The sequence below is a fragment of the Castellaniella daejeonensis genome (assembly GCF_039523555.1).
In the GTDB taxonomy this organism is placed as follows: Bacteria; Pseudomonadota; Gammaproteobacteria; order Burkholderiales; family Burkholderiaceae_B; genus Castellaniella; species Castellaniella daejeonensis.
In genome coordinates this window covers 1-53,883 of record NZ_BAAAFN010000020.1, presented here as the reverse complement: position 1 = coordinate 53,883, position 53,883 = coordinate 1, and the positions used below count along the sequence as shown (strand labels likewise).

Annotated in this window: 56 protein-coding genes, 2 tRNA genes and 1 pseudogene (1 of these 59 only partly in view); 22 read left to right on the top strand and 37 right to left on the bottom strand. The window is 65.5% G+C overall.

What is annotated here, in order from left to right; genetic code table 11:
- Together ABD022_RS14605 and ABD022_RS14600 are read right to left on the bottom strand one after the other, a co-directional pair.
- Positions 1–375, bottom strand: the 5' portion of a protein-coding gene (locus ABD022_RS14605) for a carboxymuconolactone decarboxylase family protein (RefSeq protein WP_325124046.1). 60 nt of this gene lie to the left of the window's left edge; only the first 375 of its 435 coding nucleotides appear in the window; its start codon is at positions 373–375; its stop codon lies off the left edge, out of view.
- A gap of 59 nt (positions 376–434) precedes the next feature.
- On the bottom strand, positions 435–866 hold the full coding sequence (locus ABD022_RS14600; RefSeq protein WP_325124045.1) for a GNAT family N-acetyltransferase: 432 nt from the start codon (positions 864–866) through the stop codon (positions 435–437).
- Positions 867–956: 90 nt separating this feature from the next.
- Here ABD022_RS14600 and pdxR point away from each other — a divergent pair, with 90 nt between their 5' ends.
- Positions 957–2,372: a MocR-like pyridoxine biosynthesis transcription factor PdxR gene (gene pdxR / locus ABD022_RS14595; protein WP_343822143.1), complete on the top strand. Its 1,416-nt coding sequence runs from the start codon at positions 957–959 to the stop codon at positions 2,370–2,372.
- Positions 2,373–2,432: 60 nt separating this feature from the next.
- On the opposite strand, the gene ABD022_RS14590 is transcribed toward pdxR, so the two are convergent.
- Positions 2,433–2,508 (bottom strand) — tRNA-Gly (locus ABD022_RS14590).
- Between the two features lie 234 nt (positions 2,509–2,742).
- Between ABD022_RS14590 and murB the strand changes: the two genes are divergently transcribed.
- On the top strand, positions 2,743–3,786 hold the full coding sequence (murB, locus tag ABD022_RS14585; protein WP_343822141.1) for a UDP-N-acetylmuramate dehydrogenase: 1,044 nt from the start codon (positions 2,743–2,745) through the stop codon (positions 3,784–3,786).
- Between the two features lie 49 nt (positions 3,787–3,835).
- On the opposite strand, the gene dapB is transcribed toward murB, so the two are convergent.
- A complete protein-coding gene (dapB, locus tag ABD022_RS14580) occupies positions 3,836–4,627 on the bottom strand; it encodes a 4-hydroxy-tetrahydrodipicolinate reductase (protein ID WP_325124042.1) in 792 nt (263 codons plus the stop codon).
- Entirely contained in the window at positions 4,627–5,118 is a 492-nt protein-coding gene (locus tag ABD022_RS14575) for an outer membrane protein assembly factor BamE (protein WP_325124060.1), read from the bottom strand. Before ABD022_RS14575 ends, dapB begins: the two co-directional genes overlap by 1 nt.
- A 210-nt stretch (positions 5,119–5,328) precedes the next feature.
- Here ABD022_RS14575 and fur point away from each other — a divergent pair, with 210 nt between their 5' ends.
- Positions 5,329–5,754, top strand: a complete 426-nt coding sequence (gene fur / locus ABD022_RS14570; RefSeq protein ID WP_325124041.1) for a ferric iron uptake transcriptional regulator — start codon at positions 5,329–5,331, stop codon at positions 5,752–5,754.
- A gap of 83 nt (positions 5,755–5,837) precedes the next feature.
- Here the strand turns inward: fur and recN are convergent, their stop codons facing one another.
- Both recN and ABD022_RS14560 read right to left on the bottom strand, forming a co-directional pair.
- Positions 5,838–7,493, bottom strand: a complete 1,656-nt coding sequence (gene recN / locus ABD022_RS14565; RefSeq protein WP_325124040.1) for a DNA repair protein RecN — start codon at positions 7,491–7,493, stop codon at positions 5,838–5,840.
- Positions 7,494–7,521: 28 nt separating this feature from the next.
- Positions 7,522–8,424, bottom strand: a complete 903-nt coding sequence (locus tag ABD022_RS14560; RefSeq protein WP_343822138.1) for an NAD kinase — start codon at positions 8,422–8,424, stop codon at positions 7,522–7,524.
- Positions 8,425–8,542: 118 nt separating this feature from the next.
- Here ABD022_RS14560 and hrcA point away from each other — a divergent pair, with 118 nt between their 5' ends.
- The 5 genes from hrcA to dnaJ all read left to right on the top strand — a co-directional run bounded on the left by hrcA (position 8,543) and on the right by dnaJ (position 14,655).
- Positions 8,543–9,556 (top strand): heat-inducible transcriptional repressor HrcA, encoded by a 1,014-nt coding sequence (gene hrcA, locus ABD022_RS14555; protein WP_325127283.1) that lies wholly within the window; start codon positions 8,543–8,545, stop codon positions 9,554–9,556.
- A gap of 25 nt (positions 9,557–9,581) precedes the next feature.
- Entirely contained in the window at positions 9,582–10,628 is a 1,047-nt protein-coding gene (gene hemH / locus ABD022_RS14550; RefSeq protein WP_343822136.1) for a ferrochelatase, read from the top strand.
- A gap of 117 nt (positions 10,629–10,745) precedes the next feature.
- Complete coding sequence (gene grpE / locus ABD022_RS14545) at positions 10,746–11,324, top strand: nucleotide exchange factor GrpE (protein ID WP_325127286.1); 579 nt, start codon at positions 10,746–10,748, stop codon at positions 11,322–11,324.
- Between the two features lie 104 nt (positions 11,325–11,428).
- Complete coding sequence (dnaK, locus tag ABD022_RS14540; protein WP_343822134.1) at positions 11,429–13,351, top strand: molecular chaperone DnaK; 1,923 nt, start codon at positions 11,429–11,431, stop codon at positions 13,349–13,351.
- A 173-nt stretch (positions 13,352–13,524) separates the two neighbouring features.
- Positions 13,525–14,655: a molecular chaperone DnaJ gene (gene dnaJ / locus ABD022_RS14535; RefSeq protein ID WP_325127290.1), complete on the top strand. Its 1,131-nt coding sequence runs from the start codon at positions 13,525–13,527 to the stop codon at positions 14,653–14,655.
- 80 nt (positions 14,656–14,735) lie between these two features.
- Here the strand turns inward: dnaJ and ABD022_RS14530 are convergent, their stop codons facing one another.
- From ABD022_RS14530 to ABD022_RS14515, 4 genes are all read right to left on the bottom strand, one after another.
- Complete coding sequence (locus ABD022_RS14530) at positions 14,736–17,504, bottom strand: M16 family metallopeptidase (RefSeq protein WP_343822132.1); 2,769 nt, start codon at positions 17,502–17,504, stop codon at positions 14,736–14,738.
- A 179-nt stretch (positions 17,505–17,683) separates the two neighbouring features.
- Positions 17,684–18,853: a vWA domain-containing protein gene (locus tag ABD022_RS14525; protein ID WP_343822131.1), complete on the bottom strand. Its 1,170-nt coding sequence runs from the start codon at positions 18,851–18,853 to the stop codon at positions 17,684–17,686.
- A gap of 19 nt (positions 18,854–18,872) precedes the next feature.
- On the bottom strand, positions 18,873–19,487 hold the full coding sequence (locus ABD022_RS14520) for a GNAT family N-acetyltransferase (RefSeq protein WP_343822129.1): 615 nt from the start codon (positions 19,485–19,487) through the stop codon (positions 18,873–18,875).
- A gap of 74 nt (positions 19,488–19,561) precedes the next feature.
- Positions 19,562–20,425, bottom strand: coding sequence for an AAA family ATPase (locus ABD022_RS14515; protein WP_325127297.1), 864 nt, complete (start codon positions 20,423–20,425; stop codon positions 19,562–19,564).
- A 167-nt stretch (positions 20,426–20,592) separates the two neighbouring features.
- Between ABD022_RS14515 and ABD022_RS14510 the strand changes: the two genes are divergently transcribed.
- On the top strand, positions 20,593–20,949 hold the full coding sequence (locus ABD022_RS14510) for a c-type cytochrome (RefSeq protein WP_343822127.1): 357 nt from the start codon (positions 20,593–20,595) through the stop codon (positions 20,947–20,949).
- A gap of 17 nt (positions 20,950–20,966) precedes the next feature.
- Complete coding sequence (locus ABD022_RS14505; protein ID WP_325127300.1) at positions 20,967–21,326, top strand: c-type cytochrome; 360 nt, start codon at positions 20,967–20,969, stop codon at positions 21,324–21,326.
- 105 nt (positions 21,327–21,431) lie between these two features.
- Here ABD022_RS14505 and ABD022_RS14500 read toward each other — a convergent pair whose 3' ends face one another.
- On the bottom strand, positions 21,432–21,863 hold the full coding sequence (locus tag ABD022_RS14500; protein ID WP_325127302.1) for a DUF1841 family protein: 432 nt from the start codon (positions 21,861–21,863) through the stop codon (positions 21,432–21,434).
- A 181-nt stretch (positions 21,864–22,044) separates the two neighbouring features.
- Between ABD022_RS14500 and icd the strand changes: the two genes are divergently transcribed.
- Positions 22,045–23,301 carry an NADP-dependent isocitrate dehydrogenase gene (gene icd, locus ABD022_RS14495; protein WP_325127304.1) on the top strand — a complete coding sequence of 419 codons (1,257 nt, stop codon included), beginning with the start codon at positions 22,045–22,047 and terminating at the stop codon, positions 23,299–23,301.
- 73 nt (positions 23,302–23,374) lie between these two features.
- Here icd and ABD022_RS14490 read toward each other — a convergent pair whose 3' ends face one another.
- Positions 23,375–23,833 (bottom strand): Lrp/AsnC family transcriptional regulator, encoded by a 459-nt coding sequence (locus ABD022_RS14490; protein ID WP_325127307.1) that lies wholly within the window; start codon positions 23,831–23,833, stop codon positions 23,375–23,377.
- Between the two features lie 116 nt (positions 23,834–23,949).
- Between ABD022_RS14490 and ABD022_RS14485 the strand changes: the two genes are divergently transcribed.
- Positions 23,950–24,804, top strand: coding sequence for a PhzF family phenazine biosynthesis protein (locus ABD022_RS14485; RefSeq protein WP_343822124.1), 855 nt, complete (start codon positions 23,950–23,952; stop codon positions 24,802–24,804).
- 6 nt (positions 24,805–24,810) lie between these two features.
- On the opposite strand, the gene ABD022_RS14480 is transcribed toward ABD022_RS14485, so the two are convergent.
- From ABD022_RS14480 to ABD022_RS14450, 7 genes and pseudogenes are all read right to left on the bottom strand, one after another.
- Positions 24,811–26,094: a c-type cytochrome gene (locus ABD022_RS14480; protein ID WP_343822123.1), complete on the bottom strand. Its 1,284-nt coding sequence runs from the start codon at positions 26,092–26,094 to the stop codon at positions 24,811–24,813.
- Between the two features lie 13 nt (positions 26,095–26,107).
- Positions 26,108–27,872, bottom strand: a pseudogene (locus ABD022_RS14475) (GMC family oxidoreductase).
- A 10-nt stretch (positions 27,873–27,882) separates the two neighbouring features.
- Entirely contained in the window at positions 27,883–28,578 is a 696-nt protein-coding gene (locus tag ABD022_RS14470; RefSeq protein WP_325127315.1) for a gluconate 2-dehydrogenase subunit 3 family protein, read from the bottom strand.
- Positions 28,579–28,614: 36 nt separating this feature from the next.
- The gene (locus tag ABD022_RS14465; RefSeq protein ID WP_325127317.1) at positions 28,615–29,145 is read right to left on the bottom strand and encodes a DUF4142 domain-containing protein; all 531 of its coding nucleotides are present in this window, start codon (positions 29,143–29,145) and stop codon (positions 28,615–28,617) included.
- Positions 29,146–29,205: 60 nt separating this feature from the next.
- Positions 29,206–29,685, bottom strand: a complete 480-nt coding sequence (locus ABD022_RS14460; protein ID WP_325127319.1) for a hemerythrin domain-containing protein — start codon at positions 29,683–29,685, stop codon at positions 29,206–29,208.
- 113 nt (positions 29,686–29,798) lie between these two features.
- Complete coding sequence (locus ABD022_RS14455; RefSeq protein ID WP_325127321.1) at positions 29,799–31,184, bottom strand: nucleobase:cation symporter-2 family protein; 1,386 nt, start codon at positions 31,182–31,184, stop codon at positions 29,799–29,801.
- Between the two features lie 74 nt (positions 31,185–31,258).
- The gene (locus ABD022_RS14450; protein WP_343822122.1) at positions 31,259–32,620 is read right to left on the bottom strand and encodes an 8-oxoguanine deaminase; all 1,362 of its coding nucleotides are present in this window, start codon (positions 32,618–32,620) and stop codon (positions 31,259–31,261) included.
- A gap of 283 nt (positions 32,621–32,903) precedes the next feature.
- Between ABD022_RS14450 and ABD022_RS14445 the strand changes: the two genes are divergently transcribed.
- Positions 32,904–35,474 carry an EAL domain-containing protein gene (locus tag ABD022_RS14445; RefSeq protein ID WP_343822121.1) on the top strand — a complete coding sequence of 857 codons (2,571 nt, stop codon included), beginning with the start codon at positions 32,904–32,906 and terminating at the stop codon, positions 35,472–35,474.
- A 380-nt stretch (positions 35,475–35,854) separates the two neighbouring features.
- Positions 35,855–37,111, top strand: a complete 1,257-nt coding sequence (speE, locus tag ABD022_RS14440; protein WP_325127327.1) for a polyamine aminopropyltransferase — start codon at positions 35,855–35,857, stop codon at positions 37,109–37,111.
- Here the strand turns inward: speE and ABD022_RS14435 are convergent.
- From ABD022_RS14435 to trxB, 3 genes are read right to left on the bottom strand one after another with little or no spacing between them, the layout of a single operon-like run.
- Positions 37,097–37,432: a DMT family transporter gene (locus tag ABD022_RS14435; RefSeq protein WP_325127329.1), complete on the bottom strand. Its 336-nt coding sequence runs from the start codon at positions 37,430–37,432 to the stop codon at positions 37,097–37,099. The genes speE and ABD022_RS14435 overlap by 15 nt on opposite strands.
- Before the next feature lie 57 nt (positions 37,433–37,489).
- Complete coding sequence (locus ABD022_RS14430) at positions 37,490–38,182, bottom strand: Smr/MutS family protein (RefSeq protein WP_325127331.1); 693 nt, start codon at positions 38,180–38,182, stop codon at positions 37,490–37,492.
- Complete coding sequence (trxB, locus tag ABD022_RS14425; protein ID WP_325127333.1) at positions 38,183–39,142, bottom strand: thioredoxin-disulfide reductase; 960 nt, start codon at positions 39,140–39,142, stop codon at positions 38,183–38,185.
- 45 nt (positions 39,143–39,187) lie between these two features.
- On the opposite strand from trxB, the gene ABD022_RS14420 reads away from it, so the two are divergent.
- The 3 genes from ABD022_RS14420 (at position 39,188) to ABD022_RS14410 (ending at position 43,699) form a co-directional block, all read left to right on the top strand.
- Complete coding sequence (locus tag ABD022_RS14420) at positions 39,188–41,545, top strand: DNA translocase FtsK (protein WP_325127335.1); 2,358 nt, start codon at positions 39,188–39,190, stop codon at positions 41,543–41,545.
- Between the two features lie 165 nt (positions 41,546–41,710).
- On the top strand, positions 41,711–42,307 hold the full coding sequence (gene lolA / locus ABD022_RS14415) for an outer membrane lipoprotein periplasmic chaperone LolA (RefSeq protein WP_486303428.1): 597 nt from the start codon (positions 41,711–41,713) through the stop codon (positions 42,305–42,307).
- Positions 42,308–42,313: 6 nt separating this feature from the next.
- Entirely contained in the window at positions 42,314–43,699 is a 1,386-nt protein-coding gene (locus tag ABD022_RS14410) for a replication-associated recombination protein A (RefSeq protein WP_343822118.1), read from the top strand.
- A gap of 37 nt (positions 43,700–43,736) precedes the next feature.
- Here the strand turns inward: ABD022_RS14410 and wrbA are convergent, their stop codons facing one another.
- The gene (gene wrbA, locus ABD022_RS14405; RefSeq protein WP_343822116.1) at positions 43,737–44,336 is read right to left on the bottom strand and encodes an NAD(P)H:quinone oxidoreductase; all 600 of its coding nucleotides are present in this window, start codon (positions 44,334–44,336) and stop codon (positions 43,737–43,739) included.
- A 119-nt stretch (positions 44,337–44,455) separates the two neighbouring features.
- Here wrbA and serS point away from each other — a divergent pair, with 119 nt between their 5' ends.
- Positions 44,456–45,793, top strand: coding sequence for a serine--tRNA ligase (gene serS, locus ABD022_RS14400; RefSeq protein ID WP_325127343.1), 1,338 nt, complete (start codon positions 44,456–44,458; stop codon positions 45,791–45,793).
- A gap of 14 nt (positions 45,794–45,807) precedes the next feature.
- Here the strand turns inward: serS and ABD022_RS14395 are convergent, their stop codons facing one another.
- Complete coding sequence (locus tag ABD022_RS14395) at positions 45,808–46,167, bottom strand: hypothetical protein (protein ID WP_343822114.1); 360 nt, start codon at positions 46,165–46,167, stop codon at positions 45,808–45,810.
- 156 nt (positions 46,168–46,323) lie between these two features.
- On the opposite strand from ABD022_RS14395, the gene ABD022_RS14390 reads away from it, so the two are divergent.
- Positions 46,324–46,414: transfer RNA gene (locus ABD022_RS14390), tRNA-Ser, on the top strand.
- Positions 46,415–46,428: 14 nt separating this feature from the next.
- Here the strand turns inward: ABD022_RS14390 and ABD022_RS14385 are convergent.
- The 4 genes from ABD022_RS14385 to ABD022_RS14370 all read right to left on the bottom strand — a co-directional run bounded on the left by ABD022_RS14385 (position 46,429) and on the right by ABD022_RS14370 (position 48,710).
- Positions 46,429–47,496 (bottom strand): tyrosine-type recombinase/integrase, encoded by a 1,068-nt coding sequence (locus tag ABD022_RS14385; protein ID WP_343822112.1) that lies wholly within the window; start codon positions 47,494–47,496, stop codon positions 46,429–46,431.
- 371 nt (positions 47,497–47,867) lie between these two features.
- Positions 47,868–48,047, bottom strand: a complete 180-nt coding sequence (locus tag ABD022_RS14380) for a hypothetical protein (protein ID WP_343822110.1) — start codon at positions 48,045–48,047, stop codon at positions 47,868–47,870.
- Between the two features lies 1 nt (position 48,048).
- A complete protein-coding gene (locus ABD022_RS14375) occupies positions 48,049–48,438 on the bottom strand; it encodes a hypothetical protein (protein WP_343822109.1) in 390 nt (129 codons plus the stop codon).
- Entirely contained in the window at positions 48,435–48,710 is a 276-nt protein-coding gene (locus ABD022_RS14370; RefSeq protein WP_343822108.1) for a hypothetical protein, read from the bottom strand. The genes ABD022_RS14375 and ABD022_RS14370 overlap by 4 nt, the downstream gene beginning before the upstream one ends.
- A gap of 131 nt (positions 48,711–48,841) precedes the next feature.
- Between ABD022_RS14370 and ABD022_RS14845 the strand changes: the two genes are divergently transcribed.
- Together ABD022_RS14845 and ABD022_RS14365 are read left to right on the top strand one after the other, a co-directional pair.
- The gene (locus tag ABD022_RS14845) at positions 48,842–48,970 is read left to right on the top strand and encodes a ribbon-helix-helix domain-containing protein (protein ID WP_425545242.1); all 129 of its coding nucleotides are present in this window, start codon (positions 48,842–48,844) and stop codon (positions 48,968–48,970) included.
- Complete coding sequence (locus ABD022_RS14365) at positions 48,967–50,016, top strand: RNA-guided endonuclease InsQ/TnpB family protein (RefSeq protein WP_343822106.1); 1,050 nt, start codon at positions 48,967–48,969, stop codon at positions 50,014–50,016. The genes ABD022_RS14845 and ABD022_RS14365 overlap by 4 nt, the downstream gene beginning before the upstream one ends.
- Positions 50,017–50,029: 13 nt before the next feature.
- Here ABD022_RS14365 and ABD022_RS14360 read toward each other — a convergent pair whose 3' ends face one another.
- From ABD022_RS14360 to ABD022_RS14345, 4 genes are read right to left on the bottom strand one after another with little or no spacing between them, the layout of a single operon-like run.
- Positions 50,030–50,347: a hypothetical protein gene (locus ABD022_RS14360; RefSeq protein ID WP_343822104.1), complete on the bottom strand. Its 318-nt coding sequence runs from the start codon at positions 50,345–50,347 to the stop codon at positions 50,030–50,032.
- Positions 50,344–50,571, bottom strand: coding sequence for a hypothetical protein (locus ABD022_RS14355; protein WP_343822102.1), 228 nt, complete (start codon positions 50,569–50,571; stop codon positions 50,344–50,346). Before ABD022_RS14355 ends, ABD022_RS14360 begins: the two co-directional genes overlap by 4 nt.
- A gap of 13 nt (positions 50,572–50,584) precedes the next feature.
- Complete coding sequence (locus ABD022_RS14350; protein WP_343822100.1) at positions 50,585–50,794, bottom strand: hypothetical protein; 210 nt, start codon at positions 50,792–50,794, stop codon at positions 50,585–50,587.
- Positions 50,795–50,819: 25 nt separating this feature from the next.
- Positions 50,820–51,026, bottom strand: coding sequence for a hypothetical protein (locus ABD022_RS14345; RefSeq protein ID WP_343822098.1), 207 nt, complete (start codon positions 51,024–51,026; stop codon positions 50,820–50,822).
- Between the two features lie 299 nt (positions 51,027–51,325).
- Here ABD022_RS14345 and ABD022_RS14340 point away from each other — a divergent pair, with 299 nt between their 5' ends.
- Positions 51,326–51,781, top strand: coding sequence for a Pepco domain-containing protein (locus ABD022_RS14340; RefSeq protein ID WP_343822096.1), 456 nt, complete (start codon positions 51,326–51,328; stop codon positions 51,779–51,781).
- Between the two features lie 11 nt (positions 51,782–51,792).
- Here the strand turns inward: ABD022_RS14340 and ABD022_RS14335 are convergent, their stop codons facing one another.
- The 4 genes from ABD022_RS14335 to ABD022_RS14320 form a co-directional block, all read right to left on the bottom strand.
- Positions 51,793–52,125: a helix-turn-helix domain-containing protein gene (locus ABD022_RS14335; protein ID WP_343822095.1), complete on the bottom strand. Its 333-nt coding sequence runs from the start codon at positions 52,123–52,125 to the stop codon at positions 51,793–51,795.
- Positions 52,126–52,157: 32 nt separating this feature from the next.
- A complete protein-coding gene (locus tag ABD022_RS14330) occupies positions 52,158–52,604 on the bottom strand; it encodes a hypothetical protein (RefSeq protein WP_343822094.1) in 447 nt (148 codons plus the stop codon).
- Positions 52,605–52,759: 155 nt separating this feature from the next.
- Complete coding sequence (locus tag ABD022_RS14325) at positions 52,760–53,053, bottom strand: hypothetical protein (RefSeq protein ID WP_343822092.1); 294 nt, start codon at positions 53,051–53,053, stop codon at positions 52,760–52,762.
- A gap of 264 nt (positions 53,054–53,317) precedes the next feature.
- Positions 53,318–53,581 carry a hypothetical protein gene (locus ABD022_RS14320; protein ID WP_343822091.1) on the bottom strand — a complete coding sequence of 88 codons (264 nt, stop codon included), beginning with the start codon at positions 53,579–53,581 and terminating at the stop codon, positions 53,318–53,320.
- Between the last annotated feature and the right edge of the window lie 302 nt (positions 53,582–53,883).

Below are 53,883 nucleotides of genomic sequence, written 5' to 3'. Positions count from 1 at the left end.
CAGGTCCGAAATTTCGACATCGCTGAAGTGCGCCTTGAGCGGCTCGTAATCCTCGTCGGGCGCATGCGTCCGGTCCACATGTGTCAGCGCCTCGGTCCAGGCCAGTGCGGCGCGTTCCCGTTCGGTGAAATGCTCGCCCACGCGCCATCCGGCGAGGCTGTCCAGCTTGGCATCCGGCACGCCACCGGCACGCAGCGCCTTTGCGTGCATTTCCAGGCAGAAGGCGCAGCCGTTGATCTGCGACATCCGCAGCCAGACCAGCTCGATGAGTTCCTTGCCGAGGCTGCTTTTCTCCAGGGCGGCCTTTGTGGCACCGAGCCCACGGTAGGCTTCGGGCGAGAGGGTGTAATAAGGCAAACGTTTCGGGGTGCTCATCAGAAGTTCCTGCGATTGAAAAGTTTCGGGGGCGCGGTCGCATGCGTCGCGCGTGCGGTTTATAGCGGCTGGCGGAAATGCATGCCCGTGGCCAACAGGCCCTGCCGAAAATAGAAACGTTGTCCCAGGGAATTTCCCAGGGCCGTATCCAGGACGAAGTGCTTGCAGTCCTGCTTGCGCGCTTCTTCACGCAATGCGTCGATCAGCCTGGCACCGAGGCCGTGGCGGCGGGCATCGGCGGCGGCCACCAGGTCATCGACGTAGAGAAAGCGCCCGTACAGGAGGTTCTCCTGAAGGCGGTAACCCGCCAGTGCCTTGACCTGACCGTCCTGCCATGCGGCCAGCAGGCGATACCCCTGCGCTGCCTGGCGGCGCGCTTGCGCGGTGAACGTGGCGACGTCCGGCAGATGCGGCCGCAGTTCGCGCATGACGGCGAAGCTGGCCAGGTAGTCCTCATCGCTGTCGATAAGGCTCAATCGCAATTGGGTCATGTGCATTCCTTGTTGCAGAGCCGTTAATTTAGGGCAATGATGCCCCATGCGACAGGTGCAAGAAATGAATGAATTAATAGGACATTGCTCATGGATTTGCGGCATCTCAGGGTAAGCCGGGAGCAGGATGCGCCGATCTACCTGCAGTTGTATCGGCGCTACCGGGAAGCAATCGCCACCGGGAAGCTCCTGCCCGGGGATCGCGTCCCGTCTGTGCGCAGCCTGGCCAGCGAACTGAACCTGGCGCGAGGCACGGTGGAAACGGCCTATCAGATACTGACGAGCGAAGGCTATCTCGTGGCCCGTGGTGCCGCGGGAACAGTGGTGTCTCCCCGGTTGGCAAACCTGCCTGAGCCGGGTACGGCAAGGACGGCGGGGCGTTCCGTTCACGAGTCCCCCCGCTTGCAGGCGGTTTCCAGCGAGGTGCTGCCGTTCCAGCTGGGCCTGCCCGCGTTGGATGCGTTTCCACGCAAGGTCTGGGCGCGCCTGGCGGGACGCAGTCTTCGCACTTTGGGGACGGTGGCCATGACCTACCCCGACCCCGCGGGATACGAGCCGCTGCGCCGCGCGATTGCGGCCTATCTGGGCATCTCGCGCGGCATCATCTGCTCGCATGAGCAGATCTTCGTGGTCGCGGGGTATCGGGGAGCGCTCGAACTGGTATGCCGCACGCTGTTGCAGGCCGGGGACCTGGGCTGGTACGAGGATCCGGGGTATATCTTCGCCCGGCAGTACCTGGAGCTCGCCGGCATGCGCCTGGAGCCGGTGCCCGTCGATGAGGAAGGGCTGAATGTGGGAATGGGCCAGCAATGTGCCGCCCGAGCGCGTTTCGCCGTGGTCACTCCCACGCATCAGAGCCCGATGGGCATGGCCCTGTCGTTGCCCCGCCGGCTGGAACTGCTGGAATGGGCAGGCCGCCGCCGGGCATGGATCATCGAGGACGACTACGACAGCGAGTTCCGGTATCACGGCCGGCCCCTGCCGGCGTTGAAGAGCCTGGATCGTGATGGGCGAGTGCTCTACACCGGCACCTTCAGCAAGGTGCTGCTTCCTGGCCTGCGACTGGCCTATCTCATCGTGCCCGTATCCCAGATCGGCAGGTTCAGGGATGTGGTGGATCATCTTCCTGGCCCCGGCTCCATCTTGCCCCAGGCCATGGCCGCCGATTTCATGGAACACGGCCACTTTGCCCGGCACCTGCGCAAAATGCGCGCCTTGTATGCAACCAGGCGCGGCTATCTGGTCAATGCGCTGGCGCAGACGATTGGAGACCGCCTGCACGTCCAGCCACAGGCGGGCGGCATCCATGTATTGGCGCACTTGAATGCCCGGCGCAGCGACAAGTCCCTGGCTGCGGCTGCCCAGGCCAGGGGGCTCGCTGTCACGGCACTGAGCAGCTGGCGGGTGCGCAAGTCGTCACAGGGAGGCTTGCTGATGGGGTTCGCCAATTTCGCAACGGCCGAAGATGCTGTTGCGGCGGTGCGGCGCCTGAAGGCCATCTTCTGATGAAGCCCGGGAAGCCAAAGAAGAAAGGCCCAAACCGAAGTTTGGGCCTTTTCTGAATTCTGGAGCGGGAAACGAGTCTCGAACTCGCGACCTCAACCTTGGCAAGGTTGCGCTCTACCAACTGAGCTATTCCCGCGTTGTTTTTAGCTATTCAGCTAAGCCATGCATTATATTGTGCATTTTTCAGTCTGTCAAATCAGCTGATTCTTCAGTCTGGGTTCCAGGCCTTCCGGGGATCCCCTTGGGGCGCTGTTGCCGATGCGCAATCAAGCAAGAGGCAGAACTATAAAACACGATTTCAGGGGCTGTCAAATCAGCCTTGCGCGGTATGCTTACGCCTTCCCATGCCCCCCTTGTTTTCATGTCTTCCATGCCTCTCGTCTTCTCCGACCAGGATCTGCAAACCCATAACACCCTGGGCCTGCCGGCGCGGGCGGCCGTGGCGACGCTGGACGACGAATCCGCCATCCCCGATCTGTGCGAGGCCCTGTCCTCCGGCCGGGAAACCGATGCGCCGCTGTTCGTGCTGGGGGGCGGCAGCAATCTGGTCGTGGCGGCGCGGCCGCGTCGCCGCGTCCTGCGCGTGGCGTTGCGCGGCATCCGCCTGTGGCGGGAAACAACCACGCACTGGTTCGTCGAGGCCGCCGCGGGAGAGCCCTGGCACGGCTTCGTGGACCATTGCCTATCGCAGGGATGGCCGGGCCTGGAAAACCTGGCCCTGATCCCCGGGACGGTGGGGGCTGCGCCGGTGCAGAACATCGGCGCCTACGGGCTTGAACTGGACCAGCGCCTGCATTCGGTGGTGGCCTGGGATCTGCGGGCGGGGCGCGAGCGTGAACTGCGCGCGGACGAGTGCGGTTTCGCTTATCGCGACAGCCTGTTCAAGCGCGACGGGGCGGGGCGCTGGCTGATCGTGCGGGTGCGTTTCGCGCTGCCCAAGGCCTGGGCGCCGCGCCTGGACTATCCCGATCTGCGCGACTATCCCGGGCTGGGATCGCCCACGGGCGGCGCAGGGGAAATTCCGTCGCCGCGCAGCATCTTCGATGCCGTCTGCGACATCCGCCGCCGCAAGCTGCCCGATCCTGCGGTGCAGGGCAACGCGGGCAGTTTTTTCAAGAATCCGGTGATCGATGCCGGCCAGGCGGATCGTCTGAGGCACCGGTATCCGGATCTCAAGGCCTATCCCCAGGCGGATGGGCGGGTCAAGCTGGCGGCGGGCTGGCTGATCGAGCAGGCGGGCTGGAAAGGGCGGCGCCTGGGCCCCGTGGGCATGCATGAGCGCCAGGCGCTGGTGCTGGTGAACCACGGCGGCGCGCAGTCGGCCGACGTGCTGGCCCTGGCACGAGCCGTGCGTGCCGATGTACAGGCGCGCTTCGGGGTGGATCTGGAGCAGGAACCGGTGGTTCTAGACTGAACCTGCGGCCCGTGACAGCGCCGGGATCGGCGGCGCGGCCGACGGATCTTCAGGTTGCCAGCACGTCCTGCATGTCGAACAGGCCGAATTCGCGGCGTGCCAGGTAGCGGGCGGCGCGCAGGCTGCCCTGGGCATAGGTGGCGCGGCTGCTGGATCGGTGGCTGATTTCGATGCGTTCGCCGGTGCCGCAGAAATACACGGTGTGATCGCCGACGATGTCGCCGCCACGCAGCACGGAAAAGCCGATATGACCGGTTTCGCGCGGGCCGGTATTGCCGTGGCGCGCCCAGTCGGCGATGTCGTCCAGCGGCTTGCCCCAGGCACGCGCCACGGCTTCGCCCATGGCCAGGGCGGTGCCCGATGGCGCATCGACCTTGTTGCGGTGATGGGCCTCGAAGACTTCGACGTCGTAGCCGCTGTTCAGCAGCCGGGCGGCCATGTCCAGCAGCTTGAGGGTGGCGTTGACGCCGACGCTCATGTTGGGGGCGAAGACGATGGCGATCTTCTGGGCGGCCGCGCGGATGGCCTGCTTGCCCGCGGCGTCGAAGCCGGTGGTGCCGATGACGCACTTGACGCCATGCGCGACGCAGGCCTCGAGGTGGGCCAGGGTGCCTTCGGGTCGTGTGAAGTCGATCAGGCAGTCGGCGCCCGCAAGAGCGCCCAGGTCGTCGGTGATGCGCACCTGGGTGTCGATGCCGAGGAAGGCCCCGGCATCCTGGCCGATGGCATCGTTGCCGCTGCGGTCCAGCGCCGCGGCCAGGGTGAGATCCTGGGATTCCAGGACGGCCTGGATCAGCATGCGGCCCATGCGACCCGAGGCGCCCGCGATGGCAATGCGCATTATTGCTGTCCTTCCTGGTCGTTCGTGCTGCTGGGCGCGGTCTCGATGATGGCTTGCGGGGCGCCGCCGGTTGCCTGGCCGCTGGGAGAGGCGGCATTGTCCAGGCCCGGGGACGCCGCCTGCTGGGCGTCGCGCTCGGCGTTGGCCGACTGGATGGCTTCCTTGCCGCTGTCGGCTTTCTGGAAGGGTTGGCGGTCGGGTTGCTCGTCGCCCGACCAGCGCACCAGGCGGTCGTTTTCGAACCAGACGGTGAACTTGCGCAGTTCGTCCTGGCCGTAGCCGGGCTGGTTGTAGTAGGGGTAGTCCCAGCGCTCGGCGTGGAAGATGTCCTGCAGCGTGGGCGAACCCAGGATGAAGCGCACCTGGTCGCGGGTCATGCCGGTTTCGAGCTGAGAGACCTGCTCGGTGGTGATCCAGTTGCCCTGCTGGATGGTGGCTCTGTAGGGAAAGCCCCAGTTGGTGGAACCGCAGCCCGCAAGACCCAGCGCCATGACGCTGGCAGTCAGGCATAGGGTCAACCTGTGGAAATGAGCGCTGGATCGGATGTGCACGAAAGCCCCCGTGTTGGATTCCATGGCCGCGCATCAGCGGCCGCTAAAACCGCTATCATAAAGGGAATTCGGATTTGCGCATGCGCGCGGCTGAATGCGGGGGGTTCCGGCCTGCTTGCCTTTCGCCGCATTCCCCGGGATACTTGAATCATGAACGACCAGATCGAACTCAAGACCATGGGCCTGAAGGCGACGTTTCCGCGCCTGAAGATCCTCGATGTATTCCGCAAGGCGGAAACTCGTCATCACAGCGCCGAAGACGTTTATCGCGCGCTGATCGCCGAAGATGTGGACATCGGCCTGGCCACCGTGTATCGCGTGCTGACCCAGTTCGAGCAGGCCGGCATCCTGCTGCGCAGCCAGTTCGATGGCGGCAAGGCGGTATTCGAACTGAACGACGGCGACCACCACGATCACCTGATCTGCACCAATTGCGGCCGGGTGGTGGAATTTTCAGACGCGGAAATCGAAAAGCGCCAGCATCGCGTGGCCAAGGAAAACGGCTTCACCCTGGAAAGCCACAACATGATGCTCTACGGCATCTGCCCGAAGTGCTCCGCCGCTAAAAAGGCCTGATCGGGGCGCACCGGCGCACGCCGGCGCGCAACTGCGTGCGCCCGCCTGGCGGGCGGCAACGCCACGCCTGATGCCGCCTGACGCTACTGGTGCGCCTGGCCAGACGCCAGCATTTCGCGGGCGTGCGTGCGCGTGGCAACGGTCATCTTCAGCCCGCCCAGCATGCGGGCGATTTCTTCCGTGCGGGATTCCTCGTCCAGGGGCCGGATGGCCGACAGCGTGCGGCCCGCGCGGGTGGCCTTGCTGACCTGGAAATGCCGGGCGGCGCAGGCCGCGACCTGGGGCAGGTGGGTGACGCAGAGCACCTGATGGCGCATGCCCAGTTCGCGCAGCAGGCGGCCCACCACCTCGGCCACGGCGCCGCCGATGCCGGCGTCGACCTCGTCGAAGATCAGGGTCGGTACCCGTGCGGCCTGGCTGGCGATCACCGACAGGGCAAGGGAAATGCGGGCCAGTTCGCCGCCGGAGGCCACCCGCGACAGCGGCCGCAGCGGGACGCCGGCATGGCCGGCCACCAGGAATTCGACGGTTTCAAGCCCATGCGCGGAAGGCTTGCAGTCTGCCAGGGCGATGTCGAAGACGCCGCCATCCATGGACAGGGTCTGCATGGCGGCCGTGACCTGCGCCGCCAGCTGGCCGGCCGTGGTCCGCCGGGCCGCGCTCAGGGCGCGGGCCAGTTCCGTGTAGCGCGATTCGGCCTGTCGGCAGGCCTGCTCCAGCGCATCCAGATCCTGGCCGGCTTCGGCCTGGCGCAGTTGGGTGCGCAGCGTTTCGTGGTGTTCGGCCAGGGCCTCGGGCTCGACATGGAACCGGCGTGCGGCTTCGAACATGCGGCCCATGCGGGCATCGGCCTGCGCCAGGGCGTCCGGATCGGGCTCCAGGCGGTCGGCGTAGGCGTTCAGGCCGGATACGGTTTCGGCGCACAGGATGCGGGCCGATTCCAGGGTCTGGCAGTGTTCTTCCAGGGAAGGGTCGTGGCGCACCAGGGCCTGCAGCGACTGGATCGCGGCGTGCAGGGCCTGTGCCGCCGAGCCGGTTTCCCCGTCGAGCGCCTCGATGGCCTGGCCCGCGCCAGCCAGCAGGGTCTGTGCGTGCGCGAGACGGGATTGGCGGGCGCACAGGTCGGGCCATTCGCCGGGTTCGGGCGCCAGTTCGTCCAGCCAGGCCACGTCGGCGGCCAGCTGTTCCAGCCGGGCCGCCTGGCCGGCCGCGTCGCTGCGGGCGGTATCCAGCGCGGCTTGCGCCTGGCGCCAGTCGGTCCAGGCCTGCTGCAGGGCGCGCGCCTGGTCGGCGTGCCCCCCCTGAGTGTCCAGCAGTTCCCGCTGGCTGGCCGGCTGCAGCAGGCTCTGGTGGGCGTGCTGGCCGTGGATGTCCACCAGCAGGGCGCCCAGGTCGCGCAACTGGCCCAGGGTTGCCGGCACGCCGTTGATCCAGGCCTTGCTGCGGCCCTGGGAATCGATGACGCGCCGCAGGATGAGTTCCGGGCCGTCCAGGGCCTGCTCGGCCAGCCAGCCGGCCGCGGCCTCGGGCGCGTCGAAGACGGCGCTGATGTCGGCGCGCGGGGCGTCCTGGCGGATCAGCGTGGCGTCGCCCCGGCCGCCCAGGGCCAGTGCCAGGGCATCGATCAGGATCGACTTGCCGGCGCCGGTCTCGCCCGAGAACACGGTAAAGCCGGCATCGAAGGCGATGTCGGCCTGATCGACGATGACGAAGTCGCGGATGTGCAGCGCGCGCAGCATGGTGGTGTGGTGGCTGTGGCCGTCGGCCCTATTGGTCGGGTTCGTCCCAGGGGTGCAGCATGCGGTTCCAGTTCAGCTTGCTGCGCAGGGTGGAAAAGTAGCTGTAGCCCTGGGGGTGCAGCAGGCGGACGCGGTGCGGACTGCGGCGCACGTCGATGCGGTCGCCTTCCTGGCAATTGGACAGGGCCTGCATGTCGAAGTGCACGCTGGCGCCCGATTCCACCCGGCCCAGGGCGCTGATGGTGATGTTCAGCACGCTGTCGTCGGGCAGGGTGATGGGCCGGTTCGACAGGGTCTGGGGCGCGACGGGCACCAGCACCAGGGCGTCGACCTGGGGGTGCAGGATCGGCCCGCCGGCCGACAGGGCATATGCTGTGGATCCCGTGGGCGTGGCGATGATCAGGCCGTCGGCGCGCTGGCTGTGCATGAAGGTGCCGTTGCACTCGACGCGCAGTTCGATCATGCCGCCGCGCCCGGCGCGGTTGATGATCACGTCGTTCAGGGCCAGGCCCGAGAAGATCGTTTCGCCGCCGCGCATGACGCGGCCTTCCAGGAGGATGCGCTCGTCCTGGACGAAGGCGCCGTTCAGGATGCGGGTGATGGCCTCGTCGGCGCTGCCCAGGGGGATGTCGGTGATGAAGCCAAGGCGGCCGTGGTTGATGCCGATCATGGCCACGCCCGACGTGGCCAGCTGGCGCGCGGCCGCCAGCATGGTGCCGTCGCCGCCCATGATGACGGCCAGGTCGGCGCGCGTGCCGATTTCTTCGTAGGAAGCCAGCGGAAAGTCGGCAACCCCGGTGTTGCGGCCCGTGTCGGCCTCGATCAGGACGTCGCATCCCGCCGAAGACAGGACCTGGCCCAGTCGGCGCAAGGGGGCATCCATGCCACTATCCTGGTGGCGGCCGATCAGGGCGACGGTCTTGAAGTGCATGGGCGCAGGGACTCCCGGAAATTAATGGAATAATAGGCGTATCCGATTATAGGGGGATGAGGACGCGGTTGCCGATGCGGGCGAGGCGTTTTCGCCCCGCCTGCTGGATGGACTGGACATGGATGATCGAGCCAAGACATTGTTGAAGGCGCTGGTCGAACGCTACATCGCGGACGGCCAGCCCGTGGGGTCGCGTACTCTGTCCAAGGTCTTCGATCTGTCGCCGGCCACGATCCGCAACGTCATGGCCGACCTCGAAGACCTGGGGCTGATCCACAGCCCGCACACGTCTTCCGGGCGCGTGCCCACGCCGCGCGGCTACCGCATGTTCGTCGACAGCCTGCTGACGGCGCGGCCCTACGAACTCAGCCCCGGCTTGCAGATCGAGGACTGCCTGCCGGCGGCCGAGCCCGGCCGCGCGGTCACCGCCGCCGCCTCGCTGCTGTCCAACCTGTCGCAGTTCGCGGGTGTGGTGCTCACGCCCAAGCGCACCCAGGTGTTCCGCCACATCGAATTCATCCGCCTGTCGGACCGGCGCGTGCTGCTGATCATCGTCACGCCCAATGGCGATGTGCAGAACCGCATCCTGTTCGTCTCGCGCGAATACTCCGAGGCCGAGCTGCTGGAAGCCTCCAATTTCTTCAACCGGCATTTTTCCGGCAAGTCCTTCCATGCGGTCCGGCTGGCGCTGGCCGACGAGCTCGCCTCGCTGCGCAGCGACATTTCCCGCCTGATGCAGCAGGCGGTGGATGCCGGGCTGGATTCGCCGGATACGGACGACGAGGCCGTGGTGATCTCGGGCGAAGGCAAATTGCTGGGCGTATCCGAGATGACGGCGAACATGGACCGGCTGCGCCGGCTGTTCCAGCTGTTCGAGCAGAAGACCGACCTGCTGCACCTGCTCGACGTCTCCAGCCGCGCCCAGGGCGTGCAGATCTACATCGGCGGCGATTCCCGCCTGGTGCCGCTGGAAGACGTGTCGGTCATCACTGCGCCCTACGGGGTCGACGGCCAGGTGATCGGCACGCTGGGCGTCATCGGTCCCAGCCGCATGGCCTACGATCGGGTCATCCCCATCGTCGACATCACCGCCCGCATGCTGTCCAACGCACTCGGCCAGGCGGCGTCCTGATGCCGCCTTTTCCTGTTTCCCGTACATGAGCCGCTTTCTTCCCGAAGTGTCCGATCCACGGGCGCTCGACCCCGACGCGCCCGGACCCGGCCGCGGCCCTCTGGGCATCCTGCTGATCAATCTGGGCACGCCCGATGAGCCCACCCCGGCGGCGGTGCGCCGCTACCTGGGAGAATTCCTGTCCGATCCCCGGGTGGTGGAATTGCCCGCCGTGCTGTGGCAGACCATCTTGCGCCTGTTCGTGCTGACGCGGCGGCCAGCCGCCGTGGCCCCGAAGTATGCCCAGGTCTGGCTCGAGCGGGGTTCGCCCCTGCTGGTGTACAGCCGGGACCTGGCCGACGCCGTGGCGGCGTCCCTGCGCGCGCGGGGCCTGGATGTCCGGGTCGAACTGGGCATGCGCTACGGCCGACCGGCCCTGGCGGGCGCCCTGGATGCCCTGCGCGCGGCCGGCTGCGGCCGCATCCTGGTCGCGCCGATGTATCCGCAATATGCCGCCAGCACCACGGCCACGGCCGTGGACGCGGTCGCCGCGCACCTGGCGCGGCTGCGCCATCAGCCCACGCTGCGTTTCCTGGACCGTTTCCACACGTCCGACGCGTATCTCGATGCGCTGTGCCGGTCGGTGCGGGCGCACTGGGACCGGGCCGGCAAGCCCGACCGGCTGCTGCTCAGCTTTCATGGCCTGCCCCAGCGGTCGGTGCGCCAGGGGGATCCCTATTTCCGCGATTGCCAGCAGACTGCCCGGGCCTTGCGCGAACGCCTGGGCGCGGACGGCGACCGCCTGCACGTGGCTTTCCAGAGCCGCTTCGGTGCGGCGCCCTGGCTGCAGCCCTATACCCAGCCCACGCTCGAAGCCTGGGGGCGGCAGGGGGTGGGCACGGTGGACCTGATGTGCCCGGGCTTCCTGGCGGACTGCCTGGAAACGCTGGAAGAAATCAACATGGGCTGCCGCGAGGCCTTCCTGGCGGCGGGCGGGCGCGATTTCCGCTACATCCCCTGCCTGAATGCCGATCCGAAGTGGGCGCGGGGTTTCGCCGGGTTGCTGGCCGACAACCTGGCCGGCTGGACCTAGGCGCGGGCCGGATGCGCCGGCCCGACATCGGGCGGCGTCGTGCCGGGGCTTGAAGAATGTGCGCCTCATCCCCATCTACCCAAGCGTTCACCCCCTTTCAGCATTGGAGATTTGAATATGTCGGCACCCCAGGAAGACTTGGACCCGCAAGCCGCGCCGAGCGCCGAAACCCCGTCCGCAGGCCGGAATCCGGCCGATGAGTCCGCCGGGCAGCCCGAAGCCGCCCAGCCGGGCGAAGACCTGGCCGCACTGCTGGACGAAGCCCAGAAGCAGGTCGCCGATTACCACGACCAGCTGCTGCGGGCCCACGCCGAAGTCGAAAACGTGCGGCGCCGCGCCCAGGAAGACGTGGCCAAGGCCCGCAAGTTCGGCACGGAATCGTTTGCCGAGAGCCTGATCCCGGTGCGCGACAGCCTGGAAGCCGCCCTGGCCCAGGAAAACCAGACTGTGGAAGATTGGCGCCAGGGCGTCGAGGCCACGCTGCGGCAGTTGAACAATGCCTTCGAGCGCAACCAGATGCGCGAGATCGCGCCCGCGCCCGGCGATGTTTTCGACCCGCACCGCCACCAGGCGATTTCCAACGTGCCTTCCGAGCATCCCCAGGGCGCCGTGGCCCAGACCCTGCAGAAGGGCTACCTGATCGCCGATCGCGTCCTGCGCCCGGCGCTGGTCATGGTATCGTCCGGCCCCGCCTGAGACCCCGCCGGCCCGGGCCTTGAAACCGGGTCCGGAAACCCCATATTCGAACCATCGGCGAGCCGGTGGCTCGCTCCATCATTCAAATATCGACAGGATCCAACATGAGCAAGATCATCGGCATCGACCTGGGCACGACCAACAGCTGCGTCGCAGTGCTGGACGGTTCCAAGGTCAAGATCATTGAAAACTCCGAAGGCGCGCGCACCACGCCGTCCATCGTCGCCTACATGCAGGACGGCGAGATCCTGGTGGGCGCGCCGGCCAAGCGCCAGGCCGTCACCAACCCGAAGAACACCATCTTCGCCGTCAAGCGCCTGATCGGCCGCAAGTTCGAAGAAAAGGCCGTGCAGAAGGACATCGACCTGATGCCCTACAAGATCGTCAAGGCTGAAAACGGCGACGCCTGGGTCGAGGCCCAGGACAAGAAGCTGGCTCCCCCGCAAGTGTCCGCCGACATCCTGCGCAAGATGAAGAAGACCGCCGAGGACTACCTGGGCGAGGAAGTCACCGAGGCCGTGATCACCGTGCCGGCCTACTTCAACGACAGCCAGCGCCAGGCGACCAAGGACGCCGGCCGCATCGCCGGCCTGGAAGTCAAGCGCATCATCAACGAGCCGACCGCGGCGGCCCTGGCCTTCGGCCTGGACAAGTCCGAGCGCGGCGATCGCAAGATCGTGGTCTATGACCTGGGCGGCGGCACCTTCGACGTGTCCATCATCGAGATCGCGGATGTGGATGGCGAAAAGCAGTTCGAGGTGCTGTCGACCAACGGCGACACGTTCCTGGGCGGCGAAGACTTCGACCAGCGCATCATCGACTACATCATCACCGAGTTCAAGAAGGAGTCGGGCGCCGACCTGTCCAAGGACGTGCTTGCCCTGCAGCGTCTGAAGGAAGCCGCCGAAAAGGCCAAGATCGAGCTGTCCTCCACGCAGCAGACCGAGATCAACCTGCCGTACATCACGGCCGACGCCTCCGGTCCCAAGCACCTGAACCTGAAGATCACTCGCTCCAAGCTGGAAGCGCTGGTCGAGGAACTGATCGAACGCACGATCGAACCCTGCCGCGTGGCGATCAAGGACGCCGGCGTCAAGGCTTCCGATATCGACGACGTGATCCTGGTCGGGGGCATGACCCGCATGCCCAAGGTCCAGGAAAAGGTCAAGGAATTCTTCGGCCGCGAGCCGCGCAAGGACGTGAACCCCGACGAGGCTGTGGCCGCCGGCGCCGCGATCCAGGGTTCCGTGCTGTCTGGCGACCGCAAGGACGTGCTGCTGCTCGACGTGACGCCGCTGTCCCTGGGGATCGAGACCCTGGGTGGCGTCATGACCAAGATGATCAAGAAGAACACCACCATCCCGACGCGCTTCTCGCAGGTGTTCTCCACGGCGGATGACAACCAGCCGGCCGTGACCATCAAGGTCTACCAGGGCGAGCGCGAAGTCGCCGCGGGCAACAAGGCGCTGGGCGAGTTCAACCTGGAAGGCATCCCGCCGGCCCCGCGTGGCCTGCCGCAGATCGAGGTCACCTTCGACATCGACGCCAACGGCATCCTGCACGTGTCGGCCAAGGACAAGGGCACCGGCAAGGAAAACAAGATCACGATCAAGGCCAGCTCGGGCCTGACCGAGGAAGAGATCGAGCGCATGGTGAAGGACGCCGAGGCCAACGCCGAGGAAGACCACCGCATCGCCGAACTGGCGCAGGCGCGCAACCAGGCCGACGGCCTGGTCCACGCCACGCGCAAGTCCCTGACGGAATACGGCGACAAGCTCGAAGCCTCCGAAAAGGAAGCCATCGAATCGGCCATCAAGGAACTTGAAGAAGCCATCAAGGGCGACGACAAGGCCGCCATCGACGCCAAGGTCGAGGCCCTGTCCACCGCCTCGCAGAAGCTCGGCGAAAAGATGTACGCCGACATGCAGGCCAAGCAGGCGGCTGCGGGCGCGGCTGCGGCCGATGGCGCCAAGCCGGCGGAAGACGACGTCGTCGATGCCGACTTCAAGGAAGTGAAGCGCGACTGATCCCCGCCGGACGCGCCTCGGCGCGGAACGCCCGGCAGGGCGGTTCCGCGCCCGGCGAGCCGGGGCGGCCCGCAAGCCGCCCGGGGAACAGCGAGCCTGCCCGGAACCGGTTCTGCACCGGGCCGGGCATGTGTCCTTCAATCAGCAGCGCATAGCACAGGCAACCCGAATCCATGGCAAAACGAGATTTTTACGACGTCCTGGGCGTGGCCAAGAACGCCTCGGACGACGACATCCGCAAGGCCTACCGCAAGCTGGCCATGAAATACCACCCGGACCGCAATCCGGACAGCAAGGAGGCCGAGGACAAATTCAAAGAGGCCAAGGAAGCCTACGAGATGCTGTCCGATCCGGAAAAGCGCGCGGCCTATGACCGTTTCGGTCATGCCGGCGTGGATCCGAACGCGGCGGCCGGCGCCGGCATGAATGGCGGCGCGGGCGGTTTTGCCGACGCCTTCGGCGACATATTCGGGGAAATATTCGGCGCTGCCGCAGGCCGCCGGGGCGGCGGACCCCAGGTCTATCGCGGCGCCGACCTGAAATACTCGCTGGAGATCAGCCTGGAGCAGGCGGCCAACGGGTTCGACACCGAGATCCGCATTCCCAGTTGGGAATCCTGCGAAACCTGCCATGGCTCGGGCGCCCGACCCGGCACCTCGCCGCGCACCTGCCATACCTGCGGCGGCAGCGGCGCCGTGCGCATGCAGCAGGGCTTTTTCAGCGTCCAGCAGACCTGCCCGACCTGTCATGGCACCGGCCGCGAGATCACCGATCCCTGCGTCGATTGCGAGGGCGTGGGCCGTGTCCGCAAGAACAAGACCCTGCAGGTCAAGATTCCCGCGGGGATCGACGACGGCATGCGCATCCGTTCCACCGGCAATGGCGAGCCGGGGCTGAACGGCGGGCCTCCGGGCGACCTGTACGTCGAGATCCGCATCAAGCCGCACGGCATCTTCGAGCGCCAGGGCGAGGACCTGCACTGCGAGCTGACCATCCCCTTCACCAAGGCGGCGCTGGGGGGCGTGCAGGAAGTCCCGACGCTGTCCGGGCGCGGGGAAATCACCATTCCCGAAGGCACACAGACCGGCAAGACCTTCCGACTGCGCGGCAAGGGCATCAAGGGCGTGCGTTCCAGCTATCCCGGCGACCTGTATTGCCACATCGTGGTGGAAACCCCCGTGCGCCTGAACGAAGAACAGAAAGCGCTTCTGCGCCAGTTCGAGGCGTCCCTGAACAGCGGCGGCGACCGCCATTCGCCCAAGAGCGAATCCTGGACCGACAAGGTGAAGAACTTCTTCTCCTGACGCAGGCCAGCCGCCCGATGTCCACCCCGTTCACCGGCCCGGCCGGCGAACGGGGTTTTTCTTTGTGCGGTTCGCGGCCTTCAGTGCTTCGGGTCGGGGTCGGCCGCCACGGCGATGCTGAGCGCCTCGGGATCGAGCAGCCCGTGCATGGCGGCGTTGACCTGCCCGGCCTCCAGGTCGCGCAACTGGTCGATGATGTGCTGCTGCCAGGCGAAGCTGCGGCCTGAGTCCAGATAGTCGATCCAGCGGCCCGCCAGGTAGGCGTCGTCTGAGCGCCCCAGTTGCAGGTAGTTCAGCAGCGACTGGACCCCCCGGTCGACTTCAGCCTGGGTGAAGCCGGTCTTCAGGGTCTCGTCCAGGACGGTACGCATCTCAGCCTGCAGCGTGTCGGCGTTCTGCGCGGCCATGCTGGCGAACAGCATCCATGCCCCCGATTCTTCGAAGGGCGAGGCGCTGACGGCGCTGCCCACGCCGTAGGACAGGCCGCCGCGCACCCGGATGGCCTGCCACAGACGGGAATCCTCGGAGCCGCCGATCAGATAGTTCGCCAGCATCAGCGCGGGCCAGCGCGGATCGGTGTCCCGCAGTTTCAGGGGCAGGGCGGCCCGGTATTCGGCGTTGGCCTTGCCCGGCGCCGGGATGCGGAAGGTCTTGGGTTCGACCGCATGCCAGGGATCGGCCAGGCGTTCGTAGGCCGGAGCGGTCCGCCAGCCGGACAGGCCGGCGCGCAGGCGCTGTTCCACCACGGCGGGGTCGAAATCCCCCACCACGGCCAGGGACAGGTGGCCCGCGCCGTAGAACCGTTCATGGAACCTGCGCAGCCGTTCGCGGCTCAGGGCTTCGATCCAGGCCAGGGTTTCGGCCGTCGTGGGGGTATAGCGGACATCGTCCCGGTCCCAGGGCTGTCCATGCCGCCGCAGCGTGTTGCGCACCAGGTAGGCCGGACTCGATGCGTCGTTTTCCACCCGGGTGCGCAGGCTGCGCTTGAGCCGCTCCAGTTCGTCCTCCGGAAAGGCCGGCGCGCGCAGCAGGTGGAACACCAGGTCCAGTGCATCGGCCAGGTGTTCGCGGGAACTGCGCAGGGAAACGTTCAGCACGTTGCCATCGGCGCCGAACGACAGTTGGGAGTCCAGTGCGTTCAGGCGATCTTCGATCTGCTGGCGGCTCATGCCGTCGGCGCCGCGCAGCAGCATGGCGCCGGTGGCGAAGGGCACGAGGTCCTGCCCGCGCAATGCCTCGGCGTTGCCGAAGCCCATGCGCAATACGGCATGAACCTGCTCTCCCGCGGTGGCCTTGGGCAGCAGGGCCAGGGACACCGGGCCGTTGGGCAGGGCCAGGGCGCTGCGCCGGGTGGCGGCGTCGATGGACAGGGGGCGGGTGTCGAAGGCCGCCACGGCGGGGCGCCCGGTGCCCGTGTCGAGCTGCCCGATCCACGGGCCGAGGTCGGCCGGGGCGGGCGCTGGCGCGTTCTTCGGGTCCGGCGTCGGCAGGTACATCCCGCTGGTGCGGTTGCTGGGCAGCAGCCAGGCGCTCAGCTGCGTGCGGATTGCATCCAGCGTCAGCGCCCGGACCCGCAGGCGCTCGATGAAGAACAGGCGCCAGTCCCCCCAGGCGACGGCGTCGGACAGGGCTTGCGCCAGGGCGCCGGACTGGTTGTAGGTCTGTTTCCAGTCGTTCAGCCAGGCCGTGCGGATGCGCTCCAGCGCGGCCTGGTCCAGCTGACCGATCCCTTCGGTTTCCAGGGTGCGTTCCAGGGCCGCCATGGCTGCCTGGGGATCCGCCCCGGGCTGTACCTGCGCGCCGAATACCGCGTAGCCGGGCTGCTTCATGGGCCGGGCGAAGCCGAACACGCTGCTGGCCAGGCCCTTGGCCACCAGGGCCTGGTAGAGCGGTCCGGCCGGGGTGTCGGCCAGCATGGCGCTGCCGATCGACAGGGCCGTGTAGGCGTCGCCGGCAGCCTCCGGCAGGTGATACTGCGCCAGGACGATGGGGCTGCCGCCGATGCGCCGCAGGGTGACGCTGCGCGCGCCCTGCTGGACGGGTTCGACCGTGTATTCGGGCGGCAGCGCGCCGCCGGGCCGGGCGATGGCGCCGAACGCCTGCGCGATCCATTGCAGCGTCTGCCGCGCATCGAAGCGGCCTGTGATGATCAGCGTGGCATTGTCCGGACGGTAGTATCGATGGTAGAAGGCGCGCAGCGGCTCGATGCCGACGTGCTCCACATCGGAACGCGCACCGATCACGCTGCGGCCGTAGGGGTGCCAGACATAGGCAGCCGAGGCAACCTGCTGCATCAGCATGCTGAACGGGCTGTTTTCGCCACGTTCCATTTCGTTGCGCACCACCGGCATTTCCGCGTCCAGGTCCGCGCGGGCGATGCGCGCGTTCAGCATGGCGTCGGCCTGCCAGGACAGGTACCAGCGCAGCGTGTCGGGGTCGCTGGCGAACGTGGCGTAATAGTTCGTCAGGTCGGCGGTGGTCGAGCCGTTGGCCGCCAGCCCCCGGCGCGCGAATTCGGCCAGGGCGTCCGGGTGTTTCGGGCTGCCACGGAACAGCAGGTGCTCCAGCAGGTGCGCCATGCCGGTCTCGCCCGGTCCTTCGTTGCGCGAGCCGACGCGGTAGCTCATGTTTACCGTGGTCTGGGCGCGGGAATCATCCGGGGCAAGCAGTACCTGCAGGCCGTTGTCCAGGCGGTATTCCGTCACGCCTTCGATCATGACGACCTGGTGGACGCCGGCGGGAAGGCTCTGCGCGGCGGCAGGTTTGGCAAGCGCGGGGCTGTGCAGGACGGGTGCTGCCAGCAGGCAGAACGCAAGAAACAGGGAGGGCAGGGGGTTCGGCCGGAGCATGGGTGCGGGGAACGTCGTGAGTGAAAAGGTGCGGCCCATAACATTACCGCATGGGCGCCCCGGAACGCACGCGTTGCCCGCTGGTCGCCAGGCGGATACCGGGGATCGGAATCAATTCGGCCCCGAGGTCACATCATGACATGTCGATGTCACCCGTCACGAGGCCGGCCTGCTTCGGTCTACTTCGACAGCAGCCGCATCGCCTGTTCCAGTCCGTCCATCGTCATGCCGAACATGCGGTCGTGCATCAGTTCCTTGACCAGGGCGATGGACTGGCGGTACTGCCAGGAACCGGAAGGTTCCGGGTTCAGCCAGACGGCGTGCGGCCAGTGGCCCAGGATGCGCTGCAGCCAGGCGGCCCCGGTCTCTTCGTTGTGGTGCTCGATCGAACCGCCCGGGTACAGCAGTTCGTAGGGGCTCATGGACGCGTCGCCCACCAGGATCAGGCGCCAGTCCTCGCCGTAGGTGCGCAGCAGGTCCCAGGTCTCTATGCGCTCGCCGTGGCGGCGGCTGTTGTGGCGCCAGACGGATTCATAGGGGCAGTTGTGGAAGTAATAGACTTCCAGGTGCCGGAATTCGCTGCGGGCCGCGGAGAACAGCGATTCGATGCGGGCGATGTGGTCGTCCATGCTGCCGCCCACGTCCAGCAGCATCAGCACCTTGACGGTGTTGTGGCGCTCGGGCATCCAGTGCAGGTCCAGCATCCCGGCCTGCTCGGCGGTGCCGCGGATGGTGCCCGGCATGTCCAGTTCCAGCGCCGCGCCCTGGCGGGCGAAGCGCCGCAGGCGCCGCAGCGCCATCTTGAAGTTGCGCGTGCCCAGGACCTGCTGGTCATCGTAGTCGCGATAGTCGCGCCGTTCCCAGACCTTGATGGCCGTGCGGTTGCCGGCCGATGGACCGCCGATGCGGATGCCTTCCGGGTGATAACCGCCGTGGCCGAAGGGCGAAGAGCCCCCGGTGCCGATCCATTTGCTGCCACCTGCGTGGCGTTCCTTCTGCTCGGCCAGGCGCTCGCGGAACATTTCCATCAGCCGGGCCCAGCCGTGCTTTTCCAGGGCTGCCTTTTCCTCGTCGGTGAGCTGCTTGCGGAAGGTCTGCACCAGCCAGTCGGGAGGGATGTCGGGCCCGCCGGCGCGGGCCTGGAGCTGGCCGATGAAGGCGGCGAAGACCCGGTCGTAGCGATCGTAGCGGGTCTCGTCCTTGACCAGCGCCAGGCGCGCCAGGTGGTAGAACGCTTCCGTGCTCGTGGGTGCGGCCGGGCTGCACAGCAGTTCGAGCAGGCTCAGGTATTCCCGGATGGAGACCGGGATGCCCGCGGCACGCAACTGGAGGAAGAAATCGGTCAGCATGGCCGGAATGGGTGCGGCGTCAGGCGCGGGGGCGCCGCAGCTGGTAGAGCAGGTGGGCGCGAACCTCGGGCCATTCGCCCGCCAGCAGGCTGTACATGACCGTGTCGCGCACGGTGCCGTCGCGCCGCAGCGCGTGATGGCGGAGCACGCCGTCGCGGTGCGCGCCCAGACGCTCGATGGCACGCTGGGATGCGTGGTTGTAGTTGTCGGTGCGCCAGCCCACCACGGCTGCGCCCAGCGTGTCGAACGCATGTTCGAGCAGAAGCAGCTTGCAGGCGGTGTTCACGTGGGTGCGCTGGCGGGAGCGGGCGTACCAGGTGTAGCCGATCTCCAGGCGGGCGACCGCCGGGATGATGTCGTGATAGCGCGTCGAACCCAGGATGGCTCCGCTGGCAGCGTCCGTGACGGCGAAAGGCAGCATGTGGCCATCGTCGAAGCCCTTCAGGGCCTGGGCGATGTAGGATTCGGTCTGGTCGGGTTCGGGAACCGAGGTGACGCGCAGGTTCCACAGCTCGCCGTCGGCAGCGGCGGCGCGCAGGCCGCCGGCGTGATCGCGGGACAGCGGGACCAGACGCACGCCGTGGCCTTCCAGGGTGACGGGGCTGGGCGTTTGCTTGAAGCCGGATGTGTTCATGGGTCGGTCGGGTGGTGGGGGAACGGAAGAAACATGTTGCGGCTTGCGTGCCGCGCCGCAGGCGGCCGATGTCGTCAGCGCACGCCGCGTTGCGTCAGGGTGGCCAGGCGCCGCAGCAGGTTCAGGTCCTGCTCGTTTTTCAGCAGTGCGCCGGCCAGCGGCGGCACGTCGCCTCGCGCCAGGCTGTCGGGGGGCACGGATTCGGCCAGCAGCAGGTGCAGCCAGTCCAGGAATTCCGAGGTCGACGGCCGTTTCTTCAGCCCGGGGACTTCGCGCAGGCGGAAGAACGCGTCCAGGGCCGCCCCCAGCACGTCGGCGCGCAGATCCGGGAAGTGGACGGCCACGATGTCGGACAGGGTTTCCCGGTCGGGGAACTCGATGTAGTGGAAGAAGCAGCGTCTCAGGAACGCGTCGGGCAGGTCCTTTTCGTTGTTCGACGTGATGATGATCAGGGGCTTGTGCCGCGCCCGGACGGTCTGGCGGGTCTCGTAGACATGGAATTCCATGCGGTCCAGCTCGCGCAGCAGGTCGTTGGGGAATTCGATGTCGGCCTTGTCGATCTCGTCGATCAGCACCACGCAGGGCCGTTCCGACTCGAACGCCTGCCACAGCACGCCCTGCACGATGTAGTTGCGGATGTCGTGCACGGCGGCCTCGCCCAGCTGGGAATCGCGCAGGCGCGAGACGGCATCGTATTCGTATAGTCCTTGCTGCGCCTTGGTCGTGGACTTGATGTGCCATTGCAGCAGGGGCCGGTCCAGGGCGCGGGCGACTTCCTCGGCCAGCAGGGTCTTGCCGGTGCCGGGCTCGCCCTTGACCAGCAGCGGGCGCTGCAGCGCCAGGGCGGCGTTGACGGCTGTCTTCAGGGATTCGGTGGCGACGTAGCGGTCGGTGCCGTCGAAACGGCTGTTTGGAACAGAGGCGGAGGTCTGGTTCATGGAAGAGGTTCAGTGGCGCCGTGGAGGCCCGGAAGCAGATGTTATGGACTTGAAATTTTCATGTCTGACTGTATTCGATCAATTATCGTACAATCGACATGCCTTATCGGCCCGGCAGGAGGGTGGCCGATGCCGACACAAAATGAATCAGAGAGACAAGAGGCCATATGAAGTCGCGAGCAATGCTTGATCGTGGTTTGGGCGCCGTCGTGGTGGCGGCGTCCTGTCTGCTGGCTGGTCCGGCCCTGGCGGCCGATCCGCCCGCAGTCCAGGGCGATGTCCAGGCCGGCGCCCAGAAGGTTTCCATGTGCATCGGCTGCCATGGAATCCAGGGCTACAAGGCTGCCTATCCCGAGTTGTACCACGTCCCCATGATCGCCGGTCAGAACGCGGCCTACATCGTCGCGGCCCTGAAGGAATACGCCAACGGTGCGCGTTCCTTCCCGACCATGGACGCCATCGCGCGGTCCCTGTCCGAGCAGGACATGGCCGACGTTGCCGCCTACTATTCCAGTCTCAAGTGATCCGGGGGGAGAGCATCATGCGTACATTGTGGATTGCCCTGCTGGGTCTGGGACTGACGGCCGCCACCGGCGCGCAAGCGGCCGACCTGCAGGCCGGCAAGGCCGCCTTCGATAAATACACCTGCGCCTCCTGCCATGGGGCCGACGCCAAGTCTCCGCTGCAGCCCGACTATCCGATCCTGGCCGGTCAGCACCAGGATTACCTGGCGCATGCACTGACCGCCTACCAGCGCGGCCAGGCCGGCGCACCGGCTTCGGCCAACGTGCGCAAGAACGCCATCATGGGCGCCATGGCTGCGCAGCTGTCGGCCGCCGACATCGAGAATATCTCGGCCTGGCTTGCGGCACAGCCTTCGTCGCTGGCCGTGCGCAGATAGCGCGCGGCGCCGTTTTCAGGATGCCCGCCGGGCCCGCGCGCCCGGCGGGCATTTTCTTGTCCGTCCGGGGGTGTCGGTGACGGCGGCCGTTTCCGGCCGGGCCGCTCAGCGGTCCCGTGTGGCGTGGCGCCGGATCAGGTCCAGGTAGCGTTCGTTGTCCAGCGGCTTGCCCAGCCGCTGGGCTTCCCAGACGACTTCGCCCAGGGCTTCCATGATGATGTGGGCGGCTTCGTGTTCGTCGCGGCTTTTCAGCAGCGTGTTCCAGGCGGCACGGATGCCGGGCGGGTGGTCGACCGACAATTGTTCCTGGATCGCCAGGTGCATCGACAAATGCAGGAAGGGATTGGTGCGGCCCGCTTCGACCGGGTAGTCGCGCTCCGCGGCGTCGGGGGCCTGCAGGTCGTCGTGGTATTCGGGGTGGCGCTCGATCAGGTCGGCGGCCATGGTTTCCAGCGGCGTGAGCACTCCGCCTTCGCGGCGCTTGCGCCATGCGTCGGTGAAGAACGCGCGAACCTGTTCTTTGGATGGGTTGAACATGGGGAGAGAGGAAGACGAGGCGGGCCGTCCATTTTAACCCGGTGATTCCGCCATTTCCGGGGTGCGGATCAGTAAAATAAGGGGATAGGTTGCCTGCCGGTGGCCAGTTTACGCTAAACTCTTATATAAGACTGATTCCCCCTTTCCTGTACAACAAGCACAGCCACACACTGGAGCACCCATGTCCTATCAGCACATCAAGGTCCCGGCCGGCGGACAGAAGATCACCGTCAACGCCGATTTCTCCCTGAACATCCCCGATGAGCCCATCGTTCCCTACATCGAGGGTGACGGTACGGGCCAAGACATCACCCCGGTGATGCTGAAGGTCGTGGACGCCGCGGTCGCCAAGGCCTATGGTGGCAAGCGCAAGATCCATTGGATGGAAGTCTACGCCGGCGAGAAATCCACCAAGATCTACGGTCCTGACGTCTGGCTGCCCGAGGAAACCCTGGAAGCCGTGCGCGAATACGTCGTGTCCATCAAGGGCCCGCTGACCACCCCGGTGGGTGGCGGCATCCGTTCCCTGAACGTGGCACTGCGCCAGGAACTCGACCTGTACGTCTGCCTGCGCCCGGTGCGCTACTTCAAGGGCGTGCCCTCTCCCGTGCGCGAGCCGGAAAAGACCGACATGGTCATCTTCCGCGAGAATTCCGAAGACATCTACGCCGGCATCGAATTCGAGGCCGAATCCGACAAGGCCCGCCAGCTCATCGAGTTCCTGCAGGACAAGCTGGGCGTGAAGAAGATCCGCTTCCCGGGCACGTCCGGCATCGGCGTCAAGCCCGTGTCGCGCGAAGGCACCGAGCGCCTGGTGCGCAAGGCCATCCAGTACGCCATCGACAACGATCGCCCGAGCGTCACCCTGGTGCACAAGGGCAACATCATGAAGTTCACCGAAGGCGGGTTCCGCGACTGGGGCTACGCCCTGGCCCAGAAGGAATTCGGCGCCCAGTTGATCGACGGCGGCCCGTGGTGCAAGTTCAAGAACCCCAAGACGGGTCGCGAGATCACGGTCAAGGACGTCATCGCCGACGCCTTCCTGCAGCAGATCCTGCTGCGCCCGGCCGAATACGACGTCATCGCCACGCTGAACCTGAACGGCGACTACATCTCCGACGCCCTGGCCGCCCAGGTCGGCGGGATCGGCATCGCCCCGGGTGCCAACCTGTCGGATTCCGTGGCCATGTTCGAAGCCACCCACGGCACCGCGCCGAAATACGCCGGCAAGGACTACGTCAACCCGGGTTCGGAAATCCTGTCCGCCGAGATGATGCTGCGCCACATGGGCTGGACCGAGGCTGCCGACCTGATCATCAGCAGCATGGAAAAGGCCATCCTGTCGAAGAAGGTCACCTACGACTTCGCCCGCCTGATGGAAGGCGCGACCCAGGTGTCGTGCTCGGGCTTCGGCCAGGTCATGATCGACAATATGTAATCTGATTCAGTCCGATCCGCAGCAGTCAGGAAAAGCCCCACCTCTCTATGAAGAGGCGGGGCTTTTTCAATGCTCACCGGTAGGGCGCGTTGCGGGCCGGCACCGGCACGCTCTTGACGATACTCGAACGCGTGCGCGCTTTATCGTGCAGCGGATCCAGCAGGCGGCTCAGGTCGTCGATGTCGCGCAGCATGATCCGGGCGATGAAGCAGTCTTCGCCCGTGACCACGGCGCAATGGGTGATTTCGGGCATGCCTTGCAGGGCCCGCTCGATTTCCTTCAGGCGGCCCGGCAGCGGCTCGATCCGCACGAATGCTTCCAGGGCATAGCCAAGCCGATGATGGTTGAGCCGGATCGTGAAGCTTTCGATGACGCCTTCGTCTTCCAGGCGGCGGATGCGGTCGCGCACGGCGGGTGCAGACAGACCGACCAGTTCCCCCAGCTGCCGCAGGCTGGTGCGGGCATCGGCAGACAGCGCATCGAGCAGCTTGCAGTCGATATGATCCAGGTCGATTTTTGTAGTGTTAGGCATGATCCTGTTTATGGATTGTTTTCAATCGTATTGTCAGGATAATGCATTACGAATTATAAGGTAATCCGGCATCTGGTCTTTTAGAATGGATGTGGTTATTTCACCTGGAGTTCGCCATGCATATCCACCGTATCGCGGCTTTCACCCACGACCTTCATGGCGGCAATCCCGCAGGTGTCGTCTTGTCGGATGCGCCACTTCCCGCCGCCCGGATGCAGCGGCTTGCCAACGAGATCGGTTATTCCGAAACCGCCTTTGCAACGCCGGGCAGCGATGGCTGGGATGTCCGCTATTTTTCGCCGGAAACGGAAGTCCCGTTTTGCGGCCATGCAACCATTGCGCTCGGCTCGGTACTGGCCCAGCAGATCGGGCCGGGCGTTCATGTCCTGAATATTCCCGCCGGCCGGATTTCGGTGGAAGGCGGCGTGCGCGATGGCCGGCCTTACAGCGAGCTGGAATCTCCGGCCACGAAGCAGGAGCCCGTTTCCGATGCCGTGATCGCAGAGGCGCTGACCCTGTTCGGCCATGAGGCGCGGGATCTGGATCCTGGCTTGCCGGTGCTGCGGGCTCACGCGGGCGCCGATCATTTGATCCTGCCCTTGCGCGATCGCGGATCGCTGGCCCGCATGACCTACGATCTGGATGCCGGCCGGCGCTTCATGCGCGAGCAGGGTTTCGTGACCATCGCGCTGGTCTGGCGCGAGGCCGAGCGTATTTTCCACGCCCGTAATGCCTTTGCATCGGGAGGTGTGCTGGAAGACCCGGCTACCGGCGCCGCGGCTGCAGCCCTGGCCGGGATGCTGCGCGACAGGGGGCTGCTGCGGGCCGGCGAACTCCTGATCCTGCAGGGTGAGGACATGGGCTGGCCGTCGCGTCTGGATGTCCGCTTCACGGATATCCCCGGTTCCGGCGTCCGGGTGGGTGGCGAATCCGCGCCCTTGCCCGATCCGCAGACCGCCACGGCGGCATGAGGCCGCTCAAGGCCGGCTGATCAGCCGCTTGTACCGCGGCCCGTACTCGTGCACGCTTTCGCGCATGTCCGCCACCGTGTCGGCACTCACGGCCGGCGCACGATTCCCCCAGCTGTTGCGCACATAGGTCAGCACGTCGGCGATATCCTGGTCGTTCAGCTTCCAGTCGAAGGCAGGCATGGCCAGGCTGGTGGGCCGCGTGGGCGGGTCCGCCATGTAGTCGCCGCCCAGGACCACCTGGATCAGGGTCTGCGCGTTGGGCGCCTGCACCGAGGACGTATTGGCCAGTGGCGGGAACGCTTCGGCCTGGCCCTTGCCGTCCGCCATGTGGCAGCCCATGCATTGGTCGACGTACAGCGCCTTGCCGCGCGCCATGGTTTCGTCGTCGATGGCCCCCCCTGAGTCGCCGGCGTCGTGCCCGTCTTCCTGGTCCGGTGGGATATCCTTCAGATAGGTGGCGATGGCCCGCAGGTCCTGCTCGTTCAGGTGCCGGGTGGAATTCATCACCACTTCGGTCATGGGGCCGGTGCTGGCGGTGTGCGGGTTGGCCCCCGTTTTCAGATACTGGACGAGATCCTCGGTGGTCCAGCCGCCCAGGCCGGCGCGCCGGTTGCCGGTCAGGCCGGGCGCATACCAGCCTTCGCCGGCATCGCCGCCCTGCAGGGCGCGATCATGGTCCGATCCGCCCAGCAGGTTCTTGGGCGTGTGGCAGGCGGCGCAGTGCCCCGGTCCCTGGACCAGGTAGGCGCCCCGGTTCCAGAGCGTGGATTTGTCCGGATCGGGCGCGTAGGCGCCCGGCTCGAAGAACAGCAGGTTCCAGCCCGCCACCATCTTGCGCCAGCCCAGCGGCCAGATCAGGTCGTTCTCTGGCGATATCGAGCGCACCGGCTGCAGCGTGTCGAGATAGGACTTGAGGTCGTCTACGTCCTCGCGGCTCATCTTGGTGAACCAGGGGTAGGGACAGGCGGGATACATGTGCTGGCCGTCCTTGCGCTTGCCTTCGTGCATTGCGCGGTAGAAATCCTCCCGGGTCCAGTTGCCGATGCCGGTGACGACGTCCGGCGTGATGTTGCTGGAATAGATGGTGCCGAAGGGCGTCTCCACCGGGTAGCCGCCCGCGAAGGGTTTGCCGCCCTTGGCCGTGTGGCAGGAGATGCAATCGCCGGCGTTAGCCAGGTACCGTCCGCGCTGGATGTTGACGTAGTCGGCATTGTGCAGGTCGGCCGCACCGGCGGCCGGGGCGGCGCAGAGCAGGGCCAGCCAGCCCAGGATCGCTTGGTTCGTGCGCATGATGTCTCCCGCGTCAAACCTGGACCAGCGGTCCGGGGCGTTTCAGGTAGCGCGTGCGTATCGCGTCCGCCGCCCAGTAGGCCAGCGCACCCACCGTCCCAGTGGGGTTGTAGCCGGGGTTCTGCGGAAAGTTGCAGGCCCCGACGACGAAGACGTTGGGCACGTCCCAGCTCTGCAGGTAGCGGTTGACGACGCTGGTGCGCGGGTCGTCGCCCATGGCGGCGCCCCCGGTGTTGTGGGTGGTCTGGTAGGGGATGATGCTGTAGGGTGGCTTGCGTTTCTTGACGTTGATCGAGCGCGGCTTCATCGCCCTGGCGATGCCTTCAGCCTTGGAGGTCAGGTAGTCCGACATCCTGTAGTCGTTGGCGTGGAAATCGAAGGTCAGCCTCAGCATGGGGTTGCCATAGATGTCTTTGTAGGTCGGGTCCAGGTCCAGATAGGCGTTGCGGTGGCTGACGACGTTGCCGTGGGTGGACACGGCTGTGCTGTGCAGGTAGTTCTCCGCCATCGCCTTTTTCCAGCCGGCGCCCCAGGTGGGCGTATCCTGGGGCAGGTGATGCTGCAGTATGGGGCGCCCGCCGGTGGTCCACAGCGCGATGTAGCCGCCGCCGATGAAGCCCTCCGGCCCGTGATCGAAGTTGTCGCCGTTGAAGTCGTCGACGGCCTGGCCCAGGGCGCCGGCCCCCATGTACGGGTTCATCAGTTCGTCCACGAAGACTTCGACGGCGGATGTGATCTGGTAGGCGTAGTTGCGTCCGACGACGCCGGTGTTGCTCACCGGGTCGTAGGGTTTTCCGATGCCCGAGAGCAGCAGCAGATGCACGTTGTGGTGCGCGAAGGCGCACAGGATGACCAGCTCCGCGGGCTGCTCGAATTCGCGGCCCTCCAGGTCGCGATACAGCACGCCCTTGGCCTTGGTGCCCGAGCCGTCCAGCACGACGCGCGTGACATCGCATCCGGTGCGGTAGGAGAAGTTGTCCTTCTTCAACAGCACCGGCAGGATCGTGGACTGCGGCGAGGCCTTGGAATTGTTGCCGCAGCCGAACCATTCGCAATAGCCGCAGTAGGTGCATTGGCCCATCTGCACGCCCAGCGGGTTCTTGTAGGGCCGCGAGGCGTTGGCGGCCGGGCCGGGAAACGGGTGGTAGCCCAGTTCGCGGGCCGCCTTGTCGAACATCAGCGAGCCCGCGCTGCGTTCCAGTGGCGGCAGCGGGTAGTCGCGAGACCGGTTCCCCTCGAAGGGATTTCCGTCCGGCCGGCGTTCTCCCGCCACGTTGCCGGCCACCCCCCGATACGCCGCACAGGTATTCGAAGCGGTCGTAACAGGACTCGAGTTCGTCGTAGGTGATGCCCCAGTCCTGGATGGTCAGGTCCTCGGGGATGAATCCGGCGCCGTAGCGCTCCTCGGTATGTGACCGGATCAGGAAGTCGTCCGGCAGGAAGCGCCATGTCTGCCCGTTCCAGTGCACGCCGGCGCCCCCAACGCCGGCGCCGGGCCGGAATGAGCCCAGCTGGCGCATGGGCAGCGCTCTTTGATCGGGCGTGTTTCGAAAACTCAGGGTCTCCCGGATGGGAGCCTGGAACATGTGGTTGCGGACCGCGTATTTCAGTTCGTCCTGGATATGGGTGGTTGAGAAATCGGGTACCGTCGCGCGGTCTTCCCCGCGCTCCAGGGCCAGCACCTGCAGGCCTTCGTCCGTCAGCTCCTGCGCAATGATGGACGCGGTCCAGCCGAACCCCACCAGCACCACGTTGACCGGTTCCAGTCGTTTTGCCATCGTGCCTCCTTCAGATGTCGGCGCGCATGCGCGTGCCATCCCTGCCCAGGATGCCGACGGGCGGCAGCGGGTAGGGCTTTCCGTATTGAGTGATTTCCTCGACGTAGTTGTACCGGGGCCCGGGAAAGCCGATCAGCTTCCAGCCAGCGAACCCGCGGTTGCCGCCGTACATCGGATCGGCCAGGAATCCTTCCTGCGTGTTCTGCCACAGCACGGAAAAAAAAGCCTGGGCGGGAACGTCTCCGAGTTCGATCTTGCCGGCTTCCAGATTACGCAGGATTTCGTCCTGCCGGTCGGCGGACAGTTCGGCAAACGCACGGCCGCTGTACTGCCGGCGGCAGTACGCATCGATTCCGGCAATCGCGATACGGTACAGCTCGGATGGCGTCTGCTTCAGTTGGTAGCCCTGCTGCGCGGTGCCGGCTGCCCAGGGGCCTTCCATGTACCAGCGGTCGGCACGGCCGTAGGGGCCCCCCAGCTGCAGATCGATGAACAGGGGAATGTCGGCTTCGATGGCGCCCGGGTCTTCGCGATTTCCGGGGATCAGGCGGGCGGTCGCCGCTTCGACGAAGCGGTATTCGTCCGCCGAGAAGAAAGTGCCGGCAATCCGGGCGGGTCGGGGCGCCGTCCGTTCGCAGGCGGGCAGGACCAGGGTGGCGGGCAGGGCCAGCGCAGCCTGGACGAATCTGCGTTTCGTTTCATCCATGTTCGTCTCCCGATCGGCGGCTCGGCACCGCCCGAGTCATTGAGCGTCCTGCTTTGCATCCAGCGCGCGGGCCATCTTCAGGTGTTCGCGCAATCTGGGCAGCGTTTTCTCGATCATGGCCTTGATGTCGGGATCCTTGACTTCCTGGTTAGCCTGCTCGAACTGCCGGATCGTCGATTCATGGGCAGCCACGCCGATCCGGTTGACGTACATGGCATCGAAGGCGCCACCGCTCAGGGCCTTGAGCGCCGTTGCCTCGCTTTTCTGGGCGATGGACGGGCCGTCGGGCGGCATGTAGCCCTTTTCCTGGGCGAGCGTCCGCGCCTCGCGCGCCATGCTGCCGTGGTCGGCGATCATGGTGTCGGCGAATGCCCGGACGTCCGGGCTGCTGTCCTTCTGCAGGGCAAGCCGGCTGGCTTCGATCTCCGCGTAACTGCCTTGGATCGCGTTCTTCATGAAGTCGCGGTCCTGCTCGGAGAGGCCGCCGGCCTGCTGCCCGAATGCCAGGATGGAAAATGCGGCGGCGGCCGCGCCCAGGATGAAGGACGCCGTACGGATGCTGTTCATGATGACTCCTGTGATGAGGGAAAATCGGCACGAAAGGCCGCAGCAAGCGGCATGCCGCCGTCAGCCCTGCGGCTTGGCCGACAGTGCCTGGCGCCTGGTGTCCTGCATGGGTTCTTCCAGTTCGCGCAGATCGATGTCCTTGTCGATCACTTTCTTGAACAGCTCGTCTTCTTCTTCCGTGATGTGGTGATTGGTGTATTCGCCCAGTACGGTGAAGTGGGCGTCGTACAGGTCGTCGGCGGGTTTCATCGCCTGCAGGCGGGCGATCAGTTCCTTGGCGCTGGCGTGTTCGACCCTGGCCTCGTCCAGCAGGCTGCCGAACGTTTCGGGGTCTGCCTCGCGCAGGAACGGATAGAAGTGCTCTTCCTCGATCTTCGTATGGGCTGTCAGCGCGCTACAGGCGTGCCGCACGATTTCTTCCTTGCTGCGGTCGTCTTCTGCGGACTTGAAGTCCTTGAAAAGCTTCTGCGCTTCCCGGTGATCGTCGATCAGCATCCCCAGTACGCCTTTCTGGCTGGCGGGGGCGTGCGATTTGTTCATGGCCATCCGTGTTCTCCTGTGATCGGTGCTGCCGTCAGTGGCACCGGCAGGCCGCAGCAAGCGGCGTGCCGGTGCGCCCGGCATCGGTCAGGCGGATGGGAGCAGGTGAGGGGTCAGGCGGATGTTCCTGACGCCTCGGGCTGGCGCAGGGCCTGCTCATGGGATGCGGGTTGGCCGTTGCGGTTCGCGGCGCCCGTATGGTTGAAGGCCAGGTTCATGATGATCGCCACCACGGCGGCGGAACTGATGCCGGACTGGAAGATGGTCGAGAACCAGGTGGGGAAGGCATCGTAGAAGCGGGGGGCGATGATCGGGATGATGCCGGCGCCGATCCCCGTGGCCACGATGACCAGGTTGGCGTTGCCCTCGTAGTCGACGCGCGCCAGCGTGCGGATGCCGCTGGCGGCCACGGTGCCGAAAAGGACGATGCCCGCGCCGCCCAGGACCGGCGCCGGAATGCAGGCGACCACCCGGCCCATCACCGGCGCCAGGCCCAGCGCGATCAGGATCAGGCCGCCGAATGCGACGACGTAGCGGCTCTTGACGCCGGTGACGGCGACCAGGCCCACGTTCTGGGCGAAGGCGCTTTGCGTGAAGGAGCCGAACAGGGGGGCGATCATGCTGGAGAGCATGTCCGCCCTCAGGCCGTTGCCCAGGCGGCGCGAATCGATCCGGGTGTCGATGATGTCGCCCACGGCGAGGATGTCGGCGGAAGTCTCGACCAGCGTGACGATGATGACGATGAACATCGAGACGATGGCGGCCACGTGGAACGTCGGCCATCCGAAGTGGAACAGCGATGGCAGGCCGAAATAGTCGCCTTGGGTCACGTGGGAGAAGTCCGCCTGTCCCGTGGCCGCGGCGGCCAGGGTGCCGATGAGGATGGCGATCAGGATCGAGAGCCGCGAGACGGTGGCGTTGCCCAGCCGGGTCAGGACGAGCACGATGGCCAGCGTCCCGGCGGCCAGGCCGATGTGGCCCATGCTGCCGAAGTCCGGCGCGGCGCTGTTGCCGCCCATCGCCCACAGGGCAGCCACGGGCATCAGGGTCAGGCCGATGGTGGTGATGACGATTCCGGTGACCAGGGGCGGGAAGAAACGGATGATCCGGGAAAAGGTCGGTGTCACGATCAGGCCGATCAGGGACGCTGCCATGACGGCACCGAAGATGGCGGGCAGCCCGCCGCCAGTGTTCAGGATGGCGATCATGGTGGCGACGCCGGAGAACGACACGCCCTGGACCAGCGGCAGCTGGGATCCGAACAGCGGAATGCCCAGGGTCTGCAGCAGCGTGGCCAGGCCGCCCATGAACAGGCAGGCGGTGATGAGCAGCCCCAGCTCATCGGGCGGCAGGCCGGCGGCTTCGCCGATGATCAGGGGCACGGCGATGATGCCGCCGTACATGGTCAGGACGTGCTGGAAGCCAAAGGCGAGGTTGGCGGCCAATCCTGGGTTTTCATCCTCCGGCCGCGTCAGTGCGGCGGGTTTGGGGGCTTGCATCGAGATGTCTCCTGTTGGATTTATGGTGGATGTTCCGGCCGGTCTGCAAGTGCCGGCCTTGGGGGCAAAAGAGCTTATTGGCGCATGTGCTGCCGCAGGCGCCGGGCGGCGGTTTCGTGGCGGCCGCGCAGCGCATCCAGGTCGACTCCGTCGGGCAATCCGTCGCGGACGCGCCAGCGCCCGGCGACCATCACGCGGTCGGCCCGGTCGGCGCCGCACAGCAGCAGTGCGGCCAGGGGGTTCTCGGCGCCGGAAAAGCGCAGGCCGTCGAGCCGGAACAACGCAAGATCCGCCTGCTGGCCTGCCTCCAGCCCACCGATGTCGGTGCGGCCCAGACAGCGGGCCGAACCCTGCGTCGCCCAGCGGATGACGGCCTGATGGGTGACTCGGTCAGGCGTGTAGCGCAGACGGCCCAGCAGCAGAGCCTGGCGCATTTCCTGGGCCAGGTTCGAGTGATCGTTGGAAGCCGAGCCGTCCACGGCCAGGCCGACCGGCGCGCCGGCCGCTTCGAGTTCCAGGGTGCGGCACAGGCCGCTGCCCAGCACCATGTTCGATGAAGGGCAGTGGGCGATTCCGGTGCCGGCGCGCCCGAGCCGCTGGATTTCGTCGTCGTTGAAGTGGATGCCATGGGCCAGCCAGGTCCGGCTCGACAGCCAGTCGCAGTCATCCAGGTAGTCCAGCGGCCGCATGCCGAACAGGCGCAGGCAGTAGGCGGTCTCGTCCTCGGTTTCCGCCAGGTGGGTATGCAGGCGCACGTCGTGGCGTTCGGCCAGGCGGGCGCTGGCGTGCATCAGGTCGCGGCTGACCGAGAACGGAGAGCAGGGCGCCAGGGCGACGGTGATCATGGCGCCGTCTTCGCGCTCATGGTATTGCCGGATCAGGCGTTCGCTGTCGTCCAGGATCGTCTGTTCGTCCTGGACGACGGATTGCGGTGGCAGGCCGCCCGCGTCTCGCCCCACGCTCATCGAGCCCCGGGTGAGCGCCGCCCTGACACCCAGTTCGCGAGCGGCCTGCGCCTGGCTGTCGATGGCGTGACGCAGCGCGCCCGAGAAAACGTAGTGATGGTCGGCCACGGTGGTGCAGCCGGACATCAGCAGTTCCACCATGGCCAGTTCGCTGGCCACGCGCAACTGCTCGTCGTCCAGCCCGGCCCAGACGTCGTAGAGCGTCGTCAGCCAGGGGAACAGGGGCTTGTTCAGGGCGGGAGAGTAGGCGCGCGTCAGCGTCTGGTAGAAGTGATGGTGCGTGTTGACCAGGCCGGGCAGCAGGACGTGTTCCGAAGCATCGAAGATTTCATCGGGCTGCATCCGTGGCCGGCCGCCGGCGGGCACCTGCTCGACGATGCGTGCGCCCGAGACGACGACGCCCCCCGCGGCGGCTTCGACCGGACAGGCAAGCGGGTCGCGGATCCAGAGAGTGCGGGATGATGGAGTCATGGGCGGGTCTGATTGAATGATGTCGTCTATCGGGCCACCCAATCCTATCGGAGGATGCCGGTCCGCCTCATTGGGTGGGGCTGATGTCGTGCATTCGCCGGGCATGATGACCCCGGCGCCATCTCTTTGGGCGGACAGGCCCGGATGAATATCGCCGATCCCGCCGGCAAGCGGCAGATTTCTCCTGTTTTTTTGCGATTTGACCGTTCTGGATGAGGGGTACCGACCGGTATACTCATGAAAACAAAGACAGAGATCGGCGCATTGCGCAGCTGGGGATCGTATGAGTCATGAGCGCCGGACGGATCCGTCGGGCTCGACGGAGATGACCGAGACGGAGCAAGTCGAGGGGCTGCGGGCTTCCACGCAGCGCCTCGAACACTCCGAACACCTGCAGCGGGCACTGTTCGCCATCGCCGACCTGGCAGCCTCCGGGCTGGACATGCAGCGCCTGCTGGAAGGACTGCACCGCATCGTCTCCCGGTTGATGCATGCGGAAAATTTCTACATCGCATTGCGTGATCCGCTTCGCGGCACGATCCGGTTCATTTACTTTTCCGACGTCGCCGACGGGCAGGTCTATCGGCCCGACCAGGAACTCAGCACCGAGCAGCTGAGCGACAGCATCACCTTGCGCCTGATCCAGCTGGCCCGGCCCGTGCGCGGGCCGTCGGACCGGATCGCGCGATCCCTGGGTCTGACGCAGGGGCACGGGGCCGGTACGCCTTCGGCGGATTTCATGGCGGTGCCGATGTGCCGCGACGGCGAGGTCTTCGGCGTCCTGGCGGTGCAGAGCTACGAGAAGGGCGGGGAATACACCCAATCCGACGAACGGGTCCTGGCTTTCGTGGCCGGTCACGTATTGAACGTCGTCGAGCGCAAGCTGGGGCAGGAAGCCCTGGAGCGCCGGGTGGCCGAGCGCACGCGTGAACTGGCCCTGACCAACGACCGGCTGCAGAAGCAGGTGCGGGAAAGCGAGCGGGCTGTCCACCTGCAGGCGACGCTGTACCGGATCGCCGCGCTCGGCCACGGACAGGAGAGCAACGAGGCTTTCTACCGCAGCATCCACCAGGCCGTGGGCGAGCTGCTCGATGTCGAAAGCTTCTGCATTGCGCTGGTGTCCGAAGACGGGCAGTGGCTGGACTTCCCCTATTACGTGGACAGTTCGGGCGCCGAGCTCGTGCGCCGTCCCATGGGCCGGGGCATGAGCGAATACGCGATCCGCTGCGCGCAGACCATCCGCCTCGAATCGGACGCGATCAACGCGCTGATCGCACAGGGCGAGGTGGACGCGGCCACCTACGGCACGCCGGCCGTGTCCTGGCTGGGCGCGCCCCTGATGGGCGCGCGCGGCGTGATGGGCGTCGTCGTGGTGCAGAGCTATCGTTCCGACCTGTATTACACGCAGCAGGACGCCGAGCTGCTGACCTTCGTGTCCTACCAGATCGCCAACACGCTGCAGCGGCGCCAGCAGGCCGAGGCCCTGCAGGCCCTCAATGCCCAGCTGGAGCAGCGGGTGCAGGAACGCACGCAGGAATTGCGCCGGCAGATCGCGGTCAGGGAACGGGCACAGAAGCAGCTGAAGCACCAGGTCATGCACGATTCGCTCACCGGCCTGCCCAATCGCCTGTACCTGCGCGAACGCCTGGAACGCGCGCTCGGCGCGCAGAAGCTCGATCCGGCATGCGGGTTTGCCTTGCTGTACCTGGATGTGGATCGCTTCAAGCTGTTCAACGACGGCCTGGGGCATGGCGTGGGCGACGAAGTCCTGCGCATCGTCTCGGCCCGGATGGCCGAATGCGTGCGGGCGCCCGATATCGCGGGCCGGCTTTCGGGCGACGAGTTCGCCGTGCTGCTCGAACACTGCCTGCAGCCTTCCCAGGCCTGCATGGTCGCCGAGCGCATCCAGGCCCGCATGGCGGCGGCCATCGAAGTGGGCGGCCGCCAGCTGCACGTCTCGGTCAGCATCGGCATCGCGATGAGCAATCCGTCCTACCGGACGGTCGACCAGTTGCTGCACGACGCCGACACCGCCCTGTACCGGGCCAAGGCCGCGGGCCGCCAGCGCTTCGTGCTGTTCGACGAGTCCCTGCACGCATCGGCGATGAACGTGCTCGACCTGGAGCAGCAGATGCGGAACGCGCTGGAAAAAGGGCAGTTCGAATCTTATTTCCAGCCCATCGTGCGCCTGGCCGACGGCGACGTCATCGGTTACGAAGCCCTGATCCGCTGGCGGCATCCCGAGCTTGGCCTGCTGGCGCCCGGCCGGTTCCTGCCGGCGGCCGAGGAGACCGGCCTGATCGAGACGATCGACTGGCACATGTACCGGCTGGCCTGCCAGGCGGCGCCCGATTTGCTTGGGCGGGACAAGATATTGAACATCAATATCTCTCCCTGCCATTTCCACAGCCGGAATTTCCCCCGGCGCCTGCTGGACCTGGCGGCATGGGCCGGCGTCGCGGTGGACCGGCTGTGCGTCGAAGTCACCGAAAGCTCCTTGTTGTCGGATCCCGGTGCGGCGGCCCAGATCCTGGGCAGCCTGCACGAAGCCGGCGTGCGCATCGCCCTGGACGATTTCGGCACCGGCTATTCCTCGCTCAGTCACGTGCACCGCTTTCCGCTGCGCACGCTGAAGATCGACCGTTCCTTCATCGCGCCGCTGGGTCGGGGGGCGCAGCAGCGCAGCACCGCCATCGTATCGGCCGTGCTCAGCCTGGCCGCCTCGCTGGATCTGGATGTGGTCGCCGAAGGCGTGGAAACCGACGCGCAGCGAGACGTGCTGCTGTCCATGGGGTGTGTCCACGGACAGGGCTTTCTGTTTGGCGAGCCGGTCCCGGCTACGGGACTTCCCTAGGTGTCATTTGCGGGAGCAGGCGGCATAATGCAGCCCATGCAGGTGAGGAGACAGCCCTGCTGGGCACTGGCGCCACGGAGATGGCGCTTTCATTTGTGGCAGTACCCATAAAAACAGAAATCTGGCGGGGCCGACGACACAATCGTCGGCCCCGATCCATTTCGGGGGGATGAATCGAATCCTCCCCGGCTCATCCACTCCCCGGCGGTTTTGCTTTTCTGCGCTTTTCTTGTGCTTTCTTGATTCAACACCTGTCTTCGCCTATCATCTTCTGATTTCCCCATCAAAAAACGGATGCGGCGGGCCCCGATTGCCGGGGTGCCCGCAGGGCCGTTTCATCCGCGCACGGCGCGCGATTCCTTGATCCGGAGGATGCCATCATGCAAGGCCTGCACCTGACCGCAGATCTCTATCGCTGCCAGTCCGAAGCCACACTGTTGACCGACGAAGCGGTACTGGCCGATTCATGCCGGCGCGCCACGCTCGATGCCGGCCTGACCATCGTCGGGGAAAAATGGCATCGCTTTCCCGATTACCAGGGCCAGCCCGGCGGCGTCACCGGCATGCTGCTCCTGGCCGAGTCCCACCTGGCGGTCCATACGTGGCCGGAACGCGGCGGCGTGACGCTGGACGTCTACGTCTGCAATTTCGAGACGGACAACTCCGCCCGGGCGGAACGCCTGATGGCCGCGCTCGAATCCCTGTTCGCCCCGAAAGACTGCCAGCGCCAGCGCCTGATGCGCGGAGATCGCGACGGCCCCGCGCAGCCTGGCGAACCCCTGCTGGAATCGCTCAACGAGCACAGTGTGTACGGATTCCGCTTCGATCGGCGGGTGCTGGCGTGCGATACCGGCCTGCAGCGGCTCGAAGTGCTCGAATCCCGCGAGCTGGGCACGACCCTGCGCCTGGACGGCCACCTGATGACTTCGGAAGCCGACGAGGCGTTCTACCACGAGGCCCTGATCCATCCGGCGGCGCTGGCGCATCCCGCGCCCCGGCGGGCGCTGATCGTCGGCGGGGGCGACGGCGGCGCCCTGGAAGAACTGCTGAAGCACCGCAGCATCGAATCCGCGACCCTGGTGGAACTCGACGGCGGCGTGGTGGCGGCGGCGCGGGAACATCTGAAATCCATCCACCGGGGCAGCCTGGACGACCCCCGGGCGGATATCCGCATCCAGGACGGTGCCGCCTTCGTGCGCGGATGCGGTCAGGTCTTCGACCTGGTCTACCTGGATCTCACGGATCCCGAAACGCCGGCCGGGCCGCTGTACACGCAGGCCTTCTTCGAAGATTGCCGGGCCGTCCTGGCGCCGGGCGGCGCCCTGGTCCTGCACCTGGGCGCGCCGTTCCACGAGCCGGACCAGGTTTCCGGCCTGGCGTCGGCGCTGGGCGAGGTCTTCCCGCAGGTGCACCCCTATGGCCTGCACATTCCCCTGTACGGTTCGTACTGGGCCCTGGCGGTGGCTTCGGATACGCTCGATCCCGTCGGCCTGCCCGCCCGGGAAATCCAGGCGCGCCTGCACGCCCGGGGAATCGGCGACCTGCAGGTCTACAGCCCTGAATTCCATGGGGCTCTGTTCGCCCTGCCGGCGCGTTACCGGCTGCTGCTGCCCCGGCCGGTCTCAGTGCCCGCCTGAACCCGAAAACACGTTCAGCACCAGCACGCCGGCCAGGATCAGGCCGATGCCGATCAGCGCGGCGGCGTCCAGCGCCTGGCCGAAGACGAAGTAACCGATGATGGCGATGGCCACGATGCCCACGCCGGACCAGACGGCGTAGGCGATGCCCACGGGGATGGTCTTCAATGCCAGGGCGAGCAGGTAGAACGCCAGCCCGTAGCCGATGGCGGTGATCGCCGAGGGCAGGGGGCGCGTGAAGCCGTCCGAGACCTTCAGGGCGGATGTGGCGGCGACTTCGGCCAGGATGGCGATGCCAAGATAGATCCAGCTGAGGCTCATCGGAATGCTCCGGAAAAGAAAGAGGACGCGTTGCCGGACCGGGCCGGGGCGGCTTGCTCAGTCCCGCCCTGCGGGGGCCAGGCGCAGCAAGGCGTGCAGCGCGCCTTCGCCGCCATCGTGCTCGCCGCACTGGACCCAGGCCTGGACGGCTTCCAGGCGGCACAGGTGCCGGCGGACCGCATCCTTCAGGACGGGTTCGCCCTGGCGCGATCCGATGCCCTTGCCATGGATGATGCGCACGCAGCGGATGTCGTGTTCCAGGCAGGATGCCAGGAACCGGTCCAGGCGTTCGATGGACTGTTCCAGGGTGCTGCCGTGCAGGTCCAGGGATGCCTGTGGGATCCATTTGCCGCGCCGCAGTCCGCGCAGCAGGTCCGGGCCGCAGCCCGCCTGCAGGAAGGCGCCGGCTTCGGGATCGAAGGCGGGGGGCTTGCGCCGTTGCCGGTGGGCGGGCGGGGCCGCCGTCCGTGCTTCGGCAGCGCCCTGCGCATGCAGGCGCCGGGCCTGCAGCAGGGGTTCGGGATCGCGCTGCGGCCCGCCGGCCCGGGCACGGGGGCCATGGTCGGGCAGGGGCTGCACGAAACGCATGGCCTGGCGGAACAGGGCGCGGTCGGCCGGATCCAGTGCCGGGATCGCGGCCGGCCTGGGCGGCTGGGCCGCCGCTGGCGGTGTGCTGGCGGGCGGCGGCGCGGCGGCCGCTTCGGCGCGCAGGCGGCGCAGGTCGGCCAGGGAAGACTTGGCTGTCTTCACTTAGAGGCCTTCGTTCTCCAGCCAGCGTTGGGCGTCCAGGGCCGCCATGCAGCCGGTGCCGGCGCTGGTGATGGCCTGGCGGTAGACGTGATCCTGCACGTCGCCCGCGGCGAAGACGCCGGGCACGGAAGTCATGGTGGCCAGGCCCTGCAGGCCGCTGCGGGTGACGATATAGCCATTTTCCATGGCGAGTTGGCCTTCGAAGATCGCCGTGTTGGGTTTGTGGCCGATGGCGATGAAGACGCCGGTGACGGCGAGTTCCTCGGTCGTGCCGCTGCGATTGTCGCGCAGGCGCACGCCGGTGACTCCGGTATCGTCGCCCAGGACCTCGTCCAGTTCGCGGAACAGCGCCAGGCGCATGTTGCCGTGTTCGACCTTTTCCATCAGCTTGTCGACCAGGATCGGCTCGGCGCGGAACTTGTCGCGGCGGTGCACCAGGGTGACGGTGCGGCAGATGTTGGACAGGTACAGGGCTTCTTCGACGGCGGTGTTGCCGCCGCCGACCACGACCACGTCCTGGTTCTTGTAGAAGAAGCCGTCGCAGGTGGCGCAGGCCGACACGCCGCGGCCCATGAAGGATTGCTCGGACGGCAGGCCCAGGTATTGTGCCGAGGCGCCCGTGGCGATGATCAGCGCGTCGCAGGTGTAGGTTGCGCCCGTGTCGCCGGTCAGCGTGAAGGGCCGCTTGGACAGGTCCACGCTCGCGATGTGGTCGAACACCATTTCCGTGTTGAAGCGCTGGGCGTGTTCCATGAAGCGCTGCATCAGGTCGGGGCCCTGGACGCCGGCGACGTCGGCCGGCCAGTTGTCGACCTCGGTGGTGGTCATCAGCTGACCGCCCTGTTCCAGGCCGGTGACCAGCACCGGGGACAGGTTGGCGCGCGCGGCGTAGACGGCGGCCGTGTAGCCCGCGGGGCCTGACCCGAGAATCATCAGTTTGGCGTGTTTTGCGCTGGACATCGCTGAAAATCCGTTCGATATTGACCCCGCAATTATAATGATGCGATGGCAAGAATTCCGGCGACCCCCACACGCTCCTCCCGCAACGTGCGCAACGGCCCCTCGCCCCTGCAGACACGCCTGTCGGGCCTGTTCCGCGAGGCCCGCTGGGTGCTGCTTGCCGCCCTGGCGTGCTGGCTGGTCCTGGTGCTGGCCACCTGGACCCGCACCGATCCGGGCTGGTCCCATTCCGTCCATGGCGGCACCGTGCGCAACTGGGGCGGCACCTTCGGCGCCTACGTCGCCGACCTGCTGCTGTACCTGTGCGGCGCATCCGCCTGGTTGCTGGTGCTGCTGCTGTTGCGCCGGGTGGCGGCCGGCTTCTACCGCCTGTCGCGTGCGGTTCTGCCCAACCGGGTCCCGGAACTGCTGCCCCGCGTGCGCTGGGAAGTCGGCATCGGCTATACCCTGCTGTTTCTGGGCTGCATGGGGATCGAGGCCCTGCGGCTGAAAGCCTGGGGCGCCGGCCTGCCCGCCGGGGCGGGCGGCCAGCTCGGCCGGCTGCTGGCCGACGGCCTGGCCCAGCTGTTGGGCGGGGCGGGCAGCACCCTGCTGCTGCTGGCCTTCATCGTGATGGGTTCCAGCCTGTTCTTCGGTTTTTCGTGGCTCAACGTCTCCGAGCGCGTCGGCTATGCCATCGAGCTTGCCTGGCGCCGCCTGTGGGATCTGAAGAACGCCTGGCAAGACCGCCGAGTGGGCGTCACGGCGCAGGCCGAGCGCCAGGAAATCGTCGAAACCCGCCAGACCCAGCTGGTGCATGAGCAGCCGGTGCGCATCGAGCCCACCGTCACTTCCGTGCCCAAGTCGCCGCGCGTCCAGCAGGAAAAGCAGCAGGCCCTGTTCACCGCGCGCGAAGACCCCGCGATGGCGGGCAGCCTGCCGGCCCTGTCGCTGCTGGATCCCGTCGAGCCCTCGCAGGAAACCGTTTCCCCGGAAACCATCGAATTCACCTCGCGCCTGATCGAGAAGAAGCTGTCCGATTTCGGCGTCAGCGTCACCGTCGTGGCCGCCCAGGCCGGGCCGGTCATCACGCGCTACGAAATCGAACCGGCCACCGGCGTCAAGGGCAGCCAGATCGTCAACCTGGCCAAGGACCTGGCCCGCGCGCTCAGCCTGGTGCGCATCCGGGTGGTGGAAACCATACCGGGCAAGAACCTGATGGGGCTGGAATTGCCCAACCCGCGCCGCCAGGTGGTGCGCCTGTCGGAAATCCTGGGGTCCCAGGTCTACCACAGCAGCGCGTCCCTGCTGACCATGGCGCTGGGCAAGGACATCGCCGGCAACCCGGTGGTGGCCGACCTGGCGAAGATGCCCCACTTGCTGGTGGCGGGCACCACGGGTTCGGGCAAATCGGTCGGGATCAACGCCATGATCCTGTCGCTGCTCTACAAGGCGGACGCCAGCCAGGTGCGCCTGATCCTGATCGATCCCAAGATGCTGGAAATGTCCGTCTACGAAGGCATTCCCCACCTGCTGGCGCCCGTGGTCACCGACATGCGCCACGCGGCCAACGCCCTGAACTGGTGCGTGGCCGAAATGGAAAAGCGCTACAAGCTCATGAGCAAGCTCGGGGTGCGCAACCTGGCGGGCTACAACACCAAGATCCGCGAGGCGCAGAAGCGCGAAGAGCCCATTCCCAATCCCTTCTCGCTCACGCCCGATGCGCCCGAACCCCTGGGCACGCTGCCCATGATCGTGGTGGTGATCGACGAACTGGCAGACCTGATGATGGTCGTGGGCAAGAAGGTCGAGGAACTCATCGCCCGGCTGGCTCAGAAGGCGCGTGCTGCCGGCATCCACCTGATCCTGGCCACCCAGCGGCCCAGCGTGGACGTCATTACCGGCCTCATCAAGGCCAACATCCCCACGCGCATCGCGTTCCAGGTCTCGTCCAAGGTCGATTCCCGCACCATCCTGGACCAGATGGGCGCCGAAACCCTGCTGGGGCAGGGCGACATGCTCTACCAGCCGCCGGGCACCAGCGTGCCGACGCGGGTGCATGGCGCTTTCGTGCATGACGACGAGGTCCACCGCGTGGTCGAGGCCCTCCGGGCCGAAGGCGAGCCGGACTACGTCGAAGGCCTGCTCGAAGGCGCCGTCGAGGGCGAAACCGGCGACGGCGTCAGTTCCGTCACGGGCTTCTCCGACCCGGAAAGCGATCCGCTGTACGATCAGGCTGTCGAAGTCGTGATGCGCAGCCGCCGGGCCTCGATTTCCTTCGTGCAGCGCAACCTGCGGATCGGCTACAACCGGTCGGCCCGCATCCTCGAGCAGATGGAACGGGCCGGGCTGGTATCCCCCCAGCAGCCCAACGGCAATCGCGACATCCTGGTGCCGGCCAACAAGGGCGTGGACGAGGATTGACCCTGCCGTCCGGGCAGGCAGCCTGAATTCCCGAATCGGATGGATATGAAGATGTGTGCCATGCAATGTGATCCGGTCCGACGCGGCCTCCGTTCCACCTCTCGCGTTCCGCGGTCCGGCCGCCTGGCGCGGTGCCTGTCCGGCTGGCGCGGCGCCTGCGCCGCCATGCTGCTGGCCTGTCTGCCTGGCCTGGCCCTGGCGGCCGATGCCCGGGCGCAATTGCAGTCCTTCGTGGATCGTGTCCAGTCGGCCACCGGCCAGTTCAGCCAGGAACGCACCGACGCCAAGGGCGCCGCCCAGAAACCGCAAAGCGGCGCCTTCGCCTTTCAGCGGCCGGGAAAATTCCGCTGGGAAGTCCGTGCGCCTTATGAACAGTTGATCGTGTCCGATGGGCAGCACGTCTACCAGTACGACCCCGACCTGGAGCAGGTCACCGAGCGGCGCGCCAGCCAGGCCGTCGGCGCTTCGCCGGCCGCGCTGCTGTTCGGTTCGGGTTCGCTGGGCGATGCCTTCGATCTGCAGACCATGCCCGACCGCGATGGGCTGCAGTGGCTGCGCGCCGTCCCCAAGACGCCGGATGCCGGTTTCGTCCATGCGGACATCGCCTTTTCCGACGGCCTGCCACGGCGGCTCGAACTGCTCGACGCCTTTGGCCAGGTGTCGCGCATCGTCTTCACCGGCCTGAAGGCCAATCCCGACATTTCTTCCGGGCAGTTCCGGTTCACGGTGCCCGACGGCGCCGATCTCGTGAAGATGGACTAGGCTGCCATGGCGAAGCAGGGCGATCTGCTGGGCGATGATCCGGATCTGGCGGGCGCCGTGCAGTCCGGCGCCGGGCGCGGGCAGGGCGATGCCGCCGGGGACCGCACGGCTGGCGTGCCCCTGGCCGAGTCGCTGCGCCCCCGTTCGCTGGACGAGGTCATCGGCCAGGTCCATCTGCTCGGACCGGGCCGGCCGCTGCGACTTGCCTTCGAATCCGGCACGCCACATTCCATGATCCTGTGGGGACCGCCCGGCGTCGGCAAGACGACCCTGGCGCGCCTGACGGCCGATGCCTTCGGCTGCGAGTTCATCGCCCTGTCGGCCGTCTTCTCGGGCGTCAAGGATATCCGCGCGGCCATCGATCTGGCCCGCCAGCACCGTGCGGCGGGGCGGCGCACCATCCTGTTCGTGGACGAGATCCACCGCTTCAACAAGTCCCAGCAGGACGCCCTGCTGCCCTATGCCGAATCGGGCCTGGTGACCTTCATCGGCGCGACCACGGAAAATCCTTCCTTCGAGGTCAATTCCGCCCTGCTGTCGCGCGCCCAGGTCTACGTGCTCGAGCCGCTGTCCGACGATGAATTGCGCCAGCTGCTGGACCGCGCCCGGACCGCCGGGGGGCTGGGGCACCTGGAATTCGACGAGACGGCCATCGACACCCTGGCGGGCTACGCTGATGGCGATGCGCGCCGTTTCCTGAACCTGCTGGAGCAGTGCGCCACTGCGGCGGGCGCGGCGGGCACGACGCGCATCGACGCCGATTTCATCCGCACCGCGCTTACCCTGAACAGCCGCCGCTTCGACAAGGGTGGGGACAACTTCTACGACCAGATCTCGGCGCTGCACAAATCAGTGCGCGGGTCGCACCCGGACGCCGCCCTGTACTGGCTGACGCGCATGCTGGATGGCGGCGCCGATCCCCGCTACCTGGCGCGGCGCATCGTGCGCATGGCCTGGGAAGATATCGGCCTGGCCGACCCGCGTGCCCTGCAGATCGCCAACGACGCGGCAGCGACCTACGAACGGCTGGGTTCGCCCGAAGGAGAACTGGCGCTGGGGCAGGCCGTGATCTACCTGGCGGTGGCCGCCAAGAGCAATGCCGGCTACATGGCCTACAACCAGGCCCGTGCCTTCGTGAAGCAGGACAGAAGCCGCGAAGTGCCGGTCCACCTGCGCAATGCGCCAACCAAGCTGATGAAGGAACTGGGCTACGGCCGCGCCTACCGCTATGCCCATGACGAGCCCAACGCCTACGCGGCCGGGGAAACCTACCTGCCCGAAGGCATGGACGAACCCGGCTGGTACCGGCCGGTGCCGCGCGGCCTGGAACTGAAGATCGGCGAAAAGCTGGCGCAGCTGCGGGCCTGGGACGAAGAAGCGAAGAAGCAGTAACCAGGGGGGGCTGTGCGGCCCCCCCTTGCTTGCCGTGTCAGCCGAACAGCTTGTTCGCCACCTCGGCCACGTGCCTGCCCTGGAAGCGTGCAGCGTCCAGTTCGTTGGCAGAAGGCTTGCGAGAGCCATCGCCGCCGGCGATGGTGGTGGCGCCGTAGGGCGCCCCGCCCGTGACCTCGTCCAGGCGCATCTGGCCCTGGAAGCTGTAGGGCAGGCCCACCACCACGAAGCCGAAATGCAGCATGTTCGCGATGATGGAGAACAGCGTCATTTCCTGGCCGCCGTGCTGCGTGGCGGTGCTGCTGAACGCGCTGCCCACCTTGCCGTTCAATTGCCCGCTGGCCCACAGGCCGCCGGCCTGGTCCAGGAAATTCGCCATCTGCGAGCACATGCGCCCGAAGCGGGTGCCGCAGCCGATCAGGATGGCGTCGTAGTCGGCCAGGTCCTTGACCTGGGCGATGGGCGCGGCCTGGTCGAGCTTGTAGCCGGACTTGCGGGCGATTTCCTCGGGAACCAGTTCCGGCACGCGCTTGATGTCGACCGTGGCGCCCGCCGAACGGGCCCCTTCGGCGACGGCCTGAGCCATGGTTTCGATATGACCGTAGGTCGAGTGGTAGAGAACCAGTACTTTCGACATGTGAAGTCTCCTTTCCTGAGGCAATGCCCGCCGCCCGGGACGCCGCGCAGCGCGACCCCGCCAGGGCGGAGGCGGGATTGAATACAATACCCCCTTTCAAGAATCTTCGTCATCTCGCCATGCTCGACACCAATCTGCTGCGCAAGGACCTGGATCGCGTCGTGCGGGCGCTCGCCCGCCGCGGCCTGGCCTTCGATATCGACCGCTATCATGCCCTGGAAGCCCGCCGCAAGGCCGTGCAGGTCCAGACCGAGGAGCTGCAGGCGCGCCGCAATGCGCTTGCCAAGCAGATAGGCCAGCTGAAGTCGCGTGGCGAGGACGCGTCGGCCGTGCTGGCGGAGTCCCAGGCCATTCCCGACCAGCTGAAGGCGCTCGAACAGGACCTGGGCGAAGTGCAGCAGGAACTGTCTTCCTGGCTGATGACGATTCCCAACCTGCCCGACGACAGCGTGCCGGACGGCGCGTCCGAGGCGGACAACGTCGAGGTGCGGCGCTGGCTGCCGGGCGCGGCCGGGGCCGACGGCAATCCTGCCGGCCTGGGCTTCGAGCCGCGCGACCACGTTGCGCTGGCCGAGCCCTTTGGCCTGGATTTCGATGCGGCCCGATCCCTGGTGGGCGCCCGTTTCATGATGCTGCGCGGCCCCATCGCCCGCCTGCATCGTGCGCTGGCGCAGTTCATGCTGGATCTGCAGACCGGCGAGCACGGCTACCAGGAATGCTATACGCCTTACATCGTCAACAGTTCCACCCTGTATGGCACGGGCCAGCTGCCCAAGTTCAAGGACGATATGTTCTGGGTGACCAAGGGCGGGCAGGGCAGCACGCCCGATGATGACGGCCCGGCCGAGGACCTGTACCTGATTTCCACCGCCGAGATCCCGCTGACCGGCACCGTGCGCGACCGCATCGTCGATGCGCGCGACCTGCCGATCCGGCTGACGGCGCATACCCCGTGCTTCCGCTCGGAAGCCGGCAGCGGTGGGCGCGACCTGCGCGGCCTGATCCGCCAGCACCAGTTCGACAAGGTCGAGATGGTGCAGATCGTGCACCCCGATCAGTCCTGGCAGGCGCTGGACGAGATGGTCGGCCATGCCGAGCACGTGCTGCAGGCGCTGGGGCTGCCCTACCGCGTGGTGCTGCTGTGCGCGGGCGACATGGGCTTCGGGTCGGCCAAGACCTACGACCTGGAGGTCTGGCTGCCGGCGCAGAATACCTGGCGGGAAATCTCGTCGGTGTCGAACTGCCTGGACTTCCAGGCACGGCGCCTGCAGGGGCGCTTCCGCCCCGAAGGCCCCAAGGCCAAGCCCGAATACCTGCATACCCTGAATGGCTCCGGGCTGGCCGTGGGCCGCGCCCTGGTGGCCGTGCTGGAAAACTACCAGCAGGCCGACGGCAGTATCTTGATCCCGCCCGTGCTGCGCCCGTACATGGGCGGGCTGGAGGCCATCCGGGCCTGAGTTTGCCGGGGCCCCTAGGTCTTGGGGGCCCTGGGGCCGCGGTAATGCTGGATGCCGGCCGTGCCGGCGGATTCGTCCGTGGCGGCCTGTGCGGCCGGGCGGTCGGCGCCGATGCGCGTGACCAGGACCAGGCAGCCCACCCAGAACAGCAGGTTCAGGGCAGTGGCCAGCAGGCTGTGGAAACTGGCGTAGCCTGTTGCAGCCGAGGCCTGGATGCCGAAAGCCTGGGCGATGAAGGGGATGTTTCCCAGGCCTTCGACCATCAGGCGGCCTGGCAGTGAGAAACCCCATTTCAGGGCGTCGATGATTTCCCATCCGGCAACCGAACCGTTGCCGTCGATGTCGAGCACGAAATGCAGAGCTTGGATGTTCATGGCGGACCTCCGGCTGCTTCTGATGCCTGAATCCACTATAGGCCAGAAGGCAGGGACGGGCAATGGATCTGCGGAGTGTGGCGTTTTGCGGGCGTTTCCGCAGCTTGCGCCGATTCATGCTATGATGCGCGACTCGACTCGCAATGCGTCGTACCCGGAGAGGTGGCAGAGTGGTCGAATGTACCTGACTCGAAATCAGGCGTACGGTTTCCCCGTACCGTGGGTTCGAATCCCACCCTCTCCGCCATAACATCAATAAAATCAAACAGCTACGGCATTCAGGGCGCAATCCTGGATGCCGTTTTCTTTTTTCGTTTCGGCCTCATGTGACCAAAACGTGACTGCACCGGCGTGGGCCTCCAAGTGGCTGGGCGCTAGGTGGGCGTACTTCATCACCATATCCAGCGTCTCCCACCCGCCCAGCTTCTGCAGCACAAGCAGAGGCGTTCCGGCCTGGGCGTGCCAGCTTGCCCAGGTGTGCCGGATATCGTGGAAGCGGAAATTGCTGATGCCGGCATCCGTGCAAGCCTTGGCGAACATGCGGTCGTCGCCGCCGTTGATGCGCTTGTCGTTGCGGGTCAGGACGTAGCCATCCTTGCGCTGCAGCCTTTTCAGCACGGCCAGAGCGTCGGCATTCAACGGGATCGCCCGCGCCCGGCCCGACTTCGCCTGATCGCCTTCGACCCATGCTGACCGATTCCGCAAGTTGATCTGCGGCCATTCCAGGCCGTACAGCTCATCCTCGCGCATGCCCGTGGCGAAGCCAAGAATGCAGGCATCCTTGAGCCATTGCTGAGGGATGGCCGCGATCAGCCGCTGGGCTTGCTCGTGTGTGATCCAGCGGATGCGCCGCTTCGGCTCCTTCATCGCTGGCAGGTGCGGGGCCTTGATGATCCAGCCCCAGGTGGCGCACATATTCAGCATCGTGCGGATCGTCGCCAAGTAGCGGTTTTTCGTCGCAGGCTTCAGGGGTGTGGGCCCCTTGTGCTTGTGCGTCCTGTGCGTGGGCAGATTGCCCAGGATGTCGTCTGCCGTGATTTGCCCGATTGCCAGGCGCCCCAGATACTGGCGCCAGTATTCGATGTAGCGGGCCTTGGAGTCGTAATCTGACTGACCTTCGCAGGCGGCCAGAAACCGGATCGCCGCCTCATCGTAGGTGCGGTCCGGTTGTTCCCCGAGTTTTGATTGTCGCCAGAGCTGCGCCTTCAGGCGGTCGTGATATTCCTGCGCCTGCTTTTTGTCCGACGTGCCAGCAGAGTGTCTAACTCTTTGGCCGCTTGGCGCGCGGAAATCGACGTGCCAGACGCCGTTACGCAATCGGATTGACATGATGTACTCCTGTCGATGCCAACCGACGCTAGCACCCTGTTTCTATCAAATGTTCGTCGCTCGGCGCCTTCACCGGCTCGGCTGGTTGTGGGGCGGCATATACCGGCCTCCACCCATAGGTAAGGTGCGCGTCTCGCACTGTGCGGTCTGCTGATACATACGTATCTCGACCATCCAGCTCCACCAAGTACCCCACCGGCTCACCCCTGCGCTTGCGGTCTGCTTCGACTGCGGCGCGGCGGTTCCAGGCGCTTTCCGGAGCTTCGCAGTGGCACCACGCACAACGGACGCGCATCACTCCGTCAGTGTGGAGATAGTCATTGTGGTCCAGGTCGGTTTTGCCGCACATTGGGCACGGCAGCAGGGTGATGTCAGTCTTGGTTGTCATGATGGCCTTCCTCAATACGCACATGCCACATCCCTGTTTGCGCCGGCTTCCCGGTGGCGACCACGCTGCGGGCCAGCATGCGGGCTGGCAGGTTGCGGATTTCCTCAATCAAATTTTCCGGGCCGCGCCAGAACACGCCATCGCCCAGGATGTCGTTCTTCACTTCAACGATTACCGTTCGCATCGCTGCCTCCCTGTTCCTGTGCGAGTGCGGCGCGGGATGCCCGCAGCCAAGGGTCGGCAGCTTCCATCACGTCCACCGGGTCACACTGTCCGCCCAGGTCAATGATCAGATCTCGGCCGTTCTCCATCAGCCGGACGTAGGCCCCGATCATGTTTCTCAGGGATATACGCAGACCGGCGTTTTCAGTCCGCAGCCGCGCTATCTCCGCCGTCTGGGCGTCCAGGGCGTCGGCGGCGGAATACAGCCCAGACACGCAGCTTTTTGCTCTGGCCGCGGCCCGTGTGCGCAGCGGATGATCGACAGCCAGAGCGCTGGTCAGGGTGTCCAACACCTCGGCAGCGTCTCGGATGGTTTCGGTGTTGATAGTCATTTCAGGGCCTCGTCAATTTGGGCCAGCACGGCATTCAGATCGGCCACGCCGGCCAGCCCAAGTTCGTCGCTGTCCGGGATCACGCCGCCGATACCGGGACACTCGATCAGGTCGTCACGCTCAGCGGCGATCTGAGCGCGGGCGAGTTTCAGGGCGGTGCGCAGGCTGGTGATCGTGCTGGCGGCTTCACGCAGCAGATCCGCTGTTGCGTGGTTGCCCTCAGCACGGTGGGCTTGCTCGGCAAGCAAGAGGGTTCGGGCGTCGATCATCATTCCTCCCAAGGCCACGGAAAATCCCGGCCCGTCACCAGATGCTCCGAGAGACCCCGGCGTTCAGGCCGGGGAGGAAAGGAGCGCAGCCGGTAGGCTGCACTACTGGATATAAAAACAGATATAATATGTGAATGAAACGCACACATATATTCCTACCTGAACCCGTTGTTGCTGCACTCAAGGCGCTGTCTGAAAAGACAGGACTTTCAGTCGCTGAACACATCCGGCGCGCCATTGACGAATACCTGAAACGGCAATGAGCACGAAGGTTTACCGCTACCGCGTGAAGTCCTTGAACGGTTTGCTGAACAAGCAAGCGCGGGCGGTGAATTTCGTCTGGAACTTCTGCAATGACACGCAGAAGCATGCGCTCAAGTGGCGCAAGCGCTGGCCCACCGGGTTTGATCTGAACGTCTTGACGACCGGTAGCAGCAAGGAGCTTGGCATCCACTCCGGCACGATCAATGCTGTGTGCGAGCAATACGCGAAGTCGCGCAAGCAGTTCAACCGGCCATACCTTCGATACCGGGGCAAGCGTTCGCTTGGCTGGGTGCCTCTCAAAGGTCGGGACTTGAAACGACATGGCGATGCTTTCCGCTTCGCCGGCAACACCTTCCGAGTGTTCAATTCCCGCGCCCTGCCAGAGGGAAAGATCAAGGACGGAACCTGCTTCGCACAAGATCGGCGCGGAAACTGGTTTTTGAACATCGTCGTTGAAGTCGCTGACGCCGAAACCAGAAAGCCTGTTCGCGGCGTTGGCATTGATCTTGGCTTGGCTGACTTGGCTACGCTGTCCAATGGACAGAAGATCGAACATCCTCGCCACTATCGAAGGCTTGAAAAACAGCTTGCCGTCGCGCAGCGGGCGAGAAAGAAAAAGCAGGTTGCGAGCATCCACGCGAAGATTGCGAATAGTCGCGCCGATTTTTTGCACAAGGCTTCCTCGCAAATCGTGCGTGACTTCGATTACATCGTGGTCGGCAATGTGTCGCCCTCGAAACTTGCCAAAACCAGCATGGCAAAAAGCGTCCTTGACGCGGGCTGGCATTCCTTCAAACAAATGCTTGCGTACAAGTCGATTGCGAATGGCGCATGGTATGAAGAAGTGAATGAATCGTTTTCCTCCCAAACCTGTTCGAGTTGCGGCAGCCTGCCCGATTCGAGGCCGAAAGGTATCGCAGGGCTTGGAATAAGAGAGTGGCAATGTAGTGATTGCGGTGCTGTCCATGATCGTGATGTCAATGCTGCGTTAAACATTCTCCGCTCGGGACGTCGAGCGCCAGTAGTGGGAATCCCCGTCCTTTAGGTCGGGGAGGACGTCAAGATTTCCCCTCGGCTCTGGCCAGGGCCGCGCCCGACAAATCCATCATCCGGCCCCATTCAGCGCCTGTGCGGTCTTCTGCGTGGGGCGGGCATTTGGACAGATACTCGCGCATGGATTTCAGCGCGTCGTACATGTCAGGGGCGGCGGCCATCAGGTCGGCGTTGGCTTCCATTTTTTTGGTGTTGCCGAAGACGCCACGCAGCGACATTGCGCAAACTGGCAGCCCGTCCACGTCCGCCACGATCAGGCGCGGATTGTCCACGACGCCTGCTGTCACTTGCCAGGGTGGCATCGAGAATTTCTGTGTGCTCATGTCCGCCCCCTGGCTGCAAGCATGGCGTCGGCCTGCCGATAGGCCCAATAGGCTCGCTCCGAAGACGTGAAGCCATCGCTCTGTCGGGTGGTGGCTGCGGCTTGCATCGCTTTGGCTGCGAAGTAATCGCGCAGGGACATGCCGAAGCACGTCATTTCCGGCTGGCCATGGCCGTTCAGTTCCCAGGCCGGGAACGCCGGGCCGCCGTCGTTTCGTTGGGTCATGTCATGCTCCCGGCTACAGGACCGCATGCGCAGGCACAGACGGCGCACTGGTCACTTCGTTCCCGGACCTGCCGCACGAGGCGCATTTCATCGCGGGAATGACCTTTTCGTGGAAATAGGCGTCGTCGTACCCTCTGCCCGTTTGCTCGTGGCCGCAGTGCTGGCATTCGTAGATGGCAGTGAAGTCGCGGCGGATCTGGCTGGTGATGTTCTTGATTTTCATATCAATCTCCTAAATAACGCGGGCCTCAGCCCTTATTCAATGCCCGACGGATCTCAGCGATCCGCGAGTACGAAACGCCGGTGCGAAATTCGATCTCCCGGTTCTCATGGCCCTCTGCGATCAAGTGCTGGATTTCCAGCCGCTCGGCAGTGTTCAGACGGGCGCCGGGGATTCGCTGCTGGACGCAGATGGCTTGCTGCAACTGTGTGACCATTGCGGATATTCCGCTCATAACGGCTCCGCCATCGCAAACAGAAACAGAATGAAAAACGCTGCGGTGAGCGCGCAAAACGCAGCAGCGTAGACGGCCCATTCAAGAGCGCATCTGAGTTTGGATTTGAGGGACATGACGCCTCCGGGCGCGACCGATCCGCGATCAGTTGATCGGGATGTGCCCCGTTGTTTGGGTTGGATGGGGTAACCCCATGTTGATCACAGGGTTATTCACTGTTGGTGGGGATAACCTTATGGTTGATCCGGGGTGGGGGGGGTATTATTTTGTAGCGCCGTGGTGGCGCGTGGAGAGAGATTGTGGCTACGACAAAAAAAATAGCGACTGCGGCGAAAACGGCAGTGAAAAAAACCTCGGCAAAAAAGGCCACTGCGAAGCTTGTTGCCCGAGCGTACAAGGCGGCTCCGGCAAAAAAACCTGCAGCGAAGAAAGCTCTTTATGGGGCGCCTGAACCTGGATACAAAAAAACGCCGGGCGGTGTCCTTGCGCCAGTTAGCCACAAGAAAACTTCGGCAAGAAACCCGTCAGAGAGCGTCGTGCCTGTGGGGAAAATAGAAAAGGGACTGAAGGACGCCTTTGTTAATGTGAATAAGGTGCTATCAGATTCCATTAACAGCGTGGCGGAAGGGATCCAGGAATCTGTAGAGATTGAGAGAATCGAACTGTCGTTGAGTTTTAACGCTGAGGGCAAGTTCATAGGGATCGGTGTGGGTGGTGCGGCAACGATAAAAGTGTGTTTGAGGCCGGCGACTTAAAACGGCCATGCTCACCGAATCCTCAGTCCCACCCCCTGAACCAATTTCGCCCCCGGCGATCCAGGCCCGATCAGGCCATTCTCTCGCCGGTATTTTGTTACTGTCGAATAGGCGACCCCGACGGCCCTTGCGATCTGGTTGCAAGATAGGGCCGGGTCTTCGGCAAGCCGCTTGATCTGAGCCCACTTCTCGTCGGGCATCCTGGGTCTGCCGACTGGGCGCTTTGGCTTTGGTTCGGGCTTCACGCGCGGCGGCTTGGGCGGCCTGAATTTCGTTCTGCGGATCCGCCGGGCGATCTGCGGGTTGAGCGTCAGCATCACGAGTTGGGCTATGGCTTGAGACATGGGCGGGCTCCGTGGGGCCGCTGCATGACGTGCTACGCGGCCTTCAGTTCTTTGTGATATTCATCAAACTCGCGGATGGCTTCGGTCAGGTACTCGCGGGCGGCTTCGACGCGCTCGATCATCAGTCGCTCTTTCGCGAAGTCACGCTCGACAAGCCAGCCGGTGATGCGCATGTGCTCGGGGATGTGCGACACGATGTGCATCTGCAGGGGCTCAAATCCAATGAGGCGCTGCGGTGTATCGACCAGGGTGTGCACCACCTCCCATTCGCCGGCATCCCACAACTGCATGTAGGCCCGCATCTGCCACTCATAGACCTTGTCGCCGCAATCGATCAGCCAGCCGGGAAATGTCTTGGTAGACCATGCGTTTTTCAGGTCATAGCCCTTGCCGGCGGATACATCAAACAGGTCGCATTCGCCCGTAAGCCATTTATTGGTCTTGCGCTCAGTGTTCTTGACCAGACTCAGGCCGCGCACTCACCGGGCACGCCGCCGCTTCGATGATGGTCCCGGCTTGACCCAACCGGGCGGGGCCTGGACCCGGCTACTGCTCAGATTCCGGTCGTGCAGGCGTTGATTTATCGATCAGCATCAATATCCGCGCCGAGGCGTGGAAACAGACATCGTTGCCTTCATGGCTTTTGCTCCATTGAGATATCAATGGCTTCGTCAATCGTTTGCGGATTCCCGTGATCTGACAGCCACCATGCGTTGAATAGGTCATAAGGGCAGAGTCCGACCTCGTCGCGCAAATGCCGATACCGCTCCGCATCCTTCCTCAGCGCCTGTATCTCAGGTGATTGCAGGACGGCTTGTTCGATGGCGCGGGCGAAATCCAAGACGACAGGCGGGGTGCTTCTGTATCCTGTGATCCTCTGGTATTTGTCGTGGATATCCGCATCCGTCAGGACGGTTTCAGTGGTCATGGTCATCCTCTATTGCGTACTGAACGAAGCCAGTCTAAAAAATTAGGCGGCGAACGGAAGGAGAATTGAAGTGGAGGTAGGGAAGTTCTATAACGTTGTTTTTTCGACGGGGCGCTATGAAATCGAATATGAGAACAACGTCGAGTGCATCAAAAAAACACCGAAGTCTTATCGGGTTAAGCGGGTCGACGGAACGACACGATTGATAGTGCAAGATTTAATTTTGGAATTGAAAGAGGTTTCGGGGCTTACGGGCAAGTGAACTCACCCCCAAGCTCGCCACGCCATCACCGGCTTCTTGGTTTTCTTGTTCAGCACGACAGCGCCGGTCTTATCGACCTTCGTGTCGCGCACCATCACTTTCAATCGCGCTGCCCGAGTTGTGCGGTTTGCCAGATCAATCCAGTCCTGGCAAAACTGCGGGGCAGAGAAGGGCGACGAGATTTGCCGGGCGCGGCCCTTCGTAAATATCCGCTCGGCTTCACTGGCCCGCCACGCCTCGATTTCAGCCTCCGTGGCGTCCTTCATGCTTCCGGGGGGGCTTTCTTGGCTGCCAGGGCCTTTGCCAGCGGCTCGGTCATGCCGAATACACAGAATGCGGACATGGGGACTCCTTGTTATGGCGATCTAACAATGCCGGTCTGTTCCCGGCTGCCACCATCCGTGCTATGTTGAAATTTCCGTTTACAACTCAGCAAGGATGGAAAAATGGCAGAACCAGTTCAGCCGAAATGCCCGTCATGCAACATTCGCGGCATTGATGTCAACGCCGGTTGAAAACTGACCCACATTCGTCGGAATCGTCGGAGTAAAACTGACCCACCCCGGCG

Excerpts from the sequence above, each read along its gene's own strand:
- ABD022_RS14600 (WP_325124045.1), bottom strand. The coding sequence starts at position 866 with ATGACCCAATTGCGATTGAGCCTTATCGACAGCGATGAGGACTACCTG.
- pdxR (WP_343822143.1), top strand. The coding sequence starts at position 957 with ATGGATTTGCGGCATCTCAGGGTAAGCCGGGAGCAGGATGCGCCGATC.
- murB (WP_343822141.1), top strand. The coding sequence starts at position 2,743 with ATGCCTCTCGTCTTCTCCGACCAGGATCTGCAAACCCATAACACCCTG.
- dapB (WP_325124042.1), bottom strand. The coding sequence starts at position 4,627 with ATGCGCATTGCCATCGCGGGCGCCTCGGGTCGCATGGGCCGCATGCTG.
- ABD022_RS14575 (WP_325124060.1), bottom strand. The coding sequence starts at position 5,118 with ATGGCGCTGGGTCTTGCGGGCTGCGGTTCCACCAACTGGGGCTTTCCC.
- fur (WP_325124041.1), top strand. The coding sequence starts at position 5,329 with ATGAACGACCAGATCGAACTCAAGACCATGGGCCTGAAGGCGACGTTT.
- recN (WP_325124040.1), bottom strand. The coding sequence starts at position 7,493 with ATGCTGCGCGCGCTGCACATCCGCGACTTCGTCATCGTCGATCAGGCC.
- ABD022_RS14560 (WP_343822138.1), bottom strand. The coding sequence starts at position 8,424 with ATGCACTTCAAGACCGTCGCCCTGATCGGCCGCCACCAGGATAGTGGC.
- hrcA (WP_325127283.1), top strand. The coding sequence starts at position 8,543 with ATGGATGATCGAGCCAAGACATTGTTGAAGGCGCTGGTCGAACGCTAC.
- hemH (WP_343822136.1), top strand. The coding sequence starts at position 9,582 with ATGAGCCGCTTTCTTCCCGAAGTGTCCGATCCACGGGCGCTCGACCCC.
- grpE (WP_325127286.1), top strand. The coding sequence starts at position 10,746 with ATGTCGGCACCCCAGGAAGACTTGGACCCGCAAGCCGCGCCGAGCGCC.
- dnaK (WP_343822134.1), top strand. The coding sequence starts at position 11,429 with ATGAGCAAGATCATCGGCATCGACCTGGGCACGACCAACAGCTGCGTC.
- dnaJ (WP_325127290.1), top strand. The coding sequence starts at position 13,525 with ATGGCAAAACGAGATTTTTACGACGTCCTGGGCGTGGCCAAGAACGCC.
- ABD022_RS14530 (WP_343822132.1), bottom strand. The coding sequence starts at position 17,504 with ATGCTCCGGCCGAACCCCCTGCCCTCCCTGTTTCTTGCGTTCTGCCTG.
- ABD022_RS14525 (WP_343822131.1), bottom strand. The coding sequence starts at position 18,853 with ATGCTGACCGATTTCTTCCTCCAGTTGCGTGCCGCGGGCATCCCGGTC.
- ABD022_RS14520 (WP_343822129.1), bottom strand. The coding sequence starts at position 19,487 with ATGAACACATCCGGCTTCAAGCAAACGCCCAGCCCCGTCACCCTGGAA.
- ABD022_RS14515 (WP_325127297.1), bottom strand. The coding sequence starts at position 20,425 with ATGAACCAGACCTCCGCCTCTGTTCCAAACAGCCGTTTCGACGGCACC.
- ABD022_RS14510 (WP_343822127.1), top strand. The coding sequence starts at position 20,593 with ATGAAGTCGCGAGCAATGCTTGATCGTGGTTTGGGCGCCGTCGTGGTG.
- ABD022_RS14505 (WP_325127300.1), top strand. The coding sequence starts at position 20,967 with ATGCGTACATTGTGGATTGCCCTGCTGGGTCTGGGACTGACGGCCGCC.
- ABD022_RS14500 (WP_325127302.1), bottom strand. The coding sequence starts at position 21,863 with ATGTTCAACCCATCCAAAGAACAGGTTCGCGCGTTCTTCACCGACGCA.
- icd (WP_325127304.1), top strand. The coding sequence starts at position 22,045 with ATGTCCTATCAGCACATCAAGGTCCCGGCCGGCGGACAGAAGATCACC.
- ABD022_RS14490 (WP_325127307.1), bottom strand. The coding sequence starts at position 23,833 with ATGCCTAACACTACAAAAATCGACCTGGATCATATCGACTGCAAGCTG.
- ABD022_RS14485 (WP_343822124.1), top strand. The coding sequence starts at position 23,950 with ATGCATATCCACCGTATCGCGGCTTTCACCCACGACCTTCATGGCGGC.
- ABD022_RS14480 (WP_343822123.1), bottom strand. The coding sequence starts at position 26,094 with ATGCGCACGAACCAAGCGATCCTGGGCTGGCTGGCCCTGCTCTGCGCC.
- ABD022_RS14470 (WP_325127315.1), bottom strand. The coding sequence starts at position 28,578 with ATGGATGAAACGAAACGCAGATTCGTCCAGGCTGCGCTGGCCCTGCCC.
- ABD022_RS14465 (WP_325127317.1), bottom strand. The coding sequence starts at position 29,145 with ATGAACAGCATCCGTACGGCGTCCTTCATCCTGGGCGCGGCCGCCGCC.
- ABD022_RS14460 (WP_325127319.1), bottom strand. The coding sequence starts at position 29,685 with ATGAACAAATCGCACGCCCCCGCCAGCCAGAAAGGCGTACTGGGGATG.
- ABD022_RS14455 (WP_325127321.1), bottom strand. The coding sequence starts at position 31,184 with ATGCAAGCCCCCAAACCCGCCGCACTGACGCGGCCGGAGGATGAAAAC.
- ABD022_RS14450 (WP_343822122.1), bottom strand. The coding sequence starts at position 32,620 with ATGACTCCATCATCCCGCACTCTCTGGATCCGCGACCCGCTTGCCTGT.
- ABD022_RS14445 (WP_343822121.1), top strand. The coding sequence starts at position 32,904 with ATGAGTCATGAGCGCCGGACGGATCCGTCGGGCTCGACGGAGATGACC.
- speE (WP_325127327.1), top strand. The coding sequence starts at position 35,855 with ATGCAAGGCCTGCACCTGACCGCAGATCTCTATCGCTGCCAGTCCGAA.
- ABD022_RS14435 (WP_325127329.1), bottom strand. The coding sequence starts at position 37,432 with ATGAGCCTCAGCTGGATCTATCTTGGCATCGCCATCCTGGCCGAAGTC.
- trxB (WP_325127333.1), bottom strand. The coding sequence starts at position 39,142 with ATGTCCAGCGCAAAACACGCCAAACTGATGATTCTCGGGTCAGGCCCC.
- ABD022_RS14420 (WP_325127335.1), top strand. The coding sequence starts at position 39,188 with ATGGCAAGAATTCCGGCGACCCCCACACGCTCCTCCCGCAACGTGCGC.
- lolA (WP_486303428.1), top strand. The coding sequence starts at position 41,711 with ATGCTGCTGGCCTGTCTGCCTGGCCTGGCCCTGGCGGCCGATGCCCGG.
- ABD022_RS14410 (WP_343822118.1), top strand. The coding sequence starts at position 42,314 with ATGGCGAAGCAGGGCGATCTGCTGGGCGATGATCCGGATCTGGCGGGC.
- wrbA (WP_343822116.1), bottom strand. The coding sequence starts at position 44,336 with ATGTCGAAAGTACTGGTTCTCTACCACTCGACCTACGGTCATATCGAA.
- serS (WP_325127343.1), top strand. The coding sequence starts at position 44,456 with ATGCTCGACACCAATCTGCTGCGCAAGGACCTGGATCGCGTCGTGCGG.
- ABD022_RS14395 (WP_343822114.1), bottom strand. The coding sequence starts at position 46,167 with ATGAACATCCAAGCTCTGCATTTCGTGCTCGACATCGACGGCAACGGT.
- ABD022_RS14385 (WP_343822112.1), bottom strand. The coding sequence starts at position 47,496 with ATGTCAATCCGATTGCGTAACGGCGTCTGGCACGTCGATTTCCGCGCG.
- ABD022_RS14375 (WP_343822109.1), bottom strand. The coding sequence starts at position 48,438 with ATGACTATCAACACCGAAACCATCCGAGACGCTGCCGAGGTGTTGGAC.
- ABD022_RS14370 (WP_343822108.1), bottom strand. The coding sequence starts at position 48,710 with ATGATGATCGACGCCCGAACCCTCTTGCTTGCCGAGCAAGCCCACCGT.
- ABD022_RS14845 (WP_425545242.1), top strand. The coding sequence starts at position 48,842 with ATGAAACGCACACATATATTCCTACCTGAACCCGTTGTTGCTGCACTC.
- ABD022_RS14365 (WP_343822106.1), top strand. The coding sequence starts at position 48,967 with ATGAGCACGAAGGTTTACCGCTACCGCGTGAAGTCCTTGAACGGTTTG.
- ABD022_RS14360 (WP_343822104.1), bottom strand. The coding sequence starts at position 50,347 with ATGAGCACACAGAAATTCTCGATGCCACCCTGGCAAGTGACAGCAGGC.
- ABD022_RS14355 (WP_343822102.1), bottom strand. The coding sequence starts at position 50,571 with ATGACCCAACGAAACGACGGCGGCCCGGCGTTCCCGGCCTGGGAACTG.
- ABD022_RS14350 (WP_343822100.1), bottom strand. The coding sequence starts at position 50,794 with ATGAAAATCAAGAACATCACCAGCCAGATCCGCCGCGACTTCACTGCC.
- ABD022_RS14345 (WP_343822098.1), bottom strand. The coding sequence starts at position 51,026 with ATGAGCGGAATATCCGCAATGGTCACACAGTTGCAGCAAGCCATCTGC.
- ABD022_RS14335 (WP_343822095.1), bottom strand. The coding sequence starts at position 52,125 with ATGTCTCAAGCCATAGCCCAACTCGTGATGCTGACGCTCAACCCGCAG.
- ABD022_RS14325 (WP_343822092.1), bottom strand. The coding sequence starts at position 53,053 with ATGACCACTGAAACCGTCCTGACGGATGCGGATATCCACGACAAATAC.
- ABD022_RS14320 (WP_343822091.1), bottom strand. The coding sequence starts at position 53,581 with ATGAAGGACGCCACGGAGGCTGAAATCGAGGCGTGGCGGGCCAGTGAA.